This window comes from Streptomyces sp. NPDC000410 (genome assembly GCF_040300305.1).
Classification (GTDB): Bacteria; Actinomycetota; Actinomycetes; order Streptomycetales; family Streptomycetaceae; genus Streptomyces.
In genome coordinates this window covers 113,638-170,527 of sequence record NZ_JBEPDM010000003.1, presented here as the reverse complement: position 1 = coordinate 170,527, position 56,890 = coordinate 113,638, and the positions used below count along the sequence as shown (strand labels likewise).

50 protein-coding genes, 4 tRNA genes and 1 pseudogene (1 of these 55 cut by a window edge) are annotated in these 56,890 nt (G+C 71.1%); 31 read left to right on the top strand and 24 right to left on the bottom strand.

What is annotated here, in order from left to right; all coding sequences use genetic code 11:
* The first annotated feature begins 6 nt into the window (after positions 1 to 6).
* The 5 genes from ABT342_RS06175 (at position 7) to ABT342_RS06155 (ending at position 3,852) form a co-directional block, all read left to right on the top strand.
* A complete protein-coding gene (locus ABT342_RS06175) occupies positions 7 to 972 on the top strand; it encodes an ABC transporter ATP-binding protein (protein ID WP_351568136.1) in 966 nt (321 codons plus the stop codon).
* A complete protein-coding gene (locus ABT342_RS06170) occupies positions 969 to 1,850 on the top strand; it encodes an ABC transporter permease (protein WP_351567706.1) in 882 nt (293 codons plus the stop codon). Before ABT342_RS06175 ends, ABT342_RS06170 begins: the two co-directional genes overlap by 4 nt.
* A complete protein-coding gene (locus ABT342_RS06165) occupies positions 1,847 to 2,758 on the top strand; it encodes an ABC transporter ATP-binding protein (protein WP_351567703.1) in 912 nt (303 codons plus the stop codon). The genes ABT342_RS06170 and ABT342_RS06165 overlap by 4 nt, the downstream gene beginning before the upstream one ends.
* 20 nt (positions 2,759 to 2,778) lie before the next feature.
* A complete protein-coding gene (locus tag ABT342_RS06160; protein ID WP_351567700.1) occupies positions 2,779 to 3,498 on the top strand; it encodes an ABC transporter permease subunit in 720 nt (239 codons plus the stop codon).
* A gap of 268 nt (positions 3,499 to 3,766) precedes the next feature.
* Positions 3,767 to 3,852: transfer RNA gene (locus ABT342_RS06155), tRNA-Ser, on the top strand.
* Positions 3,853 to 3,956: 104 nt separating this feature from the next.
* On the opposite strand, the gene ABT342_RS06150 is transcribed toward ABT342_RS06155, so the two are convergent.
* The 9 genes from ABT342_RS06150 to ABT342_RS06110 all read right to left on the bottom strand — a co-directional run bounded on the left by ABT342_RS06150 (position 3,957) and on the right by ABT342_RS06110 (position 14,014).
* On the bottom strand, positions 3,957 to 4,757 hold the full coding sequence (locus ABT342_RS06150; protein ID WP_351567697.1) for an HAD family hydrolase: 801 nt from the start codon (positions 4,755 to 4,757) through the stop codon (positions 3,957 to 3,959).
* On the bottom strand, positions 4,754 to 6,031 hold the full coding sequence (serS, locus tag ABT342_RS06145; RefSeq protein ID WP_351567695.1) for a serine--tRNA ligase: 1,278 nt from the start codon (positions 6,029 to 6,031) through the stop codon (positions 4,754 to 4,756). Before serS ends, ABT342_RS06150 begins: the two co-directional genes overlap by 4 nt.
* 618 nt (positions 6,032 to 6,649) lie before the next feature.
* Positions 6,650 to 7,606, bottom strand: coding sequence for a prephenate dehydratase (gene pheA, locus ABT342_RS06140; RefSeq protein WP_351567694.1), 957 nt, complete (start codon positions 7,604 to 7,606; stop codon positions 6,650 to 6,652).
* Positions 7,607 to 7,710: 104 nt separating this feature from the next.
* On the bottom strand, positions 7,711 to 8,943 hold the full coding sequence (gene efeB / locus ABT342_RS06135; protein WP_351567691.1) for an iron uptake transporter deferrochelatase/peroxidase subunit: 1,233 nt from the start codon (positions 8,941 to 8,943) through the stop codon (positions 7,711 to 7,713).
* Positions 8,944 to 8,958: 15 nt separating this feature from the next.
* Positions 8,959 to 11,037, bottom strand: coding sequence for a copper resistance protein CopC (locus ABT342_RS06130; protein WP_351567688.1), 2,079 nt, complete (start codon positions 11,035 to 11,037; stop codon positions 8,959 to 8,961).
* Between the two features lie 25 nt (positions 11,038 to 11,062).
* Positions 11,063 to 11,560, bottom strand: a complete 498-nt coding sequence (locus ABT342_RS06125; RefSeq protein WP_351567686.1) for a copper chaperone PCu(A)C — start codon at positions 11,558 to 11,560, stop codon at positions 11,063 to 11,065.
* Positions 11,557 to 12,225 (bottom strand): SCO family protein, encoded by a 669-nt coding sequence (locus tag ABT342_RS06120; protein ID WP_351567684.1) that lies wholly within the window; start codon positions 12,223 to 12,225, stop codon positions 11,557 to 11,559. The genes ABT342_RS06125 and ABT342_RS06120 overlap by 4 nt, the downstream gene beginning before the upstream one ends.
* Before the next feature lie 44 nt (positions 12,226 to 12,269).
* A complete protein-coding gene (locus ABT342_RS06115) occupies positions 12,270 to 13,001 on the bottom strand; it encodes a YcnI family copper-binding membrane protein (protein WP_351567681.1) in 732 nt (243 codons plus the stop codon).
* Positions 13,002 to 13,225: 224 nt separating this feature from the next.
* Entirely contained in the window at positions 13,226 to 14,014 is a 789-nt protein-coding gene (locus ABT342_RS06110) for a hypothetical protein (RefSeq protein WP_351567677.1), read from the bottom strand.
* A gap of 281 nt (positions 14,015 to 14,295) precedes the next feature.
* Between ABT342_RS06110 and ABT342_RS06105 the strand changes: the two genes are divergently transcribed.
* Positions 14,296 to 14,757 carry an ATP-binding protein gene (locus ABT342_RS06105; protein ID WP_351567675.1) on the top strand — a complete coding sequence of 154 codons (462 nt, stop codon included), beginning with the start codon at positions 14,296 to 14,298 and terminating at the stop codon, positions 14,755 to 14,757.
* Between the two features lie 61 nt (positions 14,758 to 14,818).
* Here the strand turns inward: ABT342_RS06105 and ABT342_RS06100 are convergent, their stop codons facing one another.
* Complete coding sequence (locus tag ABT342_RS06100) at positions 14,819 to 16,291, bottom strand: aminopeptidase P family protein (protein WP_351567674.1); 1,473 nt, start codon at positions 16,289 to 16,291, stop codon at positions 14,819 to 14,821.
* A gap of 167 nt (positions 16,292 to 16,458) precedes the next feature.
* Positions 16,459 to 18,036, bottom strand: a complete 1,578-nt coding sequence (locus ABT342_RS06095; RefSeq protein WP_351567673.1) for a PP2C family protein-serine/threonine phosphatase — start codon at positions 18,034 to 18,036, stop codon at positions 16,459 to 16,461.
* A 537-nt stretch (positions 18,037 to 18,573) separates the two neighbouring features.
* Between ABT342_RS06095 and ABT342_RS06090 the strand changes: the two genes are divergently transcribed.
* Positions 18,574 to 19,332 carry a bifunctional DNA primase/polymerase gene (locus tag ABT342_RS06090; RefSeq protein WP_351567672.1) on the top strand — a complete coding sequence of 253 codons (759 nt, stop codon included), beginning with the start codon at positions 18,574 to 18,576 and terminating at the stop codon, positions 19,330 to 19,332.
* Between the two features lie 184 nt (positions 19,333 to 19,516).
* On the top strand, positions 19,517 to 20,140 hold the full coding sequence (locus tag ABT342_RS06085; RefSeq protein WP_351567669.1) for a hypothetical protein: 624 nt from the start codon (positions 19,517 to 19,519) through the stop codon (positions 20,138 to 20,140).
* Positions 20,141 to 20,342: 202 nt separating this feature from the next.
* Here the strand turns inward: ABT342_RS06085 and ABT342_RS06080 are convergent, their stop codons facing one another.
* The 3 genes from ABT342_RS06080 to ABT342_RS06070 all read right to left on the bottom strand — a co-directional run bounded on the left by ABT342_RS06080 (position 20,343) and on the right by ABT342_RS06070 (position 23,172).
* Entirely contained in the window at positions 20,343 to 21,314 is a 972-nt protein-coding gene (locus ABT342_RS06080) for a DUF5926 family protein (protein ID WP_351567666.1), read from the bottom strand.
* Positions 21,315 to 21,527: 213 nt separating this feature from the next.
* The gene (locus ABT342_RS06075; protein ID WP_351567664.1) at positions 21,528 to 22,124 is read right to left on the bottom strand and encodes an ATP-binding protein; all 597 of its coding nucleotides are present in this window, start codon (positions 22,122 to 22,124) and stop codon (positions 21,528 to 21,530) included.
* A gap of 247 nt (positions 22,125 to 22,371) precedes the next feature.
* A complete protein-coding gene (locus ABT342_RS06070) occupies positions 22,372 to 23,172 on the bottom strand; it encodes a glycerophosphodiester phosphodiesterase (protein WP_351567662.1) in 801 nt (266 codons plus the stop codon).
* Between the two features lie 186 nt (positions 23,173 to 23,358).
* Between ABT342_RS06070 and ABT342_RS06065 the strand changes: the two genes are divergently transcribed.
* The 3 genes from ABT342_RS06065 to kilB all read left to right on the top strand — a co-directional run bounded on the left by ABT342_RS06065 (position 23,359) and on the right by kilB (position 25,400).
* Complete coding sequence (locus ABT342_RS06065) at positions 23,359 to 24,696, top strand: S1C family serine protease (RefSeq protein ID WP_351567659.1); 1,338 nt, start codon at positions 23,359 to 23,361, stop codon at positions 24,694 to 24,696.
* A gap of 53 nt (positions 24,697 to 24,749) precedes the next feature.
* Positions 24,750 to 24,834: transfer RNA gene (locus ABT342_RS06060), tRNA-Ser, on the top strand.
* A 113-nt stretch (positions 24,835 to 24,947) separates the two neighbouring features.
* Entirely contained in the window at positions 24,948 to 25,400 is a 453-nt protein-coding gene (kilB, locus tag ABT342_RS06055) for a plasmid transfer protein KilB (protein ID WP_351567657.1), read from the top strand.
* 73 nt (positions 25,401 to 25,473) lie between these two features.
* On the opposite strand, the gene ABT342_RS06050 is transcribed toward kilB, so the two are convergent.
* The 3 genes from ABT342_RS06050 to ABT342_RS06040 form a co-directional block, all read right to left on the bottom strand.
* Positions 25,474 to 25,998, bottom strand: coding sequence for a peptidylprolyl isomerase (locus ABT342_RS06050; RefSeq protein WP_351567654.1), 525 nt, complete (start codon positions 25,996 to 25,998; stop codon positions 25,474 to 25,476).
* A gap of 271 nt (positions 25,999 to 26,269) precedes the next feature.
* Entirely contained in the window at positions 26,270 to 27,595 is a 1,326-nt protein-coding gene (locus ABT342_RS06045; RefSeq protein WP_351567651.1) for a peptidase, read from the bottom strand.
* A gap of 244 nt (positions 27,596 to 27,839) precedes the next feature.
* Positions 27,840 to 28,724 (bottom strand): bifunctional DNA primase/polymerase, encoded by an 885-nt coding sequence (locus tag ABT342_RS06040; protein WP_351567648.1) that lies wholly within the window; start codon positions 28,722 to 28,724, stop codon positions 27,840 to 27,842.
* Between the two features lie 343 nt (positions 28,725 to 29,067).
* Between ABT342_RS06040 and ABT342_RS06035 the strand changes: the two genes are divergently transcribed.
* From ABT342_RS06035 to ABT342_RS06000, 8 genes are all read left to right on the top strand, one after another.
* Positions 29,068 to 29,379 carry a hypothetical protein gene (locus ABT342_RS06035; protein ID WP_351567646.1) on the top strand — a complete coding sequence of 104 codons (312 nt, stop codon included), beginning with the start codon at positions 29,068 to 29,070 and terminating at the stop codon, positions 29,377 to 29,379.
* A 225-nt stretch (positions 29,380 to 29,604) separates the two neighbouring features.
* Positions 29,605 to 30,915, top strand: a complete 1,311-nt coding sequence (locus ABT342_RS06030; protein WP_351568133.1) for an acyl-CoA dehydrogenase family protein — start codon at positions 29,605 to 29,607, stop codon at positions 30,913 to 30,915.
* 5 nt (positions 30,916 to 30,920) lie between these two features.
* Complete coding sequence (locus ABT342_RS06025; RefSeq protein WP_351568130.1) at positions 30,921 to 31,883, top strand: bifunctional MaoC family dehydratase N-terminal/OB-fold nucleic acid binding domain-containing protein; 963 nt, start codon at positions 30,921 to 30,923, stop codon at positions 31,881 to 31,883.
* 3 nt (positions 31,884 to 31,886) lie between these two features.
* Positions 31,887 to 32,954 carry an acyl-CoA dehydrogenase family protein gene (locus tag ABT342_RS06020; RefSeq protein WP_351567643.1) on the top strand — a complete coding sequence of 356 codons (1,068 nt, stop codon included), beginning with the start codon at positions 31,887 to 31,889 and terminating at the stop codon, positions 32,952 to 32,954.
* Positions 32,951 to 33,427, top strand: a complete 477-nt coding sequence (locus ABT342_RS06015; RefSeq protein ID WP_351567640.1) for a MaoC family dehydratase — start codon at positions 32,951 to 32,953, stop codon at positions 33,425 to 33,427. Before ABT342_RS06020 ends, ABT342_RS06015 begins: the two co-directional genes overlap by 4 nt.
* The gene (locus ABT342_RS06010) at positions 33,424 to 34,590 is read left to right on the top strand and encodes a lipid-transfer protein (RefSeq protein WP_351567637.1); all 1,167 of its coding nucleotides are present in this window, start codon (positions 33,424 to 33,426) and stop codon (positions 34,588 to 34,590) included. The genes ABT342_RS06015 and ABT342_RS06010 overlap by 4 nt, the downstream gene beginning before the upstream one ends.
* A 374-nt stretch (positions 34,591 to 34,964) precedes the next feature.
* Complete coding sequence (locus ABT342_RS06005) at positions 34,965 to 35,498, top strand: SigE family RNA polymerase sigma factor (RefSeq protein WP_351567634.1); 534 nt, start codon at positions 34,965 to 34,967, stop codon at positions 35,496 to 35,498.
* 188 nt (positions 35,499 to 35,686) lie between these two features.
* Entirely contained in the window at positions 35,687 to 37,339 is a 1,653-nt protein-coding gene (locus ABT342_RS06000; RefSeq protein WP_351568127.1) for a long-chain fatty acid--CoA ligase, read from the top strand.
* A 32-nt stretch (positions 37,340 to 37,371) separates the two neighbouring features.
* Here the strand turns inward: ABT342_RS06000 and ABT342_RS05995 are convergent, their stop codons facing one another.
* From ABT342_RS05995 to ABT342_RS05985, 3 genes are all read right to left on the bottom strand, one after another.
* Entirely contained in the window at positions 37,372 to 37,962 is a 591-nt protein-coding gene (locus tag ABT342_RS05995; protein ID WP_351567631.1) for an antibiotic biosynthesis monooxygenase, read from the bottom strand.
* A gap of 122 nt (positions 37,963 to 38,084) precedes the next feature.
* A complete protein-coding gene (locus ABT342_RS05990) occupies positions 38,085 to 42,131 on the bottom strand; it encodes a PAS domain-containing protein (RefSeq protein WP_351567628.1) in 4,047 nt (1,348 codons plus the stop codon).
* A gap of 224 nt (positions 42,132 to 42,355) precedes the next feature.
* Positions 42,356 to 42,847, bottom strand: coding sequence for an SSI family serine proteinase inhibitor (locus ABT342_RS05985; RefSeq protein WP_351567625.1), 492 nt, complete (start codon positions 42,845 to 42,847; stop codon positions 42,356 to 42,358).
* Between the two features lie 207 nt (positions 42,848 to 43,054).
* On the opposite strand from ABT342_RS05985, the gene ABT342_RS05980 reads away from it, so the two are divergent.
* Together ABT342_RS05980 and ABT342_RS05975 are read left to right on the top strand one after the other, a co-directional pair.
* Positions 43,055 to 43,145: transfer RNA gene (locus tag ABT342_RS05980), tRNA-Ser, on the top strand.
* A gap of 269 nt (positions 43,146 to 43,414) precedes the next feature.
* Positions 43,415 to 43,487, top strand: a tRNA-Arg gene (locus tag ABT342_RS05975).
* Between the two features lie 86 nt (positions 43,488 to 43,573).
* Here the strand turns inward: ABT342_RS05975 and ABT342_RS05970 are convergent.
* The 4 genes and pseudogenes from ABT342_RS05970 to ABT342_RS05955 all read right to left on the bottom strand — a co-directional run.
* Positions 43,574 to 44,105: pseudogene (locus ABT342_RS05970) on the bottom strand (site-specific integrase); the annotation flags it as partial.
* A gap of 298 nt (positions 44,106 to 44,403) precedes the next feature.
* Positions 44,404 to 44,982, bottom strand: a complete 579-nt coding sequence (locus ABT342_RS05965) for a hypothetical protein (RefSeq protein ID WP_351567623.1) — start codon at positions 44,980 to 44,982, stop codon at positions 44,404 to 44,406.
* A 591-nt stretch (positions 44,983 to 45,573) separates the two neighbouring features.
* Complete coding sequence (locus ABT342_RS05960) at positions 45,574 to 45,867, bottom strand: hypothetical protein (protein WP_351567620.1); 294 nt, start codon at positions 45,865 to 45,867, stop codon at positions 45,574 to 45,576.
* Positions 45,867 to 46,163, bottom strand: a complete 297-nt coding sequence (locus ABT342_RS05955; RefSeq protein WP_351567617.1) for a hypothetical protein — start codon at positions 46,161 to 46,163, stop codon at positions 45,867 to 45,869. Before ABT342_RS05955 ends, ABT342_RS05960 begins: the two co-directional genes overlap by 1 nt.
* Before the next feature lie 143 nt (positions 46,164 to 46,306).
* Between ABT342_RS05955 and ABT342_RS05950 the strand changes: the two genes are divergently transcribed.
* The 10 genes from ABT342_RS05950 to ABT342_RS05905 form a co-directional block, all read left to right on the top strand.
* Positions 46,307 to 46,570, top strand: coding sequence for a GntR family transcriptional regulator (locus ABT342_RS05950; RefSeq protein ID WP_351567615.1), 264 nt, complete (start codon positions 46,307 to 46,309; stop codon positions 46,568 to 46,570).
* A gap of 12 nt (positions 46,571 to 46,582) precedes the next feature.
* Positions 46,583 to 47,443, top strand: coding sequence for a DUF2797 domain-containing protein (locus ABT342_RS05945; RefSeq protein WP_351567613.1), 861 nt, complete (start codon positions 46,583 to 46,585; stop codon positions 47,441 to 47,443).
* 87 nt (positions 47,444 to 47,530) lie between these two features.
* Positions 47,531 to 47,866: an antibiotic biosynthesis monooxygenase family protein gene (locus ABT342_RS05940; protein ID WP_351567610.1), complete on the top strand. Its 336-nt coding sequence runs from the start codon at positions 47,531 to 47,533 to the stop codon at positions 47,864 to 47,866.
* On the top strand, positions 47,853 to 48,740 hold the full coding sequence (locus ABT342_RS05935; RefSeq protein WP_502965471.1) for an amidohydrolase family protein: 888 nt from the start codon (positions 47,853 to 47,855) through the stop codon (positions 48,738 to 48,740). The genes ABT342_RS05940 and ABT342_RS05935 overlap by 14 nt, the downstream gene beginning before the upstream one ends.
* 66 nt (positions 48,741 to 48,806) lie before the next feature.
* A complete protein-coding gene (locus ABT342_RS05930; protein ID WP_351567604.1) occupies positions 48,807 to 49,541 on the top strand; it encodes a response regulator transcription factor in 735 nt (244 codons plus the stop codon).
* A gap of 1 nt (position 49,542) precedes the next feature.
* Positions 49,543 to 51,057, top strand: a complete 1,515-nt coding sequence (locus ABT342_RS05925; protein ID WP_351567601.1) for a sensor histidine kinase — start codon at positions 49,543 to 49,545, stop codon at positions 51,055 to 51,057.
* Positions 51,058 to 51,082: 25 nt separating this feature from the next.
* Positions 51,083 to 52,480: a bifunctional glycosyltransferase family 2/GtrA family protein gene (locus ABT342_RS05920; protein WP_351567598.1), complete on the top strand. Its 1,398-nt coding sequence runs from the start codon at positions 51,083 to 51,085 to the stop codon at positions 52,478 to 52,480.
* Entirely contained in the window at positions 52,477 to 54,540 is a 2,064-nt protein-coding gene (locus ABT342_RS05915; protein WP_351567595.1) for an ArnT family glycosyltransferase, read from the top strand. Before ABT342_RS05920 ends, ABT342_RS05915 begins: the two co-directional genes overlap by 4 nt.
* A 78-nt stretch (positions 54,541 to 54,618) precedes the next feature.
* Positions 54,619 to 56,142 (top strand): MFS transporter, encoded by a 1,524-nt coding sequence (locus ABT342_RS05910; protein WP_351567592.1) that lies wholly within the window; start codon positions 54,619 to 54,621, stop codon positions 56,140 to 56,142.
* 80 nt (positions 56,143 to 56,222) lie between these two features.
* On the top strand, positions 56,223 to 56,890 hold the 5' portion of the coding sequence (locus ABT342_RS05905) for a TetR/AcrR family transcriptional regulator (protein ID WP_351567589.1). Its footprint extends 115 nt past the window's final position; only the first 668 of its 783 coding nucleotides appear in the window; it begins with the start codon at positions 56,223 to 56,225; its stop codon lies off the right edge, out of view.

Here is a 56,890-nt window from a genome sequence, read left to right as displayed (position 1 = left end):
GTGACTGTGATCCTGACCGAAAGCCTCAGCAAGCGGTTCCCCCGGGTGACCGCGCTTGACCGGCTCTCCCTGGACATCGGGCCCGGCGTGACCGGACTCGTGGGTGCCAACGGGGCCGGCAAGTCCACACTGATCAAGATCCTGCTGGGTCTGTCCCCCGCCACGGAAGGCCGGGCCGAGGTGCTCGGACTCGACGTCGCCACCTCCGGTGCCGCCATCCGCGAGCGCGTCGGCTACATGCCCGAGCACGACTGCCTGCCGCCCGATGTCTCGGCGACCGAGTTCGTCGTCCACATGGCGCGCATGTCCGGACTCCCGCCGACCGCCGCACGCGAGCGCACCGCCGACACCTTGCGCCACGTCGGTCTCTACGAGGAGCGCTACCGCCCCATCGGCGGCTACTCGACCGGCATGAAGCAGCGCGTGAAACTCGCGCAGGCACTGGTCCACGACCCGAAGCTGGTCCTCCTCGACGAGCCGACCAACGGCCTCGACCCGGTCGGCCGCGACGAGATGCTCGGTCTCATCCGACGCGTCCACACCGACTTCGGCATCTCGGTCCTGGTCACCTCACACCTGCTCGGCGAGCTGGAGCGCACCTGCGACCACGTGGTGGTCGTCGACGGCGGCACACTGCTGCGCTCCAGCTCCACCAGCGACTTCACCCAGACCACCACCACCGTCGCCGTCGAGGTCACCGACACCGACGCCCACCCCGACGGGACGGCCGCGCTCCGCGAGGCCCTGACCGCCGCAGGCATCACGCTCTACGAGGGCGTCGAGGAGGGGCTGCCGGGAGCCGGCCGCATCCTGCTGCTGGAAGCGACCGGCGAGGACACGTACGACACCGTGCGCGACACCGTCGCCGAGCTCGGCCTCGGACTCGTACGGATGGAACAGCGCCGTCACCACATCGCGGAGGTCTTCCGCCCGGAGGCAACGGCAAAGCCCATGGAGGTGCCGGCGCGATGAGCACCGAGACGACCCGTATCCACAACATCGGATACCGCAACTACGACGGCCCGCGCCTCGGCCGGGCCTACGCCCGCCGCTCGCTCTACTCGCAGTCGCTGCGCGGCGCCTACGGACTCGGCAGGTCCGCCAAGTCCAAGGTGCTGCCGATGATCCTCTTCGCGGTCATGTGCGTGCCCGCGGCGATCGTCGTCGCCGTCGCGGTGGCGATGAAGGCGAAGGAACTGCCGCTCGACTACACGCGCTACGCGATCTTCACCCAGGCGGTCATCGGCCTCTTCCTGGCGGCCCAGGCGCCCCAGTCCGTCTCGCGGGACCTGCGCTTCAAGACCGTTCCGCTGTATTTCTCGCGCCCCATCGAGCGGGCCGACTACGTTCTCGCCAAGTACGGCGCGATGGCCTCGGCCCTCTTCGTCCTCACTGGCGTCCCGCTGCTGATCCTCTACGTCGGCTCGCTGCTGGCCAAGATGGACTTCGTCGACCAGACCAAGGGATTCGCCCAGGGGCTGGCGTCCGTCGCCCTTCTCTCCCTCCTCTTCGGCGGACTCGGCCTCGTCCTGGCGGCGCTCACCCCGCGCCGCGGCTTCGGAGTCGCCGCCGTCATCGCCACCTTCACCATCAGCTACGGCGCCGTGTTGACGACGCAGGCCATCGCGGACGTGACCGGATCCACCGGAGCGGTCGAGTGGATCGGCCTCTTCTCACCCGTCACGCTCATCGACGGCGTCCAGACCGCCTTCCTCGGCGCGAGCACCTCCTTCCCCAGCGGGAACGGCCCCGGCTACGGCACCGGCGCGGTCTATCTGCTGGTCGTCCTCTCGCTGATCGCCGGCTCGTACGCCGCGCTCATGCGCCGCTACCGAAAGGTCGGGCTGTGACAACCATCGACATCGACCACACCTCTCGCTGGTTCGGCAATGTGGTCGCAGTCAACGACGTGACCATGACCATCGGTCCGGGCGTCACCGGACTCCTCGGCCCGAACGGAGCCGGAAAGTCCACGCTCATCAACATGATGGGTGGTTTTCTCGCCCCCTCCACGGGCAGTGTCACTCTCGACGGGCACCCGATCTGGCGCAACGAATCCGTGTACCGGCAGATCGGCGTCGTGCCCGAGCGCGAGGCGATGTACGACTTCCTGACGGGGCGGGAATTCGTCGTCGCCAACGCCGAACTGCACGGCCTGGGCGGAAAAGAAGCCCAGCGCGCGCTGGCCACGGTGGAGATGGAGTACGCGCAGGATCGCAAGATCGCGACGTACAGCAAGGGAATGCGCCAGCGCGTCAAGATGGCGTCCGCGCTCGTCCACGAGCCGAGCGTGCTGCTCCTCGACGAGCCCTTCAACGGCATGGACCCGCGCCAGCGCATGCAGCTGATGGAGCTGCTGCGGCGGATGGGTGCCGAGGGCCGCACGGTCCTGTTCTCGTCCCACATCCTGGAGGAGGTCGAGCAACTCGCCTCGCACATCGAGGTGATCGTGGCGGGACGGCACGCGGCGAGCGGCGACTTCCGCAAGATCCGCCGGCTGATGACGGACCGGCCGCACCGCTACCTGGTGCGTTCCAGCGACGACCGGGCGCTCGCCGCCGCGCTCATCGCCGACCCGTCGACGGCGGGCATCGAAGTGGATCTGAACGAAGGGGCGTTGCGGATCCAGGCGGTCGACTTCGGGCGGTTCACCGAACTGCTGCCGAAGGTCGCCCGTGCGCACTCCATCCGGCTGCTGACGGTCTCGCCCTCGGACGAGTCCCTCGAGTCGGTCTTCTCGTACCTCGTAGCGGCCTAGGCCTGAAAGGAGCCTTCGACATGTACAACCCGACAGTCGCCCGGCTCACCTACCGGGCCCTCCTCGGCAGGCGCCGGGCCGCGGTCCTCTTCCTTCTCCCGGGACTGCTGCTGCTCATCGCGGCGGCGGTGCGGGCCTTCAACGGAGTCGACGACCAGGTCGCCGCCGACGTCCTGGGCGGATTCGCCCTCGCCACGATGGTGCCGCTGATCGGTGTGATCGCCGGCACCGGAGCGATCGGCCCCGAGATCGACGACGGCTCGATCGTCTATCTGCTCGCCAAGCCGGTGAAGCGCCCGACGATCATCGTCACCAAACTGATCGTGGCGATCGCCGTCACCATGGCCTTCTCCGCGATCCCCACGCTGCTGGCGGGCCTGATCCTCAACGGCAACGGCCAGCAGATCGCGGTGGCGTACATGGTCGCGGCACTGGTCGCCTCGATCGCCTACAGCGCGCTGTTCCTGCTGCTCGGCACGGTCAGCCGCCATGCGGTGGTGATCGGGCTGGTCTACGCGCTGGTGTGGGAGACGCTCTTCGGCAGCCTTGTATCAGGCGCGCGCACCCTGAGCGTGCAGCAGTGGTCGCTGGCGCTCGCCGAGAAGATCGGCGCGGAGGGGATGATCGCCTCGGACGTGGGTCTGCCGGTCGCGGTGGCGCTGCTGGTGGGCGTGACGCTGCTGGCGACGGCGTACGCGGGGCAGAAGCTGCGCCGGCTCACACTGGCCGGCGAGGAGTAGCGGGGGAGGGCGCCGGGGCGCTCCCAGGCTGGGGCGGCCGGAAAATCGGTGGCCCTCAACCGGTCGGCAAGGCAGAGTGGTTGATGCCGAAGCACTACGAGACCGGGGAGGGGCACGGCGATGACCGAGAGTACGAGTAGTCCGTCGAGCTCCCAGCAGGGCGGCGTACGGCCGGTTCCGGAGTAGTTCATCGCACTCCGTGGAACAGGCCGCGCACAGCCGCCAGGGCGGCCGCTTCGAGCGCGCGATTCGCGCGGGTCGCCCTCCCGGAGGATTGGCCGAGTGGTAAGGCACCGGCTTGCTAAGCCGTGGTCGGGGTAACCCCCCGCGCGCGTTCGATCCGCGCATCCTCCGCGAGGCCCTTGGACGGGCCGCAGAAACAGGTTCCCGGCATCCGGGACCCGGTCACCCGGGGAGCCCCCGGGTGACCGCATGACCGGGGGACCGGTGACCGCTGCCTAGGGCAGCAGCTGCTCCAGCACCACCGCGATGCCGTCGTCCTCGTTCGAGGCCGTGATCTCGTGGGACACGGCCTTGAGGGCGTCGTGGGCGTTGGCCATGGCCACGCCGTGGGCGGACCAGGCCAACATGGGGATGTCGTTCGGCATGTCGCCGAAGGCGATCGTCTGGGCGGCCTTCACACCGAGGCGGCGTGCCGCCAGGGACAGGCCGGTCGCCTTGCTCAGGCCGAGCGGGAGGATCTCGACGACCCCGGGGCCGGCCAGCACCACATCCACCAGGCCGCCGACCGTCGCGCGGGCGATACCCGTCAGAGCGTCGTCGTCGAGGTCCGGGTGCTGGATGTAGACCTTGTTGAGCGGAGCGGACAACAGCTCGGTCGGGTCGTCGAAGGAGACGATCGGGAGCGGGCCCTCCTGGACCTGATAGCCGGGGCCGACGATGACCTCGCCTTCGAGGCCGTCCCGGCTCGCGGCCAGGGCGAGCGGACCGACCTCCGCCTCCAGCTTGGAGAGCGCGAGCCCCGCCAGCTGCCGGTCCAGGGTCACCGAGGTCAGCAGCCTGTGCTCGCCCGCGTGATAGACCTGCGCGCCCTGGCCGCACACCGCGAGACCCTCGTAGCCCAGGTCGTCCAGGATGTGCCGGGTCCACGGGACGGCACGGCCCGTGACGATGATGTGCGCCGCGCCCGCCGCCGTGGCGGCGGCGAGCGCGGCGCGCGTGCGCTCCGAGACGGTCTCGTCGGAACGCAGCAGCGTCCCGTCGAGGTCCGTAGCGATCAAGCGGTACGGAAAGCTCACTTGGAGACCGGCTCCAGCACCTCGCGGCCGCCCAGGTACGGACGGAGCACCTCGGGCACCCGCACCGAACCGTCGGCCAGCTGGTGGTTCTCCAGGATCGCCACGATCGTGCGCGGTACGGCGCACAGGGTGCCGTTCAGCGTCGCGAGCGGCTTGACCTTCTTGCCGTCACGCACACGCACCGACAGCCGGCGGGCCTGGAAGCCGTCGCAGTTGGACGCCGACGTCAGCTCGCGGTACTTGCCCTGGGTCGGGATCCACGCCTCGCAGTCGAACTTACGCGAGGCCGACGCGCCCAGGTCGCCGGAGGCGACATCGATCACCTGGAACGGCAGCTCCAGGGAGGTCAGCCACTGCTTCTCCCACTCCAGGAGCCGCCTGTGCTCGTTCTCGGCGTCGTCCGGGTCGACGTACGAGAACATCTCGACCTTGTCGAACTGGTGGACGCGGAAGATGCCGCGCGTGTCCTTGCCGTACGTCCCGGCCTCGCGGCGGAAGCACGGCGAGAAGCCCGCGTACCGCAGCGGGAGCTGTGCCGCGTCCAGGATCTCGTCCATGTGGTACGCCGCGAGCGGCACCTCGGAGGTGCCGACGAGGTAGAGCTCGTCCTTCTCCAGCTGGTACACGTTCTCCGCGGCCTGGCCGAGGAAGCCCGTGCCCTCCATGGCGCGCGGACGGACCAGCGCCGGGGTCAGCATCGGCGTGAAGCCGGCCTCGGTCGCCTGCGCGATCGCCGCGTTGACGAGGGCGAGCTCGAGCAGTGCGCCGACGCCCGTCAGGTAGTAGAAGCGCGAGCCGGACACCTTGGCGCCGCGCTCGACGTCGATGGCGCCCAGCGCCTCGCCCAGCTCCAGGTGGTCCTTCGGCTCGAAGCCCTCGGCTCCGAAGTCACGGATCGTGCCGTGCGTCTCCAGGACGACGAAGTCCTCCTCGCCGCCCACCGGAACGTCGGGGTGGACCAGGTTGCCCAGCTGGAGCAGCAGGCGCTTGGTCTCCTCGTCGGCGTCGTTCTGCTCGGCCTCGGCGGCCTTGACGTCGCTCTTCAGCTGCTCGGCCTTCTTCAGCAGCTCGGTGCGCTCGTCCGGGGACGCCTTGGGGATGAGCTTGCCGAGCGACTTCTGCTCGGAGCGGAGTTCGTCGAAGCGGACGCCGGACGACCTGCGCCGCTCATCGGCGGAGAGCAGGGCGTCGACGAGCGCGACGTCCTCTCCACGGGCGCGCTGGGAGGCGCGAACACGGTCGGGGTCCTCACGGAGCAGGCGAAGGTCAATCACCCCACCAGGCTACCGGTGCGGACTCCCGCCACCCCAGTTGATATTGCTTGCGTGTCAGTTTGCCGGAATTGCCGGAATTAGAAGCGATTGAGGAAATGGCCGGTGAATTCGGGCGGGCACGCGTCAATGGCGGGGATCGTCATCGCCGAAATGGGGCAAGGGGTCACTTCTCGCTTGACCCAGTTTCCTTGCGGGAGGCGCCACTTGATGGCCGCTCGCATTCCGTTGTCCACAGGGGAGAGCTTCGCCCCAAAGTTATCCACAGGGTGTGAGCAAGATCTGTGGACTGCGGAGGAGATCATGACGAAGGCCGTGCGGTGACCGGACGATTCTCCGCCCAAACCCACCGCATGCACTCGTCCGGGTGGGAATTTCTCGCTCCAAAGAGTTGATCAAAGGCATTGATCTGACGCGGGCGACGAGGCTCCCTGTGGACGCATGTGAGGCGACTGGAGCGCTTTGTCGATGATGTCGGCCTGACATGTCGACTTGTCCCCAGGTCGAGAAGCGGCCCTGTGGATAACTTTGTGGACGACTTCCGGGCGCGCGTAAAGTACGCAGGTAGGACCGTCCCGGACCGCCCCGTACGGGCCAGGGCCGGTGAAAGCGAACCCCGGGTTAAGCGCGGCCGTCCTGGCAGCGCGCCAGCCATTCCGCCGCGTCCACGAAATCGGCGTCCGACGTCCCGGGCCGCAGTGTGCGCCCGCCCGCCCGCCCCGGCGCGGTCGCCGGGGCAGCCACGCCCGCCTGCGGATACGAGCCCAGGAACCGCACCTTCGGGCAGATCCGCTTCAGCCCCATCAGCGCCTCGCCGACCCGCCGGTCGGAGACATGGCCCTCGGCGTCGATCGCGAAGCAGTAGTTCCCGATTCCCGCGCCCGTCGGCCGCGACTGGAGCAGCATCAGGTTGACGCCGCGCACGGCGAACTCCTGGAGCAGCTCCAGCAGCGCGCCCGGGTGGTCGTCGCGCTGCCAGATGACCACCGAGGTCTTGTCCGCGCCGGTCGGCGCCGCCGGCCGGGCCGGCCGGCCCACCAGCACGAAACGGGTCTCGGCGTTCTGCGCGTCATGGATCTCGGTGACCAGCGGTTGCAGCCCGTACGTCGCCGCCGCGAACTCGCCCGCGAAAGCCGCGTCGAACCGGCCCTCCTGCACCAGCCGCGCGCCGTCCGCGTTCGACGCCGCCGACTCCCACAGCGCGTCCGGCAGATGGGCGCGCAGCCAGTTGCGTACCTGCGGCTGCGCGACCGGGTGGCCGGTCACCGTCTTCACGTCGGAGAGCTTCGTGCCCGGCCGCACCAGCAGCGCGAAGGTGATCGGCAGCAGCACCTCGCGGTAGATCATCAGCGGCTCGCCGGAGGCCAGCTCGTCGACGGTCGCGGTGACCCCGCCCTCCACCGAGTTCTCGATCGGCACGAGGGCGGCCGCGGCCTCCCCGTTGCGTACGGCGTCGAGCGCGGCCGGGACGGACACCATCGGGACGAGCTCCCGGGTCGCGGCCTCGGGCAGCGTGCGCAGCGCCGCCTCGGTGAACGTGCCCTCGGGGCCGAGATAGGTGAAACGAGTCGCCGACATATCAGCCACCCTAGTGCGACCGCGCCTCACGGGAGTCCGTGGTCCGCCCAGGAGTCCGTGGCCCGCTCACGTTCGCGGCGGCTCGGTTCACGATCGCGCCGCTGCTACGACTCCAGCAGCCGCTGGCCCACGTACTCGCCGTCCTTCGGGCCGCCCGGTGCCGCGAAGAGGCCGCTCGCCTCGTGGCGGATGAACGGGGACAGCGCGTCGCCCCGGTCGAGCTTGCGCTGCACGGGCACGAACCCCTTCAGCGGGTCCGCCTGCCAGCAGATGAAAAGCAGCCCGGCGTCGGGCGTACCGTCTGCGGCCATTCCGTCGTGGAAGGAGTACGGGCGCCGCAGCATCGCCGCTCCGCCGTTCTGTTCCGGAGCGGAAATCCGGGCATGGGCGTTATCAGGAATGACCAGTTTTCCGTCGGCTCCGGTCTTGTTCAGATCGAGCTCGGTCGTTTCGGTGCCGCCTGTCAGCGGGGCGCCGTCCGATTTGCGGCGCCCGATGACCTGCTCCTGCTTCTTCAGGGAAAGCTGTTCCCAGTCGTCGAGCAGCATGCGGATCCGGCGTACGACGGCGTAGGAGCCGCCCGCCATCCACGCGTGTTGGCCACCCGCCGGGACGAAGATCCGCCGGTCGAAGTCGGGCTCGGACGGTTTCGGGTTTCCGGTGCCGTCGACCTGCCCCATCAGATTGCGCGCGGTCATCGGCTGGGCGGTCGCGCCGGGCGAACGGTTGAATCCGTTCATCTGCCAGCGCACCTGGGCCGCATCGCCCGCCGCCTTCTGCACGGTACGCAGCGCGTGGAAGGCGACGAGCGCGTCGTTCGCGCCGATCTGCACCCACAGGTCGCCCTCGGAGCGGCGTGCGTCGAGCTGGTCGGAGGAGAACGCGGGCAGCGGGTCCAGGGCCGTGGGGCGCTGTGCGGTCAGGCCCGTACGGTCGAAGAACGTGCGGCCGAAGCCGAAGGTGAGGGTCAGGGAGGAGGGGCCGGCGTCCAGCGCGACGCCCGCGTCGCCGTCACCGGCGGGCTCTCCGGCCATCAGCCGCTCGGCCACCGCCGACCAGCGGCGCAGCAGCGCGGCCGCTTCCTTGCGGCCCGCGCCCGGAGCCAGGTCGAAGGCGATCAGATGGCCGCGGGACTGCAAGGGCGTGGTGATGCCCGCCTGGTGGTCGCCGCGGAAGGGCTCGGCGGTGGACCCGACCGTGGTCAGCGCGGTCGCCGGGGCGTCGGCGGCAGCGGCGTACGTCGCGGCCCCGCCCACCGCGCCGAGTGCCAGGCCGGTCGCGCCGGCGGCGCCGACCGTGCCGAGCAGCCGCCGCCGGGAGATCTCGATGTCGCTCATTCCACTGCTCACTCGTCAGCCGATCTTCACGTTCTTGTCGATGGTCGTCTGGTCGATGTCGGACGTCCGTACGGTGATCTGGATCTGCCACTCGCCCGGCAGCGGGATCTGGAGGTTGCGCGCGCTCCAGTGCCCGGTCGCGATGCGGTCGGGAACGACCGGCAGCGGTCCGATCTGCTCGGCCTTGAGGGTGAAGGCGACCTTCACCTCGGGGATGTCGAGCGGCCGTCCGTTCGGCCGGTTCACCCACACGTGCAGGGTGTTGGCGCCGGAGCGGCCCGGGTCGATGCTGACGCGGACCGTGCCCTTGCCGTCCTGGGCGCCGCCGGTGTCGAAGGGGAGGGTGAAGTCGATGGGCCGGTCGGGTACGGCGGTGGACGACTGGGCGCCGCCGCCCGCCTTCGCGGCCTCCACTTCCGTGCGGCCCGGCTCGGTCGACGTCAGTACGGTCGTCACGGCGAGCAGGACGACGGCGACGCCCGCCTCCGCCAGTACGGAGCGGCGCAGTCCGGTCCGCTCGGGGTCGGCGTCCCTGATCCGCTTGCGGCGCGCGGTCGCCAGCGCCGCCTTCTGGCGGGCGAGCTGCGCGGCACGCTCGGGGTCGTCGGCATGGGTGGGGCCGGAGGCGGGATCGGTCTCGGGGTCGGCTCCGGGCGCGGCCTCGGGCCCGGTCTCGGGCTCAGTCCTGGGCTCGCGGTTCGGCTCGGTTTCGGCCTCGAGCCCGGACTCGGGGGCGGGCCCGGCTTCGGTCTCGGTTTCGTCTTCGACCGCGAGGTCGACCGCCGAGGCCTCCGCCTCCGGAGTCGTACCTTCCGACAGCCGCGCCGTCCAGCGCCGCGAGATCCACGCGATGCCGACCAGGACGGCGACCAGGCCGATCTTGAGCAGCAGCAGTTGCCCGTACGAGGTGCCGGTCAGCGCCGACCAGGAACCGACCTGGCGCCAGGACTGGTAGAGCCCGGTGAGCGCCAGCACCACGACCGACGCGAAGGCCACCCGAGAGAAGCGGAGGACCGCCGTCCGCTCCAGTGAAGGGGTCCGGTACAGCGCGACGAGCACGGTCACCAGCCCGCCGAGCCAGCCGGCCACGGCGAGCAGATGGAGCACGTCCACGGGCATCGCGATGCCCGGCTGGATACCGGTCGAGGCGTGCTCGGAGAGGGCCCAGGTGGCGGCGATCCCTGCCGCGACGACCGTGCCGCCGACGGCCAGCCCGAAGGTGAGGTCCTGCTTCTCCTTGGCCTTCTCCGCGGCGTTCTCCTCGCCGTTCTCCGGTTCCGGGGTGGTGTCGCGTCGCGCGTACGCCCCGAAGAGGACGGCGACGAACAGCGCCGCCGCGCCGAGCAGTAGCAGCCGCGACACCAGCGCCGCCCCGGTCTTGGTCTCCAGAACGGCCTTGAGCCCGCCGAGGTCGAAGGCGTCGGCCAACTCCCCCGACCCCGTGTAGGGGTTGCGCAGGAGCAGCATCGCCAGCGTCGCCGCGGTGAGGGTCACCCAGCCCTGTACGACCAGCCGTTGCACCGGCCGCGCGCTCGCGCCGCGCGGCCAGCAGGCGAGGACGAACGCGGCGCCGCCGACGAGCACGACGAAGCCCGCGTACGCGGCGTACCGCGCGATCCCGTAGAGCGTGCCGACGAGTCCGCCGCCCGGCTCGCGCTGTTCCTGCTCCAGCACCACCTGGGTCTTCGAGGGCGCGCCGACGGAGAAGGTGAACGCCCCGGCGATCGGATGGCTGTCGGCGGAGACGGCCTGCCAGGCGACGGTGTAGGTGCCGTTCGGAAGGCCCGCGTGCAGCGAGACGCCGTACTTGACGGTGCTCCCGCTGCACAGGTCCTGCAGTTCACCGGTATCGACCCGTTTGCTGCTGGGGTCGAGGACCCGGATCGAGTCGTTCCCCATGGCGACCTGCTCGGAGAAGGTGAGCGTGACGTCCTTGGGCGCGGTGGCCAGCACCGCCCCGTCCTTCGGGTCGCTTCCGGTCAGCGCGGCGTGCGCGTTCGCCGTGCCGGAGAGCACGGTGGCGAGCAGCGCCGCGGTGATCAGCAGCAGCCGCAGCAGAGTCGCTGGTCCGAGGCGCGGGGCGGTGGCTGTCATGGTGTGTCAGTCCCCTGTCGGTCGGTCAGTGCTGCTTGGGGTTGTGGTTCCGTGCTTCCACGGGAAGCTCGACCTTGATCGGGTCGGCCTTCTCGAAGTGGAGCTCGATCGTGACCTTGTCGCCCTGCTTCGGCTGCTGCTTGAGGCCCATGAACATGATGTGGCTGCCGCCGCGTTCGAGTTTCAGCTCACCGTTGGCGGGGATGTCGAAGGACTTCACCTGCCGCATCTTCTGGTCCTTGGTCTCGTGGATCTGGACCTCGGTGGCGATGCCACTGCTGACCGACGTGAGCTTGTCCGCCTCGCCGCCGGTGTTGGTCACGGTGAGGAATCCGCCCGCCATGTCGCCCACGGGCTGAGGCATGAAGGCCCCGCTGACCTTCAGTTCGGGCTTGCCGGAGGACTCGCTGGAGGACTTGCCGGAGGATTCGCCGGCGGGCTTGCCGTCGGAGGACGAGCAGCCCGCCAGCGTCAGTCCCGCGGTGAGAGCTATGGCAGCGAGGGCGGTGGTGCGGCGGTTCACGGGTTCTCCCCCTTGATGATCTTCGGCAGGTCCTTGGCGTAGTCCTCGACGGTGGTCTTCTCCCCGTACAGGACGTAGCCCTGGTCGGTCGTCGGGGAGAAGGCGATCACCTGCGCGCCGTGCATGGAGACGACGGAACCGTCCTTCTCCTTCTTCGCCGGGTCGATGCCGATGCCGAGCTGTCGCGCGCCCGCCTGGATGGTCGGGAAGTCGCCGGTCAGGCCGGTGAAGGACGGATCGCCTGCCGACGGCACCCACTTGGCGAGCTCGGCGGGGGTGTCGCGCTCGGGGTCGGTGGTGACGAAGACGACCTGGAGCTTGTCCTGGTCGGCCTTGGGGAGCTGCTTCTTGGCGATGGCGATATTGCTCAGCGTCAGCGGGCAGACGTCCGGGCAGTGCGTGTAGCCGAAGTAGATCAGCGTCGGCTTGCCCTTGGTGCGCTCGCGGAGGTCGTACGGCTTGCCCGTGGTGTCCGTCAGGACGAGGTTCGGCTTCTCGAACGGGCGGTCGAGGACCGTCGCCGCCTTCTTGTTCATGTCGCCGGAGATGTCGGTGACGTCGCCGGCACCGGTGCCTTCCGCCGTGCCGCCGTCCGTGCCGCAGGCGGAGAGGGTCAGGGCGGCCACCACCGCGAGGGCGGCGGCCGTCAGGGTTTTCTTGCGCATCGAGAGATATTCCAGTCGGTGTGTCGTGTCGTGGGGGGCGGGGGTCAGGCCGAGCGGCGGCGGCCGGCCAGCACGCCGAAGGCGACTCCCGCCACGCCGACGACGATGCCGGCGACGCCCAGGACGCGGGCGGTGGTGTCGGTGCCGTCCGTGGCCGCGGCGGCCTCGGTCTTCTTCTTGTCGTCCGCGTGGTGGTCGTCGGCCGCGCCCTTCGCGCCGCCGCCGTGGTGGTCACCGGTCGCGGCGGACAGCTGGAGTACCGGCGCGGGGCTCTCCGGCTCCGCTGCGCCCTCCTTGGGCTCCTCGATCCAGCGCACGACCTCCTTGTTGTCGTACGTCTGGAGGGCCTTGAAGACGAGCTTGTCGGTGTCCTCGGGGAGCTGTCCGAGCGAGACCGGGAACTGCTGGAACTGACCCGGCCCGATCTTGCCGCCGGCCGAGGTCCACGTGATCTTGGAGGGCGCCTCGGTGATCTGCTTGCCATGGACGGTCAGCGGCTTGGCGAGCTTGGCCTTGGTGACCACGGCCGTCCAGCCGGGTACGGGCTGCGGCATCGCGGAGGCCAGCGGGTGCTCGGCGGGGAGGGTGACCTCGAGCTTCACGGTCGAGGCGTTGTCGCGCTCGTTGGGGACCTTGAAGTTGACCGTGGCGTAACCGCCCTTGGCGGCCTCGCCCTGCGGCTGGACGCTGACGTGCGCGAAGGCGGAGCCGGAGAGCAGCAGTACGGACGAGGCGGCGACGGAGCCGGCGACGGCGAGACGAGCGATGTTGTTCATGGCAGTAGCACTCCATGTGAGTGGGAAGCCGAGCAGGAAGCCGAGCGGGGCCGGGCACGGAGCTGATCGGACCTGATCAGAATCTGATCGTGAACTGACTGACCAGGAAGCTGATCGTGAGCTGACCAGGAAGCGGGGCCGGAGCTGGGCTGGAGCTGGGCTGGAAGGTGATCGGCAGGCGCGCGGGTGCGCGCGGGCAGCACGGCACCACTGAGGGGGCCGCGTCAGGCTGCGAGGGCGTACGCGGCCGGCGGGCCGCGCCTGATCACCGTGTGCTGGAGTGCCCCGCGCGTCGGCGGCGGGGGCGCGTCATGGGAAGTGCGCAGCGGCCGCGCACCGGTCTGCGGCAGCAGCCCGGCGACCCCGGTGAGCAGGGCCCGTACGAGTACGAGGGCGGCGCGCAGCGAACGTACGGCCGCCACGTCGGCGAGCTCGGTCGCGCCGTGCGCCGACAGCCGCGCCAGCCGGAACAGCGCGATCTCGCCGCGCCGCAGCAGCCAGCCGGTCGCGAGCGCGGCCAGCAGATGGCCGAGCAGCATGGGCACACCGGGCACCAGCCCGGCGGCGTCGGCCGCCGGGACACCCGTGGGAGTCGCGTGCGAGCCGTGCGCGATGCTCGCCGGATCGATCCCGGCGCGCGTGACGACCCGATGGGCGTCGGCGGCGGTCAGCGATGCGCCGCCCGCCCCGCACAGGAGCCTCGCGGCCGTCCTGATCAGTGCCTCGTCGGCGTTCGGTGCCACGGCAAGCCGCTGCTGGCCGAGGCCGAAGAGGGAGTGCAGAGCGATCTGCCCGCCCGCGAGGGCGGTGGCGATGACCGGCATCGAGCGCTCGCGCCCGGCGAGCGGCGCCGCCACGGCGAAGACGATCAGGAAGCCCGCCAGGAGAGTCCACCAGGGGACGGCCGCGCAGGCGGCCAGCACATGGCCCAGCGCGGCCAGCACGACGCAGACCGCGGTGAACACCGCGGCCCTCAGCAGCCGTAGACCGCCTCCGGCGTGTGCGTCAGACATGGCCGGGACATCATCGCACTGAGCCTGTCGCCGCCATACGGCAGGTCCGGATGATCACCTTTGCGGCGAACGGCCGCGGCTCTGACGCGGCTCCGCGGCAGTCCTCCCGCGGATATGCCATGGGCATGCGTCGGTCATGTGGCGGACATACACCGGCGTACGCCGTGAGCGCGTCGGCCGAATGAGGGTTAATGCCGCCTCTCGCGTCAACCAGGCGCTTACGAACCCGGTATTGCGGCAATACGTATCGGTATGTCGAGCCGCAGCCAGGAGGCTGGAGCATGAGCATTTGGTGGTCCCTCCATTTGCGGCGCGAGGCCGCGAGCGTGCCGCTCGCCCGTCGTCTCCTGCTCGGCACGATGGAGACCGCGGGCGTCGATCCCGACATCTCCTACGACCTCTCCGTCGCGCTGAGCGAGGCGTGCGCCAATGCCGTCGAGCACGGCGGGGGCGCGGGCGGGGACGCGGAGGCCGGCGCGTCTTCGGAGGCGTACAGGGTGACGGCGTATCTGGACGGCGAGACGTGCCGGATCGAAGTGGCGGACTCCGGGCCGGGGTTTCCCGACCGCCGTCCCGTCGCCCCGCCGGCACCCGTGCTTTCGCAGGAGAGCGGACGCGGACTCTGCCTGATCGAGCAGCTCGCCGACCATGTCCACTTCCGCAACCAGCCGGGGCACGGGGCGGTGGTGAGCTTCGACAAGATGCTGAAGTGGCGGGAGGGCGCCCTGCTCAGAGTCGTCTGAGTGGTCCGAGTGCTCTGAGTGGTCGGAGTCGTCCGAGCAGGGCCCTTGTGTGAGCTGAGCGTCAGCCCTTGAGACCGGCCATCCAGGCCTCGACCTCGTCGGCCTGCCGCGGCAGCGAGTCCGACAGGTTCACGTTGCCGTCCTCCGTGACCAGGATGTCGTCCTCGATCCGCACGCCGATGCCGCGGTACTCCTCCGGGACGGTCAGGTCGTCCGCCTGGAAGTACAGACCGGGCTCGACGGTCAGGCACATGCCCGGCTCCAGCGTGGCCTGGACGTACGCCTCGGTGCGCGCGACCGCGCAGTCGTGCACGTCCATGCCGAGCATGTGGCCGGTGCCGTGGAGCGTCCAGCGGCGCTGCAGGCCGAGCTCCAGGACCTTCTCCACGTCGAGGTCGCCGAGCAGCCCCCACTCGACCAGCTTCGTGGCGAGGACGCGCTGCGCGGCGTCGTGGAAGTCGCGGAACGCGGCGCCCGGCTTGACCGCGGCGATGCCCGCCTCCTGGGCCTCGTACACCGCGTCGTAGATCTTGCGCTGGAGCGCGTTGAAGCGGCCGTTGATCGGCAGCGTCCGGGTGACGTCCGCCGTGTAGAGCTCGGTGGTCTCCACGCCGGCGTCGAGCAGCAGCAGCTCGCCGGAGCGGACCGGGCCGTCGTTGCGCACCCAGTGCAGGGTGGTGGCGTGCGGGCCGGCCGCGCAGATCGAACCGTAGCCGATGTCGTTGCCGTCGACCCGGGCGCGCAGGAAGAACGTGCCTTCGATGTAGCGCTCGCTGGTCTCCTCGGCCTTGTCGAGGACCTTGACGACGTCCTCGAAGCCGAGGGCGGTGGACTCGCAGGCCTTGCGCAGCTCGGCGATCTCGAACTCGTCCTTGACCAGTCGGGCCTCGGAGAGGAAGACGCGCAGCTCCTCGTCGCGCTCGGCGGTGACCTTGTCGGTCAGGGCCGCCTCGACGGTCGTGTCGTGGCCGCGCACCTGACGCACCGGGCCGGTGGCCTCGCGCAGCTGCTCGGGCAGCTCGCGGACGTCCTTCGCCGGGATGCCGAGGCGCTGCTCGGCCTCCGTGAGCGAGTACCGGCGGCCGACCCACAGCTCGCCCTGGCCGTCGAGCCAGAACTCGCCGTTCTCGCGGTTGGAGCGGGGCAGCAGATAGACGGTCGCCTCGTGCGCGTCGCCCTTGGGCTCCAGTACGAGGACGCCGTCCTGGGTCTGGTCACCGGTGAGGTACGCGTACTCGGTGGAGGCGCGGAAGGCGTACTCGGTGTCGTTCGACCGGGTCTTCAGCCGGCCCGCGGGGATGACGAGGCGCTCGCCCGGGAAGCGGGCGGAGAGCGCGGCGCGGCGCCGCGCGGTGTGCGTGGCCTGCGCGATCGGCTCCAGGCCGTGCAGTTCGGTGTCGGCCCATCCGGACTTCATGCTCTGCGCGAGCTCGTCGGACACTCCCGGGTACAGCCCGTTCTTGCGCTGCTTGATCGGCTGCTCTTCCGCCTCTGCTGACTCTTCCGGGGTCTCCGGCATGAGCTCTTCGGCCACGGGTCCGCCTCCTTTTGGTACGACACTGAACCACCTCCATCGTACGGTCGTACGGGAGGGCGGCCAGGGCCGTAAGACCCATGGCGTGAACGGGTCTGATGGTGTTGTTCGTTCGGCCGGCTCGAACCGGACCTGCGCCGGGACCGGGACTCGTCCGCGCGCCGGGCCTACGCGAACCAGGCCGCCAGCATGACCACGTCCTCGTCGTCGTCCCTCGCGTCGAGCCCGCCCGGCATTACGGTCCGCAGCACATGGTCCGCGATCGCCGCGGGGTCGTCGCGGGCGCCCTTCGGCACACTCGCCGCGGCCGCGTGCAGCCGCGTGAACGCCCGGTCCATGGGGTCGCCGGTCCGCCGCAGCAGGCCGTCGGTGTAGAGCAGCACCGTTTCGCCGGGCGCGGGCGAGAACTCCACGCTGGGCGCCTCCCAGCAGGCGAGCATCCCCAGCGGCGCCGACAGCGAGGTCTCCACGAACTCGGTGCGGTGCTGCCCGACGATCAGCGGCGGGGTGTGTCCGGCCCCGGCGAGTACGACCTTGCGGAGCGCGGGCTCGCAGTACGCGAACAGCGCGGTCGCGGAGCGGGCCGGTTCGGTCAGCCGCAGCAGCAGCTCCAGGTCGGAGAGTACGGCGACGGGGTCCTCGCCCTCCATCACGGCGTACGCCCGCAGGCTCGCCCGGAGCCGTCCCATCGCGGCCAGGGCGCTCGGCCCGGAGCCGGAGACCGAGCCGACGGCGAGGCCGAGCGCGCCCTCGGGCAGCGGCAGCGCGTCGTACCACTCGCCGCCGCCGCGTGGTCCGCCGATGTGCCGGGCGGCGAGGCGGACCCCGGGCACCCGGGGGAGGCGGCTGGGCAGCAGTTCGTCGGCGATGGTCGCCATCTGGGCGCGGGCCCGGTCCAGCTCCAGGAGGCGGGCGAGGTGCTCGGTGGCGTACCGCCCGTAGAGGCCGACGAGGTGGCGTTGGCGCTCGTGCGGGGCGGCGGGCTCGTCGTAGAACCAGACGGCCACGCCGAGGCGGCCGGCGTCCGCGGTGGCGAGCGGCAGGGCGTAGCTGGCGGCGTAGCCGAGGCGGGCGGCGACCTCGCGCAGGCGCGGGTCCGCGGTCTCGTCGCCGAACAGATCGGCCTGGGCCACGGCCTCGGGGACGCCCGGAACGCCGCCGGCTCCTCCGACGCCGGAGGGTCTGCCGGCTCCGCCGAGGGCCCCGATTCCTGTGACTTCCGACGCCGCGACTCCGTCGAGGATGCGGCCGTACGGGGTGGCGTGGCGCGGGACGGTCTCGATGTGGCCGAGTTCGGCATGGGCGAGGCCGAGACCGATGGTGGTGGTGGGGCCGCGGCCGTCGGCCGGCTCCAGGACGACCATGCCACGGCGGGCGCCGACCAGGGCGGCGCCCGCACGCAGGAGTTCATGGAGCGCCTCGTCCAGCGTCCCGGTCCGGGCGAGGCGCTCGGTGAGTTCATGGAGGGTGGTGAGGTCGGAGACCCAGCCGGCCAGCCGGTCCTGGATCACCGCTCCGGGCGGCGCGCCGGCCGGGACGGGGTCGGCCGGGAGGGCCGCGGCAGTGTGTGCGGGGGCGGGGACCGCTGGTTCGATTCCAGCCACTTTCGGCAGGTGAGGGGCGCTCATGGGAGCCGGCTTTCCGACTGGTGCGTTTCGGCAAATAGCATCGCAAACCCCCATGTCATTCTGCGCCGCTATCAATGCATCCACATGTACACGTACACGTGAGGGGATGTCCAGCATTGTCCTGGCGGAATTGCTGGTGTCCAGGGGGTGTTCGCAGGGTTACTAACTTGGCCAAAAAATGCCCCCCATGGCAACTATTTGCGGTCGACTGGGGGCGTTCGAATGGGGGTACCTCCCGGGACGAAGTCCCAGGAGGTGCGTCATTCCGGACGTGATGGGTACGTAAACGGTGATGGCCAGGGGCAGTTGGACGGCCCCGGAACCTGACGGGGAGCCCGGGCGTCTTAACCGCCGAGGCCGCCGCGCCCCACCCAGGTGGCATCCCGATGGCGGGACAGCGGGACCAGCACAGCCGTACAGCAGCGGGACGTCGGTACCAGCGCAGGGATCAGAGCAGCGGGACAGTAAAGCGCCATGCGCGCGCCACCCCTCGCCACGCGTTTAATGGACACAGTCCAGCCCACGTTCGTTCCCCATGCCCATGGCAAGGGGGCGGTGATGCGCCGTTTAGTACGCACGGTTATACGCACGGTTAAGTGATGCACACATGGTGTGATGTGGCCCTCGGCGTTCAACGGAAAGGAACGAGCGCCCATGCGCGAGATCCTCGGAAGGCGACGCAGGCTCTGGTTCCGGCGCGGGACGGGCAGCGGAGGGGCGGCGTCGTCGCACGACCGGCTCGAAGCGGCGCTCACCTGCGCCGCGGCCTGGGAATGGCCCGTACTGCCCGGCGTGGGACTGCGGACGGCCGGGCGCGGTGAGCACGCGCGGGGCTGTGCGTGTCCCGACGCCGAATGTGTCGTTCCCGGTGCACACCCGTTTGACCCGGGAATCCTCGCGGCGACCACGGACGAGCGCATGGTGCGCTGGTGGTGGAGCAATCGCCCCACCGCCCCGATCCTGCTCGCCACCGGCGGCCGGGCGCCCTGCGCGCTGAGCCTGCCCGCGGTGGCCGGGGCGCGTGCGCTCGTCGTGCTCGACCGGATGGGGATGAGGCTCGGCCCGGTCGTCGCCACACCGACCCGTTGGTCGCTCCTCGTCGCTCCGTACTCGATGGAACAGCTCGGCGAGCTGCTCTACGCGAAGGATCGGGTACCCAGCTCGCTCCGCTTCCACGGTGAGGGCGGCTATGTGGTGCTGCCGCCGTCGGAGGCCGGCACCGGTCAGGTCCGCTGGGAGCGCGCGCCGCTGCCCGGATCGGCGTCGCCCTGGCTGCCGGATGTCGAGGCGGTCGTCGACGCGCTGGTGGAGGCGGTGGTCGGTCCGGGAGGGGCAGGAGGGCCGGGCGGGTCGGGAGGACCCGGCGGTTTCAGCCCACCGGAGTCCGGGGACGGCACCCGCCTCACCTACTGAGGCCCGCGCCTCACGCTCTCGGCTCGCACGCCTCATGCCGGCGGCTCACGCGCCTTACGCCGTCGGCCCACGGCGTCGGCTCACTCGTACGGGTACGAGCCGGGCCCAGTTGTAGGGGAATTGGGCGCGCGGAGCCACGGGCGCGCCCATGCGTCGATATGTTCGCCCCACCATGAATCTCCGCATGACCGGGCTCGCGCTCACCGCTGTCTGCGCCGCTCTGCTGCCGCTCGCCGCCTCCGCGGGCCCGGCCGGTACCCCGGGGCCCACGGCCGAGGACGGCAGAAAAGCGGCGGATGGCGAGCGGGTGACCGACGGCCCATGGGAGGCCGACGGCAAGTCGGCGGGGACGTCCGGAATTCTGGCCGGAATCGATTCCGCCAAGTCGCCCGGAACGTCACCCAAAACCTCGTCCGAAACGTTGTCCGGAACGCTTCCGGAGCCGGGGCGGACCCATGCGCGCTGCGGCCCGGCGCTCACCTCTCCCGCCGGTGTCGAGGCCCAGACGTGTGTGCTGACCGAGGGCCGGGACACCTGGGCGCGTACGTACTACCGCAACTCGACGGGCGCGGCGCTGAGCACCGTGCTGAGTCTGATGGGGCCGGGCGGGCGGAGCGTACAGACCTATTGCGAGGCGGACGTGGAAGCGGCTGACGCGCCCGCTGCCTGCGAAACACCGCGTGAGAAGGCCCGCGGTGAAGCGGGCGAGTATGCGGCAGTGGCTGAGTTCGTGAGTTCTGAAGAACTCGGAGATGAGCCACTGCTTCTGCGGTCGGGCAGCAACTCGCCCGGCTCTGCGGGCAGTTGAAGCGCGCGACGCAGTGGAAGAAATCCGGAATTGGAAGCGCCCGGTCGCTGGCGACGGGGGATGCACCAGCGACCGGGCTTCCAGAACCGTAACAAGAGATCGGCTGTTCGCAAATTCGATCTCGGGTATTCGGACAAGTAATTACTGGTCCGTACGGCGGTTGTGACAGGAGTCACCTGTCAGACGACAGAAATCGTCACCGTCAGCTGAGCGTCACCTGACGGTTGGTGAGCCCGCCGCGCGACCGGCGCTCCTCCGCGGTGAGCGGAGCGTCCGCCGCGAGCGCGTCCGCCAGCCGCTCCGCGAACGCCGCGGCCGGCTTCTCGCACTCCTCGGCGCCCATCGCGCTCGGCAGGTCCCAGACCGGCACGATCAGCCCGTGCGCCCGGAACGAGCCGACCAGCCGCGTGCCCTCGCCGAGCGTCGACGTCCCGGCCGCGTGCAGCCGGGCGAGCGCGTCGAGCAGCTTCTCCTCGGGGTGCGGCATGACCCACCGCAGATGGTTCTTCTCCGGGGTCTCGCACCAGTACGCCGAGTCCACGCTCGACAGCTTCACGGTCGGGATCGCGGCGGCGTTGGCCCGCTCCAGCGAGGCGGCGACCTCCGGAGTCGCCTGCTCCGCGGTGGACGGAACCCAGAACTCGAAGCCGCTGTGCACGACCGGCTCGAACGGCGCGGCGGGGTCGAGCAGATCCTGCAGACGCGGGCCTTCGGCGGACACCCGCACCGCGCGGACCGCCGTGCCGGGCTTCGTGGCCAGCGCGCGCTCCAGCGTGTCCGCGAGGTCGCGGCTCAGGTCCCCGGAGGACGTGTCGTTCTGCAGGGCGAGCAGTACGGAGCCGTCGTCGCGGCGCAGCGCGGGCCACGCCATCGGCAGGACGGTCGCCAGCGTCACGGACGGTACGTCCTCGGGCAGCGCGTCCTTGAGGGTCAGCGTGACCGTCGCGGCGGGCACCAGCTCGCGCAGGGCGATCCAGTCGCACTCGCTGGGCAGCCCGTCGAAGGGACGCTGGACCAGTTCGGTCACGGCGTGTGCGGCGGCCCGGCCGTGGCACGCCTTGTAGCGGCGGCCCGAGTTGCAGGGGCAGGGCTCGCGGGCCCCCACCACCGGGATCTCTCCATTGGTGATCTGCGGCTTGGCCGCGGCCTTCGTCTGGGGGCGCTTCTTGGCCATGGTGTGGCTTTCTCCCGGTGACGGCGTGCTTGTCTCGGGCGCGAGCCTAGCCGCTACGGCCGTTGCGACAGCCGTATCGCCGGTCGACGTGGCGTGCCCGCCGCCGTCCGGCCGCCGTCCGGCTCCGTCGGACCACGGTCCCCGCTGTCGCTCCGGCCTCGGCCGGTCCTCGTCCAGGCTCCGGCCCAGCCTCGGCCCGGCCCCGGTACGGCCTCAGTCCGTGTCGTCGTACGTACTCTCGTACGCGTCGGCGAAGCCGAACTCATGACCGTTCACCGGGCTGCTCCTCGGGCTGCTCATCTGGTTGCTCACCGTGCTGCCGACGGAGCTGCCGGCCGGGCCGGTGACGCGCGTAGCGAAACCGTCGTGACGGTGCCCTTCGGTGACGAGCACCCACACCGTGACCTCGCCGGACGCGCTGTCCCGTACGCCCCAGTCCTGGGCGAGCGCGCTGATGATGTTGAGCCCGCGGCCGCCGCGCGCGGTGACCGAGGGCGTGGCCGGAACCGGACGGGTCGGACCACCTCCGTCCGTCACCTCGACGGTCAGTCCGCCCGCTTTGTCGACGCGCCACGCGGCGCGGATGTCGCCGTTGCCGATCTCCGCCTGCCCGAGTGGCCTGCCATGTCGGCAGGCATTGCTGAGCAGTTCGGAAAGGATCAGAACGGCGTCGTCGACGACCGATTCGGAGACCCCGCTGCGCCGCAGTTGCTCACGCATCCGGTGCCTCGCCTCACCCACGCCCGCAGGGCCATGGGGTACGGCCATGCTCGACGACGTGGGCACTTCCTGTGCCACCACCAACGCCACCCCCGAGACCTCCTTTGCCCCACGCCACGGGTTGGATGCCCCAATGGACTGGACCGGAAACCGGCCAGTACGTGTGTGGTGACGCACTCGACACGATCGAATACGGATCGAACGCGCCGGTGCACTCCCCGTCACTCGTGGGCGGCACCGGCCGCTGCCGCCCCCTACGGGCCGCCGCGGCCGCTACCGGCTACTTCCGGCCACTGCCGGTGGCTGCCGACCCTCTGCCGATACTGATCGTTTCTGGTTATTCCTGGGAGAGGCGGCCCAACTGGGACAGGACCTGCTTCGGCCGGTTGGTGATGATCGCCTCGACACCGAGGCGGGCGCACAGGTCGACGTCCGCGGGTTCGTTCACCGTCCAGACGTGCACCCGGTTCCCCGCGGCGTGCAGCCGCTCGATGAACGCCGGGTGGTTGCGGACGATGCGGATTCCGGGGCCCGCGATCCGGGAACCGGCCGGCAGCCGCCCGTCGCGCATCCGCAGCGGCACGAACTGCATCAGATAGACGGTGGGGAGGGTCGGCGAGGCTGCCGTGATCCGGTTCAGCGAGCGCGCCGAGAAGCTCATGACGCGCACGGGCGACTCGTCGGCCGCGGTGGGGGCGTCGAGCCCGAAGCGCTTCAGCAGCTGGAGCAGCCGCTCCTCGACCTGGCCCGCCCAGCGGGTGGGGTGCTTGGTCTCGATGGCGAGCTCGATCCGCCGCCCGGCGTCGGCGACCAGCTCCAGCAGTCGCTCCAGGGTCAGTACGGAGGTGAACTCGCGGTCCTTCCAGTCCGGGCTCTCCTCGCGGTCCTTCCAGGAGCCGAAGTCGAGCGCGGCGAGCTCGGCCAGCTCCAGGGCGGACACGGCGCCGCGGCCGTTGGACGTACGGTTGACGCGACGGTCGTGGACACAGACGAGATGGCCGTCGGCGGTGAGCCGGACATCGCATTCGAGGGCGTCCGCACCGTCCTCGATCGCCCTGGTGTAGGCGGCCAGAGTGTGTTCGGGAGCGTCCTCCGAGGCGCCTCGGTGGGCGACGACCTGGATCGGGAGTTGTGTCACCGCGTCATGGTGTCATCGTCTGATTGAGGACGCTGCGGGTGCGTCCGCTATGTCCGGGATAAAGGATGGCGGAGAGATGCACAGGTCCTGCTTACAGTGGCCTGACGCGACGTAGGAAAAGCTGACCCCAGTGGCATGGTGACGAAGCCGAAGCCGAAGCCGACGCGGAACCGAGGAGAACCAGCTGTGAGCACCGAGAACGAGGGAACGGAGGCGGTCCCGTCCGCCCCGTCCGTACCTCCTGTGCCGCCGGCCGCTCCCGAGGGCCCGCCGCCCCCGCCCCCTCCCGTGACGCCTCCCCCCGCACCGCCGTCGTACGACGCGGGTGACTCGGGCTGGGGCGAGCCCGCGGCGGCACCGGCGGCCACGCAGACGCAGCCGGCCCCGAAGGCCCCCCGCGCGCGCTCCGGCGGAGTGCTCGCCGCCGTGCTCGTGGCCGCGCTCGTCGCCGGAGGCGTCGGCGGCGGCATCGGCTACTGGGCCGCCGAGCGCAACGACGGCGACTCCGGCTCGACGACCGTCTCCGCCGGCCAGGCCCCCGCGGACTTCAAGCGCGAACCGGGCACGGTCGCCGCGGTCGCGAACAAGGCCCTCCCGAGCGTCGTCACGATCCAGGCGGAGGCCCAGGGCGCAGAGGGCGAGGGCGGCACGGGCACCGGCTTCGTGTACGACAAGGAAGGCCACATCCTCACCAACAACCACGTGGTGGCGACGGCGGCCGAAGGCGGCTCGCTCTCCGCGACCTTCTCCGACGGCAAGACGTACGACGCCGAGGTCGTCGGCCGGGCCCAGGGCTACGACGTCGCCGTACTGAAGCTGAAGAACGCCCCCTCCGGCCTGACCCCGCTCCCGCTGGGCAACTCCGACCGGGTCGCGGTCGGCGACTCCACCATCGCGATCGGCGCGCCCTTCGGCCTGTCCAACACCGTGACCACCGGCATCATCAGTGCCAAGAACCGCCCGGTGGCCTCGGGCGACGGCTCCAGCGGCAAGAACTCGTACATGAGCGCCCTGCAGACCGACGCCTCGATCAACCCGGGCAACTCCGGCGGCCCGCTGCTCGACGCGAGCGGCGCGGTGATCGGCATCAACTCGGCCATCCAGTCCGGCGGCAGCAACGGCTTCGGCCAGCAGTCCCAGGCCGGCTCCATCGGGCTCGGCTTCGCCATCCCGATCAACCAGGCCAAGAACGTCGCCGAACAGCTGATCAAGACCGGCAAGCCGGTCTACCCCGTCATCGGCGCCACCGTGAACATGACGGACAAGGGCGCCGGTGCCACCATCGCGGACAAGGGCTCGGACGGCTCCGCGGCACTCACCCCGGACGGCCCGGCGGCCAAGGCGGGTCTCAAGGCGGGTGATGTCATCACCAAGTTCGGCGGAAGGGCGATCGACAGCGGTCCGACCCTGATCAGCGAGATCTGGAACCACAAGCCGGGCGACAAGGTCACGCTCACCTACGAACGCGGCGGCAAGGAGTCCACGGCGACGATCACCCTGGGCGAACGCGAGGGCGACAGCTGACGGGCCAGGACGGGCTAGGCTGTGCACGCGCCACCCGTGATCGGGCGGCGCGAGGTGGGTTGCCCGAGCGGCCTAAGGGAACGGTCTTGAAAACCGTCGTGGCGCGAGTCACCGTGGGTTCAAATCCCACACCCACCGCAGCAGGTCAGCGTATGTGCTGACCAGAAGGGGTGTCCCGGACCGGGGCGCCCCTTCTGACGTATCCGTCTCGGCGTTCCCGGCTCATCACTGCTGCCCAGGAGGATTTCGCGATGTGGCCCAGCGTCATTGCCGTGGTCGGCACACTGCTCGGGGGCGCGCTCACCGGGCTGCTGCAGATCAGGAGTGCGCGGATCGCCCAGAGTGCTGCCCGTGCCGACCAGAGGGCGGAAGCGCTGCGCAGGGCGCTGGGCGAACTGGTGGCCGCCCTGGGCGACCACCGGCGGGCCATGTGGCACCGCGAAGTCCTGCGCCTGGACGGCGCGAGCGAGGAAGCCGTCGAGGCGGCCCGCGAGGCCTCCCGCGCCACGCGGTCGGCGGTGACCGGCCCGCTGGTCTCGGTGTCCGTCCTTGACCGGTCCCTGGCCGAGCCGGCCCGTCAGGCGGCCCTGGCCGCGTTCGGCCTGCGTGACGCCACCGACCGCTCCGACCTGGCAGCCCGCCGCGAGGCCGCCATCGCGGCGACCGAGGAACTGGTCGCCGCTGCCGGCCGAGCCATGGCCTGACGCCCCGGCGGCTCCACCCCCGCCTCGGGGCGCCCGCGCTTCGGGCGCCCCTTTCGCGTGGCGCCGGTGGGGCTCAGGACTGACGTCTGTCGATGGAGATCGACTGGATGCTGACGTCGGTCAGGGGACGGTCGTTCCTGCCCGTGGGGCTCTTCGCGATGGCGTCCACGACCTTCTGTCCCTGGACGACCTCGCCGAAGATCGTGTGCTTGTCGTTCAGGTGGGGGGTCGGTCCGACGGTGATGAAGAACTGGGAGCCGTTGGTTCCCGGGCCCGCGTTGGCCATCGCCAGCAGGTATGGCCGGTCGAAGCGGAGAGAGGGGTGGAACTCGTCCTTGAACCGGTAGCCCGGACCGCCCCGACCCGATCCCAGCGGGTCGCCGCCCTGGATCATGAAGCCGTCGATGACGCGATGGAAGATCGTGCCGTTGTAGAGCGAGCCCTGGCCGGGTGCGCCGGTCTCGGGATCGGTCCAGGACTTGCTTCCGTCCGCCAGGCCGGCGAAGTTGGCGACGGTTTCCGGAGCCTGTTCCGGAAAGAGCTTGATGACGATGGCGCCCAGCGTCGTCTGCAGGGTGGCGATGAGTTCTTCTGCCATGAGTGTCCGTTCCGTGTGCCGTACCTGTCGGAGCGACGTCACGTTATGGGCGTCGGCACGGACCGGCGCAGGTGCAACGCCCCGCGGCTCTTTCGGCTACCCGTTTGGCCTCGGACAGAAGCCATCGTGACAAAGCGGGTGTCACCGCGACGTGGCACAGGTATGACGTGGCGTGACGGGGGCGAGGAGCGTGCCGCAGACCCTGGTGACGGCGCGGGAAAGGGGCGCCCCCGGGAATCGGGAGCGCCCCTTCCTCCTGTCCGTGAAGGCGTCAGGAGGCGGAGTCCGCCTTGCGGCGGCGGACGATGAGGACCGCGCCGGCGCCGAGGGCCACCGCCGCGCCCGCCGCGGCGGCGAGCTGCGGGAGGGCGGAGGGGGAGCCCGTGTTGGCGAGGCTGCCCGTGGTGGTGGTCGTGGCACCGCCCTGGGGCTTGAGGTCCGACGTGACGGTGGTGGCCTTGCCGGGCTTGGCGTCGTCGACCTTGCCGGGCTTGCTGCCGGCGGCCAGCAGCTCGAACTCGTACTCGTTGGCGAGGTTTCCGCCGCAGGAGCCGTCGTTGTTGAAGTAGTCACCGGCGATGAAGGCGATGCCGTTACCGGCCGGGGCCTTGGCGTCGACCTTCAGGCGCAGCTTGACGTCGGCGTGGGCGCCGGCCTTCAGCGGGCTGATGGAGCCGGCGTACTCGCCGACCTCGACGGTCTGCCACTCGGGGGAACCGGCGGTCGACCACTGCAGCTGCAGCATGTCGTCAACGACCTTGAGGCCGCTCTTGTCCGTCGCGTGGAAGTACGCGAACGGCGTGACCTTGTCGAGCGTCTTGTCGGTGCCGTTGGTCACCCGGACGGAGAAGTTGACGGTGCTGCCGGCGACGATCTTGGAGGGCAGGCCGGTGGCGACGGTGGTGAGGTCGTTCTCGGGGACGCAGGCGTCGTCCCCGCCGTCCTCGTCGTCGCCTTCGCCGTCCTCGCCGTCCTCCTCGCCCTGCTCCGCCTTGGCGTCGGCGAGCGCCTTGTCGGCGGCGTTCTTGGCCTTGAGGGCGTCGGCCGTGGCTATCTCGGCCTGGCCCTGCGCCCGGAGGGCGGCGATGCGGATGTCGTTCGCCGCCTCCCTGGCCTGTGCGGCCTTTTCGTCGGCGGCGGTCTGGACCGCCTTGGCGGCCTCGACTGCGGCCTCGGCGTCGGTGACGGCCTCGGCGGCTGCCGCCTTCTCCTCGTCGGTGGCGGTCTCGGGCAGCGCGGCCAGTGCGGCCTCGGCGTCGACGAGTGCCTGGTCGGCCGCCTTCTTGGCGGCCTCGGCGTCGGCCGCCTCCTGCGTGGCGGCCCTGGCCTCGACGGCGTGGGGTGCGTCGTCCGCGAAGGCGGCGTCCACGGCGGCGTTGGCGGCCTTCTCGGCGGCGACGGCGTCGTCGTACGCCTTCTGCGCCTTGGCGGCGGCCTTCTCGAGCTCCTCGATGGAGGGCTTGCCGGCCTGCTGCTTCTCCGCCTGCGACGCGGGGGCCGGCTTGGTGTCGGCGAGCGCGGGGGTGGCGGACAGGAGGACGGCGGGGGCGGTCACCGCAGCGGCGACGGCCGTTGCCAGAACGTGGCGGATTTTCAAGAGAGCCCTTTTCCGGGACCCGAATGCGGGGTCCGAGTACGTGGTCCGAATGCGTGGTCCAAAGCGTTGGGGCAGCTGCCGCGGCATCACTCACGCTGTGCGGCTGCGGGGCGATCGTATGACCGGAAAAGGGACTTGAGGAAGCAAGTTGGTTACGCGACGAGGCGCGCGGGGCACGCGTTCCGGACGGGCAAAAGTGATCAAAGAGGCGCAGTTGCTTTCCGGGTCCTGCCCTCTTTTGTGATCAATGCCACGTCTGGGGGCCGGAGTTGAGACGCGCCGCCGAGGCGATCGTGGCGCGGGCCTCGCGTTCGGTGAGGCCCGCCCGGACCGCCGCTTCGGCCAGGGCGTCCGCGAGGGCGTCGCCGAAGCCGTTCTCGTACGCGCGGCACGCGGCCCAGAACAGGCGGGTGTTGCGCTGGCCTTCCCGTGCGGCGCGTACGAACTGGACCAGTCCCTCCCCGCGCGGCTCCCGGCCGGATGAGGGGTGCTGGGGGCGCGCGGGGGGCGCGATCAGGCGCAGGAGTGCGCGGGGGCAGGGCGCGGGGGCCAGCTCCGCGCTGCCCGGCGCGAGCCGGTACGCGCCGTGTGCCGACACCGATCCGGGGCCGACGAGGTAGCCGCCGGTGCCCCGGACGTCGATTCCGGGAGCGAGGCGGCTCGCGGAGTTGGGGACGACCACGTCGGCCGGGCCGGTCAGCCACAGATGCCGGCCGCCGCTGGGGGTGAGCACGGTGACCGTCTCGGGGACCGTGAACAGGTGCTGGAGCGCCAGCTGCTGGAGAGCGGCCACGGAGTCCGTGCTGCCCGCCGCGGCGCTCTTGGTGTCGAGGTCGATGCCGATCAGATGGTGTGGCGGTCTGCCGCAGGCGATGCCGTATCCCGTGGCCCAGGGCGCGGCGGCGAAGAGGGCCCGTACGGCGGAGGGGTCGGTGGTCGCGTCGTACACGCCGTGCCCCGGCCGTCCGCATTCGCCGCGGCACAGGACCGGATCCGGCCGGCGGCGGTGGGGTGAGGGCAGGGCGGGGAGCTTGGTGGGAGACAGGGGGATCACGGGGAGCCCGCGCTCGGCGGCGGAGAGCGCGTGGGCGAGGGCCAGGGTGGAGCTGTGCCGGTCGGTGGTGGCCATGGCTCCATGTTCGTACTGTCGTTCGAATAAGGGAAGGGGGAAATTGGCCGAAAATGTGCCGGAACGCTTTTCCTCTTGTCGTGGGCGGGTTTCGGTGACGAGCGGGTGGTGGGCGGCGGTCGAGCTGTGGGATTGGGGAGGCGGAGGGGGTTTATCGACATGTCCTCACGCTTGAGTGGGAATCGGGGCCTCCGGGGTGGTTCGGCGGGGATTCGGTGGGCAACTCTGGTCTCGCGACGTCGTGACGAACGACCGGGGTGGTCGGCCGACTGCCTTGGTGCCAGCCGTACTTCTGTACTTCCGGTGCACTCCTGCTGCACCAACGGTTCCTGGAGGAATTGACATGGCAAGCATCCGTACCGCCCGCGCCCTCGCTGCTGTCGCTGCCCTGCCCCTCGCTGCCGCGCTCTTCACGGGGGTTGCCCAGGCTGACAACGGCGCTTTCGCGGGTGACGGATCGAACGCGTCCGTGGCGGAGATCGAGGGCAGTGGTGTCGGCAACGACAACTACGGCAACTCGTCGACCAACCAGCAGGTGGCCACCGGTGACGGCGCGTCCAACCAGAACAACACCGCGAATGTGAACGGTTCGGCCTTCACGGCGATCGACCAGTCGAACGAGAACATCGCGGTGAACTTCTTCGAGCTCTGGTAGCCCGCGGCCCGATGGGGGGCCTGACTGTGGGGTGATCGACGGCCTGCGTGACGGTGCTCCGGCATCGGCGCGCAGGCCGTTTCGTGTGTCGCTCAGGGCGTTTCCGTGGTGCCCAGGCTGTTTCCGTGGCGCCGGGCCGTTCGCGCGTCGCCCATGCCTTGACACCGGGCAAGTATCTGACGGACAGTCAGAAACCTCATGCGCCCCGCCCGGGAGGCCGTCGCCGTGCACCTTGCCCCGACAGAGCGCCAGCTGCGGCTGCGCGCCGAACTCCGTTCGTACTTCAGGGACCTGATGCCCGACGGGCCGCCGGCCGCCGAGGACGCGCCGGAGCAGCGCCGACTGCTGCGGCGGATCGGCGACGACGGGCTGCTCGGACTCGGGTGGCCCGTCGAGTACGGGGGGCAGGGGCGGGGTGAGGACGAACAGTTCGTCTTCTTCGACGAGGCGTACCGCGCGGGCGCGCCCGTCTCCATGGTCACGCTGAACACCGTCGGCCCGACCCTGATGAAGTACGGGACCGAGGAGCAGAAGGCCTTCTTCCTGCCCGGGATCCTGCGCGGGGACATCGTCTTCGCGATCGGGTACAGCGAGCCCGAGGCCGGGACGGATCTCGCGTCGCTGCGGACGAGGGCGGTACGGGTCGGCGGGGGCGGCGGGCCCGGGGACACGGGCGACGCCGGGGACGGCAGGTCCGGTGACGGGAGCGACGCCGGGGACGGCAGGTCCGGTGACGGGAGCGACGCCGGGGACGGCAGGTCCGGTGACGGGAGCGACGCCGGGGACTGGCGGATCGACGGGCAGAAGATCTTCACCTCGAACGCCCAGAACGCGGACTGGATCTGGCTCGCCTGCCGCACCGACCCCGACGCGCCCAAGCACAAGGGCATCTCGATCATCCTGGTGCCGACGGACGCGCCGGGCTTCTCGTGGACGCCGATCCGGACGGTCGGCGGGCTGACGACGACCGCGACGTACTACGACGCGATACGGGTGCCCGGCACGCACCTGGTCGGGGAGGAGAACGGTGGCTGGGGGCTGATCACCAACCAGCTCAACCACGAACGGGTCGCGCTCGCGGCGATCGGCATGCAGGCCGAGGACTTCTACGCGGCGGCGCTGGAGTACGCCCGCACCCCCGATCCGGTGACGGGGAGGCGTCGGATTGACGAGCCGTGGGTCCGGTCGAGGATCGCCGAGGTGCATGCCCGGCTCGCGGCGTCGCGCCTGCTCAGCTGGCGTTTGGTGGGGGATGTGGGGGGCGGTCGACTGGCCCCCGGCGATGCGAGCGGCGTGAAGTTCGTGGGAACCGAATCGGCCGTCGAGGTGTATCGAATGTGCCAGGAAATCACGGGGGAGGCGGGGCTGGTGAGGGGCGGGTCGCCGGGGGCCGTCGCCCTCGGCGGCGCCGGAGACGGGGAGCTGGAGCGGATGAACAGGGCGGCTCAGATCAACACCTTCGGGGGCGGGGTGAGCGAGGTGCAGCGGGAGATCGTCGCGACGATGCGGCTCGGCATGAAGAGGGGGCGGCGGTGACGGATGTGTACGGGACGGATGAGGCGGGCCTGCGCGGGACGGATCCGCGCGGGACGGATCTGTACGAGCGGCTGAAGGCGTACGAGGGGCGGGCGGCGACCACCTCGGGCGTGGGCAAGGACCTGGTCAACGAGTCGATGATCAGGCACTGGTGCGAGGCGATGGGGGATACGAACGTGGCGTACGCGGGGCCGGACGCGATCGCGCCGCCGACGATGCTCCAGGCCTGGACGATGGGCGGACTGTCCGGGCACGGGGCGGGCCCGGGCCGTTCGAGCGCGTACGACGAGCTGTCCGCGCTGCTCGACGGGGCCGGGTTCACCTCGGTGGTGGCGACCGACTGCGAGCAGGAGTATCTGCGACCGCTGCGCCCCGGCGACCGGATCACCTTCAGTTCCGTGATCGAGTCGGTGTCGCCGCGCAAGACGACCAAGCTGGGCACGGGGCACTTCGTCACGACGCGGATGGATGTCCGGGCGGACGGAAAGCTCGCGGGGACGCACCGCTTCCGCATCCTCAAGTACGCTCCGGGCGCCGCCGTGAGGAAACCTCGGGTCAGCCGGCCCGTCCCGGTGATCAACCGGGACAACGCCGGATTCTGGGACGGCGTGGCCGAGCACAAGCTGCTGATCCAGCGGTGCGAGGAGTGCGGGACGCTGCGCTTCCCCTGGCTTCCGGGTTGCGGGGCGTGCGGGTCTGCGGAGTGGGAAGCGGTCGAGGCGAGTGGCGAGGGGACCGTCTACTCGTACGTGGTGATGCACCACCCGCCCTTCCCGGCGTTCGACCCGCCGTACGCGGTGGGGCTGATCGAGCTGGCCGAGGGTGTGCGGATGGTCAGCAACGTGGTCGGGGTTCCGTACGACGAGGTGCGGATCGGGATGCCGGTACGGCTCGAATTCCTGCGGGTGGACGAGGAGCTGGAGCTGCCGGTGTTCCGGTCCCTGGCCTCGGACGAGAGCGAGGGCTGAGCCATGGACTTCACGCCCACGGAGGAGCAGGCCGCCGCCCGCGACCTCGCCGCGCGGATCTTCGGGGATCTGTCCACGCCGGAGCGGCTGGCCGCCACCGGGACCGGGACCGACGCCGAGCTGTGGAAGGTGCTGTGCTCGGCCGGGCTGACGGCCGCCCTGGAGGAGATCGGGCTGCTCGGCCTGGTCCTGCTGCTGGAGGAGCAGGGCCGCACCACCGCGCAGGTCCCGCTCGCGGTGAGCGGTGTGTACGGGCTGCTGGCGGTGGGGCGGTACGGCACCGATGAGCAGCGGGCCCGGCTGCTGCCGGAGCTGCGGGCCGGGGCGGCGATGGCGACCGGGGCGTTCCCCGCGTGCGGGGCCGTCCGGTCCGAGCGCTACGCCGGGCACGAGGGGCACGAAGGGGCCGGAGGGGAGGGCCGGCTGACCGGGACGGCGGTCTGGGTGCCGTGGCTGCGGGACGCCACTCACGTACTCGTGCCGGACGCCGACCGCACCCTGTGGCTGATACGGACCGCCGACGCCGAGGTCGTCCCCGTGGACACGACCGCCCCCTGGGCCGCGGGCCGTCTCACGCTGGAGGGCACACCCGGCGAGCGTCTCGGCGGCGAGGACGCGTACGAGACCGTGCTGGGCGCCGCTCGAATCGCCTTCGCCGGGCTCCAGGCAGGGGTGTGCGCGGGCTCCCTCGCGCGGGCCGTCGCGTACTCGTCGGTACGGGAGCAGTTCGGCCGCCCGCTCTCCACCCATCAGGCCGTCCAGCTCCGCGCGGCCGACGCGTACATGGACACGGAGGCGATCCGGGTCACCGCCTACGAGGCGGCCTGGCGGTTCGACGAAGGGCTGCCGTGCGGCACCCACGCGCTGACGGCCGCCTGGTGGGCGTCGGAGGCGGGCAAGCGGGTCGTCCACACAGGGCAGCACCTGCACGGTGGGATCGGGGCGGACCTCGACCATCCCGTCCACCGGCACTTCCTGTGGGGCCGGCAGATCGACGCCCATCTCGGATGCGGCGGTGAAGTCCTGTCCGAACTAGGAGAGCTGATCGCGAAGGAGGGGGCGCAGTCATGAAACCCGGTGACGAGCTGCCGCCGCTGGAGATTCCGTTGACCCGCACGCTGATCGTCGCGGGAGCCATCGCCTCCCGTGATTACCAGGACGTGCACCACGACGCGGAGCTGGCAAAGCAGAAGGGCTCCCCGGACATCTTCATGAACATCCTGACGACGAACGGCCTGGTGGGGCGGTTCATCACGGACCACTTCGGGCCGACCGCCGTGCTCCGCAGGGTGGCGATACGGCTCGGCGCGCCCAACTACCCGGGCGACACGATGACGTTGACCGGCACGGTCACCGACGTGGACGGGGACACGGCCCAGGTCCGGGTCATCGGGGTGAACGGCCTGGGCCACCACGTCACGGGCACGGTGACGGTGACCGTCCCGGATCCGGGGCCGGAGGCGCGGGGGGAGCCGGTCCCGGATCCGGGACGGGAGACGGGACCAGGGGCGGGCGCGGCGACGGGACCGGAGGCGGGATCATGAGTGTGCGCGGGGTCGACCGGCTCGGCGGGCGGGCGGCGGTCGTCGGGATCGGGGCGACCGAGTTCTCCAAGGATTCCGGCCGCAGCGAGCTCAAGCTGGCGGTCGAAGCGGTGCGGGCCGCCCTCGACGACGCGGGGCTCTCCCCCGCCGACGTCGACGGCATGGTCACCTTCACGATGGACACCAACCCGGAGGTCACGGTCGCCCAGGCGGCCGGCATCGGCGAGCTGTCGTTCTTCTCCCGGGTCCATTACGGCGGTGGGGCGGCCTGCGCCACCGTCCAGCAGGCGGCACTCGCCGTCGCCGCCGGGATAGCCGAAGTCGTCGTCTGCTACCGGGCGTTCAACGAGCGATCGGTCCGGAGGTTCGGCTCCGGGGTGCAGCAGCGGGAGCCGTCCGCCGAGGGTGCGGCGCTCGGCTGGAACCTTCCGTTCGGGCTGCTCACGCCCGCCTCCTGGGTGGCCATGACCGCGCAGCGCTATCTGCACGCCTATGGACTCACCCCCGAGGCGTTCGGCCATGTCGCCGTGGTCGACCGCCGCCATGCCGCCCGGAACCCGGCGGCGTACTTCCACGGCAAGCCGATCACCCTCGCCGACCACGCCGCCTCCCGGTGGATCGTCGAGCCGTTGCGGCTGCTGGACTGCTGCCAGGAGACGGACGGCGGCCAGGCGATCGTCGTGACGTCCGTCGAGCGGGCCAGGGACCTGCCGCACCCGCCCGCCGTGATCGTCGCCGCCGCGCAGGGTGCCGGTCGCGCGCAGGAGCTGATGACCAGCTACTACCGGGACGATCTGACCGGCCTGCCCGAGATGGGCGTGGTCGCGCGCCAGCTCTGGCGCACCTCCGGGCTCGCTCCCTCCGATATCGACGTGGGCATCCTCTACGACCACTTCACGCCATTCGTTCTGATGCAGTTGGAGGAGTTCGGCTTCTGCAAACCGGGTGAGGCGGCCGACTTCGTGGCCGCGGACGCCCTCCCCCTCAACACTCATGGAGGCCAGCTGGGCGAGGCGTATCTGCACGGGATGAACGGCATCGCGGAAGCGGTCCGGCAGCTGCGGGGCACCTCGGTCAACCAGATACCCGGCGCGGCGACGACGCTGGTCACGGCCGGTACGGGCGTGCCGACCTCCGGGCTCGTCCTCGGGGCTGACGGGTGAGACCGTCCAGCTCAGCGCCGGTGCGGGCATCGGGCCGGGCCGGGGACCCCGAGAAGCGGCGCCCGCGCCCCCTACTCCAGGGCCGGTTGGTCTCCACCTTCAGTAGGTGGGGTTTACGCGCCCCCTACAACCTGAGGCGGATCCCGTTTCGGGACCTCGGGGCGATCCCCGGGGGTAGGGGCCACTCCTAGCGTGGAGCCATGACCACGCCAGTCTGCGCGACCGCTTCGAGGGCCGCCACAACGCCGCCTTCCTATCCGTCGCACGCGTCCCATCCGACGCACGCGTCCCATCCGTCGCACGCGTCCCATCCGACGCACGCGTCTCACCCGACGCGGACGTCGTATCCGTCGCCCGCGTCCCGCCCGTCGCACGTGCCGTACCCGGCACACGCGTCGTACCCGGCACACGCGTCGTACTCGTCGTTCTCGTCGTACGTACGGGCGCGGGGGCCCGTGTTGCTGCGGACGGCGCGCTCGCTCACCGCCAACCCGTGCGACGCCGAGGATCTGCTGCAGACCGCGCTCACCAAGACGTACGTGGCCTGGGAGCGCATCGAGGACCACCGGGCGCTGGACGGTTACGTCCGCCGCGCACTGGTCAACACCCGTACCTCGCAGTGGCGCAAGCGCAAGGTCGACGAGTTCGCGTGCGACGAGCTGCCCGAGCCGTCCGGGCTGCCTCAGCCCGACCCGGCCGAACAGCAGGTGCTGCACGACGCGATGTGGCGGGCGGTCATGAAGCTCCCCGACCGCCAGCGCGCCATGGTGGTCCTGCGCTACTACGAGGACCTCAGCGAGGCCCAGACGGCCGAGGTGCTCGGTGTCTCCGTCGGCACCGTCAAGAGCGCGGTGTCGCGCGCGCTCGGCAAGCTCCGCGAGGACCCGGAACTGTCGCCCGTACGGTGATCATCGCGGTGACCGGCGGGTAGCCGGCAGCGGCCCGGGACAATTTTTCGTAGGCGTTTTCGTACTCGGGGGTAGTGACATACCGAGTGGTACGCGCGCAGAATCTCCACACCCTTACTGCCACACAGGCAGGAGGTCCGGGGGTGGGAACCCCCGGTCAAGAGCTGTGCGCCCACCGGGAGGACGCCGTGCTGAGCACGATGCAGGACGTACCACTGACTGTCACCCGCATCCTGAACCACGGGATGACGATTCATGGCACCTCACAGGTCACGACCTGGACCGGCGACGGCGAGCCGCGGCGCCGCAGCTATCGAGAGCTCGGGGAGCGTACGGCCCAGCTGGCCCACGCCCTGCGCGACGACCTCGGGGTCGAGGGCGACCAGCGGGTGGCCACGCTCATGTGGAACAACGCCGAGCACGTGGAGGCGTACTACGCCATCCCCTGCATGGGGGCCGTGCTCCACACGCTCAACCTGCGGCTCCCCGTCGAGCAGTTGATCTTCATCGTCAACCACGCCGCCGACCGCGTGGTCATCGTCAACGGTTCGCTGCTGCCGCTGCTCGCCCCGCTCCTGCCGCACCTGCCGACCGTCGAGCACGTGATCGTGTCCGGCCCCGGAGACCGTTCCGTTCTCGCCGGCACGCACGCCCAGGTCCACGAGTACGAGGAGCTGCTCGCCGGGAAGCCGACCGCGTACGACTGGCCGGAGCTGGACGAGAGGTCCGCGGCCGCCATGTGTTACACCTCCGGCACCACCGGTGACCCGAAGGGTGTCGTCTACTCGCACCGCTCCCTCTACCTGCACTCCATGCAGGTCAACATGGCGCAGTCGATGGCCCTGACCGACGCCGACACCACCCTCGTCGTCGTCCCGCAGTTCCATGTCAACGCCTGGGGTCTGCCGCATGCCACGCTGATGACCGGCGTGAACATGCTCATGCCGGATCGTTTTCTCCAGCCCGCCCCGCTCGCCGAGATGATCGAGTCCGAGCGCCCGACGCACGCCGCGGCCGTCCCCACCATCTGGCAGGGCCTGCTGGCCGAGCTCACCGAAAGGCCGCGGGACGTCAGCTCGCTCACGCAGGTCACCATCGGCGGTTCCGCCTGCCCGCCGGCGCTGATGGAGGCGTTCGACACGCTGGGCATGCGGGTCTGCCACGCCTGGGGCATGACGGAGACCTCCCCGCTCGGCACCACCGCCCGCCCGCCGGCCCACGCCATTGGCACGGACGCGGAGTTCGGCTACCGCCTCACCCAGGGGCGCTTCCCGGCCGGCGTCGAGGCCCGGCTGCGCGGCCCCGGCGGAGAGTTCCTGCCCTGGGACGGCGAGGCGGCCGGTGAGCTGGAGGTGCGCGGCCCCTGGATCGCGGCCGCGTACTACGGCGGCGCGGGGGGCGAGGCCATCAAGCCCGCCGACAAGTTCAGCGAGGACGGCTGGCTCAAGACCGGCGACGTCGGCGTCATCAGCTCCGACGGCTTCCTCACCCTCACCGACCGGGCCAAGGACGTCATCAAGTCCGGCGGCGAGTGGATCTCGTCCGTCGAGCTGGAGAACGCCCTGATGGCCCACCCCGAGGTCGCCGAGGCGGCGGTCGTCGCCGTCCCCGACGAGAAGTGGGGCGAGCGCCCGCTCGCCACCGTCGTACTGAAGGACGGCGCGACCGCGGACTACGCGTCACTCAAGACCTTCCTCGCCGAGACGATCGCGAAGTGGCAGCTGCCCGAGCGCTGGGCGATCATCCCGGCGGTGCCGAAGACGAGCGTCGGCAAGTTCGACAAGAAGGTCATCCGCAGGCAGTACGCGGACGGTGAGCTGGAAGTCACCGAAGTGCACTGACCGCCGGCCGCGGACCCCCGACCGGGGGTCGGTCAGTCGGTGAGCCAGCGGCGCAGCAGCCTGCTCATGGCCGGCATCGCCACGTACGTCATGAGCACGCTGAACACCACGGTGTAGACCGCGGTGCTCGCCACCATCGGCAGCCCCTCCAGCCGCGGCCCGAGCACCGCGTTGCCCGTCAGCGAGATGGGGAAGATGGCCAGTCCGGACGTGATGGCCATCTTCCACCGCGGCGGCGCGGGCCGGGTCGTGCCGGGCTTGGCGAACCAGGTCTCCATGCCGGTGAGTTCACGCCGCGCGATCTCCGTGTGGCGGTGACCCTCGCAGTTCGCGAACCACTCCGCCCGCTCCGGCGACTCCTGCCAGGCTCGGCAGGCCTCCGCGTCCCGGAAGCGGTGGACCAGGAACCACGGCGCCCCGCGCTTCGCCGGCCGGAACAGCCCGTAGCCGAGGTGGCCGGGGAAGGTGGCCGCGGTCCGAAGGATCCCCTGCGCCCACTCCTCGAAGCCCTCCTCGTAGCCCTCCTCGACCTGACGGGCGATGAGGAGGGTGACCTCGCCGTCGTCGGCGGGGACGGTGGTGTGTTCGGGCTGGGGCGGCAGGGCGGTGGCGCGTATGGGCACGTGACTCTCCTCGTACACCTCGTACACGAGGTACGGATCCGTTGTCGCGCGCCGCGGGCCAGCCTACGCCGGGCCGGTCATCCCACGCCGGACCGGCCCCGGGCCGCCGAGTCCCCTGTCTTCTAGTTCGTCCCTATCTTCGCCAGCAGATCGACGATCCGGCCCTGCACCTCGGCGCTCGTGGACCGTTCCGCCAGGAACAGCACCGTCTCGCCCGACGAAAGCTTGTGCAGCTCCTCCTGGTTGAGGCCCGCCGAGGTGTAGACGACCAGCGGGGTGCGGTTCAACTGCCCGTTCGCCCGCAGCCAGTCGATGATCCCGGCGCGCCGGCGGCGTACCTGCATCAGGTCCATCACCACCAGGTTCGGCCGCATCTGCTGCGCCAGCGTCACCGCGTCGGTGTCGCCACCCGCCCGTGCGACCTGCATTCCGCGCCGCTCCAGCGTCGCCGCCAGCGCGAGCGCGATGTCGTCGTGCTCCTCGATCAGAAGGACGCGGGAGGGGTGCTGTTCGCTGTCGCGCGGCGCCAGTGCCTTCAGCAGTACGGCGGGGTCGGCGCCGTACGCCGCCTCGCGCGTCGCCTGCCCGAGCCCCGCCGCGAGCAGCACCGGGACCTCGGCCGCCACCGCCGCCTGGCGCAGCGACTGGAGCGCGGTGCGCGTGATCGGCCCGGTCAGCGGGTCCACGAAGAGCGCCGCCGGGAACGCGGCGATCTGCGCGTCGACCTCCTCGCGCGAGTGCACGATGACCGGCCGGTAGCCACGGTCGCTCAGCGCCTGCTGGGTGGAGACGTCCGGCGCGGGCCAGACCAGCAGTCGGCGCGGATTGTCCAGCGGCTCCGGGGGGAGCTCGTCGTCGACGGGGACGGGCGCGGGCTGATTCGCCACCTCGACGGCGCCGCCGGGCCCGTCCAGCGGCTCGGGGCCCTCGGCACCCTCGTCCGGTGCGCCTATCGCGTACGACCGGCCCTCGGCGGGGGCAGGGATCCGCTGCTGCTGAGCGGGTTGCGGCTGCGGCTGAGGCTGGGCCTGCGGTTGGGGGTGCGGCCGGGCGGCCGCCTCCGGCGCGGGACTCTCGGCGCGCTCCTCGTCCGGCGGGGTGGACAGCTTGCGGCGGCGGCCGGAGGGGAGCGGCTGGTTCTGCTGCTGGGTGATCTGCTGGGCGAACGGGACGCCCTGGCCGAGCGTGCGCACGCTGAACGCCTTGCCCTGCGAGGCATCGGCGGAATCCGCGGCGCCGCCTGCGGTGCCCTTGGCAGGCGTCGGGGCTTCCGCGGGCAGCGGCCCGGGGACGACGGGCGGGACGGGTGCGACGGGTGCCGCGGGCGGCAGCGGTACGGACCCGGTGCCGCCCTCCTGCGGTGCCCGCCGCCGCCCGGTCGGCAGGGGGTGAGCCTGCGGCGGGGTGTGGTCGGTGTCCGGCACCGTACGTACGGCGTCGTGGCGGTCGTCGCCCGCGTCCTCCCGGCGGGGTGCGGGGCCGCGGTCGGCTTCGGCGGGCGGCAGGGCGAACGCCGTACGCGCCACCTCCTCGCCCGCGCCGCTCCTGGCCTGCTCCGGCGCCCCCGCGAGGGCCCGCCGGGTACGCCGCCCACCGGTCCCAGCGCTCGCACCAGCCGCACCGGCCGAACCAGCCGCACCGGTCGGCGCTCCGGCGCCGGCGGGCTCCAACGCCCCGGCGCCGACGGGGTGCCTGGCGGGGAGCGCCGCGTGCGACGGGTCGCCCTGGGTCTCGGCGACGCCGCTCGGGGCGGTCCGCGCGAACCCCGTGCCATTCGTGCCATTCGTGCCACTCGTGTCCGGTACGCCCGGCAGGCCTGCGCCGGTCGCCCCGGCGCCGACCGGTGACAGCCCGGTGCCACTCGGCAGGCCCGCGGGGGCCGTGGAGGCCGTGGAGGCCTGGGCAGGCTCCAACGCCCCGGCTCCTGCCCCGGCGCGTGCGTCGATGGGCGGCGTACCCGCCGTCGGCGGTACGCCCGTGGGGGCGGCGGGGGACAGTTCCGTGCCGGGGCGTGCGGGGGCATCGGCGCGGACCGCGACCTCGTTCCCCTCAGCCGGTGCGGACGGAGCCGACGGCAGCGCGGGCAACGCCGCCTGGGCGCGCCGGGCGCGGCGGCCCGTGGGCTGGGGGGCGGCGGAGCCGGGCTCCGGGGCCACGCCCTGCGGCGGCACGGTCTCGCCCAGCGCCGGGCGTCCGGTACCGGCGGCAGCGGCGGCGCCTTCGGCGGCGGTGACCACGGCGCCTTCGGCCGCCTCGGCGGGGCTCGGCCGTCCGCGACGGCGGCCGGTGCCACCGCCGTTGGTCCTGCTCGCGTCCGGTTCCGTGCCTCCCACGGGGCTCTCCAGGAACGCGTCCGTGGAGGCCCGCCGCGCGCGCCGCCGTCCGCCGCCCGACGTCGCCTGCGCGGGCAGCACCGGCTTCTCCTCGGGACTCGGCGCGACGGCGCCTTCGGAGGCGGTGCCTTCGGAGGTGGTGCCTTCGGCGGGAGTGGCTTCGGAGGTGCTGGTGAGGGAAGAGGCCACCGTCCCGGAGCCCTCGCCCAGCGGCACTTCGAGGACGTACGCGCTGCCGCTCATCCCCGGCACCTCGTGCGTCTGCAGCACGCCACCGTGCGCGGTCACGATGCCGCGCACGATCGGCTCGTGCACCGGGTCGCCCCCGGCGTACGGTCCGCGTACCTCGATCCGTACGACATCACCGCGCTGCGCCGCCGCGACCACGATCGTCGAGTCGACGTACCCGCCGCCCTGCGCCGCCACGACCCGGGTCTGTCCGGTCGAGTCGACACCGGCCACATCGGCGACCAGGTGGGCGAGCGCCGTCGCCAGCCGGCCGCCGTCCACCTCGGCCTCGATCGGCGGAGCGTGCACCGCGAACTGCGCCCGGCCGGGACCGATCAGCTCGATGGCGCCCTCGACGCCGGCCGCCACGACCGCGTCGAGCAGGACGACGTCCTTGCGCAGCGGCTCCGTGCCCGCGTCCAGGCGCTGGAAGCCGAGCACGTTGTCGACGAGCGTGGTCATCCGGGCGTAGCCGGCGGCGAGGTGGTGCAGGATCTGGTTGGCCTCGGGCCACAGCTGTCCGGCCGGGTCGGCGGCCAGCTTGGCCAGCTCGCCGCGCAGCTCCTCCAGCGGTCCGCGCAGCGAGTCGCCGAGTACGGCCGTCAGCTGGGCCTGCCGGGCGGTCAGCGCGGCCTCGCGCTCGTCCCGCTCCTCGATGTCCGACGCGTACCGCTCGGTCCTGTCGGCGATCTCCGCCGTGTACTTCTCCTCGCGCGCCGCGTACTTCTCGTCCCGCTCGGCGATCTCGGCGGCGTGCCGCGCGTCGCGTTCGGAGATCTCCGCGGCATGCTGCTCGGCCAGCTCCTCGTAGGGCCGCCGGTCGGTGAACGTCATCACCGCACCGACCAGCTGGTCCCCGTCGCGTACCGGCGCGGTCGTCAGATCGACCGGCACCTGCTTGCCGTTCTTCGCCCACAGCACCTGCCCGCGCACGCGGTGCTTGCGCCCGGACCTCAAGGTGTCGGCGAGCGGCGACTCGTCGTACGGGAACGGCTCGCCGTCCGGCCGCGAGTGCAGGATCAGCGGGTGCAGCTCCTTGCCGCCGAGGTCACTGGCGCGGAAGCCGAGGATCTGGGCGGCGGCCGGATTGACCAGCACGACCCGGCCGTCGGTGTCCGTGCCGACGACGCCCTCGGCCGCGGCGCGCAGGATCATCTCGGTCTGTCGCTGGGAGCGGGCGAGTTCGGCCTCGGTGTCGAGGGTGCCGGACAGATCGCGTACGACCAGCATCAGCAGCTCGTCACCGGTGTAGCTGCTGTACGAGTCGTAGGCCTCGCGGCCGTCCTCCAGGCTCGCGCTGGTGACCTCGACCGGGAACTCGCCGCCGTCGGTACGCCGCGCGATCATGCGGGTCGGCTTCGTACGGCCGCGCTCGTCGGCCGCCTCGGGGCGCCGCATCGATCCGGGGATCAGCTTGGAGTCGAAGGCCGGGAGCAGATCGAGCAGTCCTCGACCCACCAGCGCCGTACCCGGCGTCTCGAACATCTCCAGGGCGATGGTGTTGGCGTTGACCACGGTGCCGTTGCAATTGACGAGCACGAGCCCGTCCGGCAGTGCGTCGAGTATGGCTGCGAGGCGAGCAGCGCCTCGGGATGGCCTGCTGCTCACGACGACGCTTCCTCCCTGACCTACAGCATCTTGCGGACGGCCGGCCCCATCTTGCCCCTCGGTGCGCGGCCTGTCACTGGAGGGAGTCTAAGGGCAGGGGGCGGCCGCGCGACGGCGGATGCGGGGGAGCTCTCACCAAGGTTCTGTGCGCATGGCGTATGCCCGGCGTCCCCGATCGGGTGGCTGACCTGGGCCGATCGCCTCACCCCCGGAGCCCTGGCGGGCTAAGACCGGGAGGTCGGCAGCACCGGCTCCAGGCTCTGCCACCGCTTGATCTCGCACCCGTCACCGCGGTCGAACGTCGCGTCCACGCTCCGCCCCCGCCAGGTCCCGCTGATCCGCGCTTTCGCCGGTCCGCCGTACTGGAACGTGCACATCGTCCCCGGCTCGACCGGCGCGAAGGGGTCCTTGCCGCCCTCCCCGAGCTCCTCCAGCCGCGCACACGCGGCCGCCGCCTCGGGGTGGGTGCCACCGGCGGGCCCGCACGTCAGCTCGTACGCGCCGTCGGCCTTCGGGTCCCCGGTGTTCGTGGTGGTCACCGTGAGCCGGTCCGGCGTCTCCAGCAGCGGCACGGGGAGCGGGAGCAGCCCGAGGACCGACGCGGGAGCGGGACGGGGAGTGGGATCGGGAGCGGGGTCGGAAGCGGACGAGGGGGCGGCCACGGCGACGGTCGCCGTGGCGGTCGCGGCGAGGGTGAGAGCGATGCGGCGCAGCATGGGTACTCCTGAAGAGTGAGGGACCGTAGGGGCGGCGCCCCGGCATCTCTAACGCTCCGCACGCCCGCGCGTTGCGCAACCGGCACTGGGCCGAGCGGCTCTTTGCCCCCGGGCCCGCGTGCCTAGTACCGTAGGGACCGATTGGTGACACCCCACTAGGCTGTGTCATCATCTGCATCGCACCACTCGCGCCCGCGCGGGTGTGCTGGAGGCGTCGCCTAGTCCGGTCTATGGCGCCGCACTGCTAATGCGGTTTGGGTCTTAAAGCCCATCGAGGGTTCAAATCCCTCCGCCTCCGCACCATCACCGAAGCCCCGGCCCCACGGCCGGGGCTTCGGTCGTTCCCGAGGACGTGCGCGAGATGTGCCGTGCCGAGGACGTGCGGGGAGATTCCCTGAGCCCGATCCCAAGGTCGTCCGCGCGCGGCAGCCGACCCCGCTCCACTGCTGCGTGGATGCGTTTTCGCAGGTCAGAGTGGGTGTGGGTAATGGATTTCGCGTGACGGCGCAGGTCATGTAATGTTGTTCCCGCAACGCCGACCGGGAAGAAAAAAGCCCGGAACGCCAAGCACTCGTAGCTTAACGGATAGAGCATCTGACTACGGATCAGAAGGTTGCAGGTTCGAATCCTGCCGAGTGCACACAGGTGAGAGGCCCCCGGAGAGATCCGGGGGCCTCTTGCGTTGGGCCGTACAGCAGCGAAGTACAGCAACCGTGCCGACTGCTGTCAGCCGGTGCCGCCCATCGCGTCGGACAGCTTGCCGATCGCGGACCGCACCTCTTCCTCACTTGCTTCGGCGTAGACCTCCATCGTCATGGCGATCTGTGAATGCCGGAGGATGCGCTGTGCCACCTTCGGGTGGACCTTGAGCGCGTCCAGGAGCGAGCTGCACGTGTGCCGGGTGTTCCGCAGCGGGATCACACGGGGGCCGGCGCGACGGGCCCGCAGGGCGAACATCCGGGTCAGGTTCCCCCGGCTCGATCGGGGTTCCGTACTTCGTCGTGAAGACGAGCCCGCGCGTGTCCTGCCACAGCTCGCCAGCGGCCTTCCGGTCCCCGAGCTGCTGAGCACGGCGCATCCGCAGCGCCTCGAGGCAGACGGCTGGGAGAGGCAGGAAGTCGTCCGACTCCTCCGTCTTGGTCTCGCGGTGGAGGATCTGCCGCCCGGCCCGCTGGATCTGGTGGTCGACGTACAGTTCCCCGGCTTCGAAGTCGACGGACTTCCAGGTCAGGCCGAGCACTTCGCCACGGCGGTAGCCACTTTGGGGCGCTTACGGGGCCATGATCACTCGCCCCAAAGCAGCTCCAGCCCAAAGCCGCTACGCCGACCTCAGCCGCCGTCCAACGGCTCGCTGCCGGCTGAGCAAACACCGGACGCAAATGGCGGAAGCCTGCGTTTCCGCTTTTGGAGTCAGCGGCGAGGAGCGCCACTACCCACGGCCCAGGCCAGGATGGCCGAGCACAGGTGCAACGGGTGCCGCTGGATCCACCACGGTCGCGTCGTCCACCGATGTCAGTTCCACCTCTTCATCGGACCGCGGCGTGCCTCTTCTTCTCCTATTTCTCGTGATCGCCTTTCTTGTGATCGTCGCACGGGCACGTCACGTTAACCGTCTGGTTCTGGGCCTGGGACTGCTGCTGGGACTGGGTGTTGGTGACGGTGACGCTGACAGTGATGGAGATGCCTGCGTCTTGGAGGGTGGCAGGGCCATCCTCGGCGACGCGGAAGCTACTGGCGACGGTCTTCCCTGCCAAGGAGGGCGCGATACCCACGGTCAGGGTGATAGGCATGTAGGCCTGCCGAGGTCCCAGGGCGTCAGAGCGGGTGCAACTCAGACTGGGTGACGTCGTGCAGCTCCAGCCATTTCCGCCAACGGCGAGTGCGGTCATACCCGCGGGCAGGGTACCGGTGACTTTGATGGCGGCCCCGCCGGTCGTGCCGGTCCCGGCGTTGCCAACGGTGATGGTGTAGGTCCCCGTCCCGCCTGCAACGAACGCTTGCTGGTTGGACTCAGCGATGGTCAGCGAGGGCCCGGTATCGGCGTGGGCAGGCGCAACGAGCGAGGTCGACAACCCGGCCGCCATCACAACTGGAAACGAAGCGACCACCAGCCGTCGTCGGAATTTTTGCATCATATTGCCTCCTTGAGGAGCTGTCGGCCATCCCCTACCACTGCGTTCCCGGGCGGTTCGGATACGGGATCCGAGCCGCAGCAGAGGAGATGGCAAGGTGTGGGAACCGTCGGCGTCGGAATCCGACAACCTGGGGCGCAAATACATATACCTTTAAGAAAATCCGCGCACTACTCGGATTCGCCATACACGCTTCCCGGCCACTCGACCAGCCCATCTAGTTACGGCAACTAGGGCATGGTGCATGGGTCCGCATAGCCGTGGTGGTATTGGAATCTGTTCGGGCAAGGTAGCTCTCAGTGCCGTTTCCTGTTCGTCGAGGTGATTTCGAAGAAACGTTGCCGCCTCGCTTGCAGAGCCATCGCCACTGAGCATTTTCCAACTTGCCAGAGTGATTGGGCCGTTGGACTACCCATGGGACGGACGGGCCGCCGCTGCTTCCGCAGGGCGCTGACCGGCATGGCCGGCCGACTGCGGCTCATCGGCCGGTCGTGGTGTACATGGCCTGGCTGCTGCGCCGGGGGAGAGGATCCGCAGCGTCCTGACCGGGGCGGCTGTCTGCCGCCCCTCGCGCGGCCTTCGCCTTGTTTCAAGTCAGTCGGGTCGGCTCAGACGTCGGCCGCGGCTTTCGGCGACACGCAGAGCGTTGTGGAGAGCGTCGGTCAGGCACTCGGTCAGGAATCGCAATTCGCCGACGGGGGTGTCGGGGAGGATCTCGCGGGCGTGTGCGAGGAGCTCCGCGCCCATGCCGAGTTGGATGGATTCCGTGGCGTCGGCCAAGCGGGACACGGGGCCGCCGTGGTGGTCGGTGATCAAGTAGCAGAGTTTTCCCTCGCTGCCGGACCAGGGCAGCAGGCGTACCTCGTGCGCGGGTTCCAGTGGCTCCATCACGCGACCTCCAGTCCGTGGATCCAGTAAGGACCGGGGGCATCCAGTCCCAGAGTGGCGAGGACCAGTTCGCGGCGCCGGGCGCGTTGCTCGTGCGCGGTCAGGTACGGGCGGACCAGCTTGCCCGCCTCCGCGTCGAGGAGGGGTGAGGCGGGGCCGATGCCGTACGGGCTGCGGTGGGTGGGGAGGGGGGCCGCCTCCTGGTGGGGGCGGGGTGGCAGCGAAGGGCGCGGTGCCTTGTGTGGCTTGAGCGGGAAGCCCAGTAAGGCGGCGAGGCGGTGGATAAGGTCGGTCATGTCGTCAGCTCCTGTTCGGTTTCAGCTGATGGCCGTGCCCCCGGGCGGCTGGTACCCGTCGCGGGGGTTCTGGGGCTTCATGAGCGGTCTACCGAAGTCTACCGCGGTCGCGCGGTCTACCGCAGAGTTTTAGCGTCAACCGCATGAGTCTCGAGCTTGATCGAACCCGACCCGTCTGGCGGCAGGTTGCCGCTGCCATCGCCACCCGCATCGCCGATGGCGAGTACCCCGTGGGCGCCCGGGTGCCCTCCGTGGTCGAGCTGTCCACCGAGTTCGGGATCGCGGCATCGACCGCACAGAAGGCGTTGGGCCACCTCAAGGCGGAAGGGCTCATCCGTGCCGAGGTCGACCTCGGGTCGTTCGTCGCCGAGCGGCCCGCGAAGTCCGCCGGCGACGGAGACGCGTAAGGCCGGGCGGCCATGGCGTGGCAGTGCAGGGGGATCAGCTGGGCCGGCGGGGAGCCCGCGCTGCGGTGGTGGCGGGCGGGTGATCAGCGGGTCGGTTCGCTGGCCTACGGGCGGGAGATCGGGTTCCGGGCCGTCGGGCAGCGGCGGTGCCTGGGGGCGCGGGGGAATCCGTGTCCCGTCGGGGCCGTGGTGGCCGGGCGGAGCACCGGCGGGCTGTGCCCGGAGTGTGCGCGGCTGGAGCGGGCGCACTCGGTGGCCGCCGACACCATGGCGGACGATCCGCGGCCGTACCGGGTGTACCTGGCCTGGTTCGGGCCCGGGATGGTGAAGGTGGGGATCACCCGCGAGGAGCGGGGCGCGGCGCGGCTGCTGGAGCAGGGGGCCGTGGTGTTCGGGTGGCTGGGGCGGGGGCCGTTGATGGCCGCGCGGCGTACGGAGGAGCTGCTGCGGGCCGCGCTCGGGGTGCCCGATCGGATTTCGTACGCGCGGAAGCGGGCCGCGAGAGCGGAGCTTCCCGCACACCGGGGCCGGGAGGTCGCGGAGCTGTACGCGCGGGCCGTGGACCTGGAGGGGTGGCCCGAGGCGCTGGAGCCGGTCGAGTTCGAAGTGGTGGACCACGTGGGGGTGTTCGGGCTCGACGGGGTGCCCGCGGCCGACGTCGTGGTGCGGGAGCTGGTGGAGGGCGGGACTGTCGCGGGGCGGCTGCTCGCGGCGGCCGGGCCTGATCTGCATCTGGGGATGCGGGACGGGCGGGTGGTCGTGGTGGACACCCGGCTGATGTCCGGGTGGGAGCTGGTCGGGGCCGAGCCGGATGCGCCGCTGACCGTTTCCGTGGACGAGCTGCCGCGCGGGGTGCAGGACGGGCTCTTCTGACCGTAGGCCCGGGTGAGGGTAAAGACTCGGATCCCTTTGGGGCGCGCGCCTGGACACGGCATCGGCGCACGTCCGAGGGTGGGCGGTATGAGTGATCACCTTGTGGCGGGGCTCGAACCGCCTTACTACACCGTTGTTTTCACGTCCCACCTCGTCGAGAACGCCGACGGGTACGGCGAGACCGCCAAGCGCATGGCCGAGCTGGTGAAGCAGGTGCCCGGCTTCCTCGGGTACGAGTCCGCCCGGACCCCCGGCGGGCTCGGCATCACCGTCGGGTACTTCCGCGACGAGGAGGCCATCGCCGCCTGGCGGGCGAACCTGGAGCACCAGGGCGCGCAGCGGCACGGACGCGCCGAGTGGTACCGGCGGTACAGCGTCCACATCGGCAAGGTCGAGCGGAGTTACGACTTTGAGCGTGAGTGAGGCAGCGGAGGCACAGGAAGTACGGGCGTTCCGGGAGCGGCTCGGGCTCCCCGGACTCGTCGACGTACACACGCACTTCATGCCCGAGCGGGTCCTCGACAAGGTGTGGGCGTACTTCGACGCCGTAGGGCCGCTGACCGGCATGGAGTGGCCCATCACCTACCGCGAGGAGGAGACGCGCAGGGTCGCCCTGCTCAGGGAGTTCGGGGTGCGGGCGTTCACCTCGATGCTCTATCCGCACAAGGCGGGGATGGCCGAGTGGCTCAACGGGTGGGCCGCCGACTTCGCCGCCCGGACGCCCGACTGTCTGCACACGGCGACCCTCTATCCCGAGGAAGGTGTGGAGGGATACGTCCGCCGGGCGGTCGAGAGCGGCGCGCGGGTGTTCAAGTCGCACCTTCAGGTCGGGGCGTACGACCCCAACGACCCGTTGCTCGACCCGGTGTGGGGACTCCTCGCCGAGGCCGGGATCCCGGTCGTGACGCACTGCGGGTCCGGTCCCGCGCCCGGCAAGTACACCGGTCCCGAGCCGGTCGCGCGGCTGCTCGCGCGGCATCCGCGGCTGGCGCTGATCGTGGCGCACATGGGGATGCCCGAGTACACGGACTTCCTGGACCTGGCCGAGCGGTACGGGGAGGTGCGGCTGGACACCACCATGGCGTTCACGGACTTCAGCGAGCGGTTCAGCCCGTTCCCGGTGGGCGAGCGGGGGCGGCTGGCCGATCTCGGGGAGCGGGTGCTGCTCGGGACGGACTTCCCCAACATCCCGTATCCGTACGTGGAGCAGCTGCGGGCGCTCGAACGGCTGGAGCTCGGGGACGACTGGCTGCGGGCGGTCTGTTACGAGAACGGCGTCCGGCTGTTTTCTCTGTGAGTCTTCTCAGGGAATTCACAGGGTGGGGAAAGGTGCCTCTCAGAGCGCGCGGCGAGCGTGGCCACCATGACGACGACTCAGGTACGCAACGCGCTGCGCAGGACGGACGGCGGCTCCGTCCGCGTCCTCGTCGTGGACGACGAGGCCTCGCTCGCCGAACTGCTGTCCATGGCGCTGCGCTACGAGGGGTGGGAGGTGCGCAGCGCCGGGGACGGCGCGGGCGCGGTGCGTTCGGCGCGCCACTTCCGGCCCGACGCCGTCGTACTGGACGTGATGCTGCCCGACATGGACGGCCTGGCGGTCCTCGGCAGGCTGCGGCGCGAGCTGCCCGACGTACCCGTGCTGTTCCTCACCGCGAGGGACGCGGTCGAGGACCGGATCGCGGGGCTGACGGCGGGCGGCGACGACTACGTCACCAAGCCGTTCAGCCTGGAGGAGGTCGTGGCGCGGCTGCGCGGGCTGATCCGGCGCTCCGGGGCGGCGGCGGCCGCGCGCGACGACTCGCTGCTCGTGGTCGGGGACCTGACGCTCGACGAGGACAGCCACGAGGTGACCAGGGGCGGCTCCGGGATCCATCTCACGGCGACCGAGTTCGAGCTGCTGCGCTATCTGATGCGCAATCCGCGCCGTGTGCTCAGCAAGGCGCAGATCCTCGACCGCGTGTGGTCGTACGACTTCGGCGGACAGGCCAACGTGGTCGAGCTCTACATCTCCTATCTGCGGCGGAAGATCGACGCCGGGCGGGCCCCGATGATCCACACCAGGCGCGGTGCGGGGTATCTGATCAAGCCCGGTGAGTGACGTGCGTCCTGTTGGGCGCAGGTGGTCGCTGCGCAGCCGTCTGGTCATCGCCGCGGTCACGCTCATCGCCGTCGTCGCGGCGGTCATCGGCACCGTCACGACGGTCGCGCTGCGCAGCTATCTGTACGGGCAGCTGGACGGGCAGCTCCAGGGGCTGGCCCGGCGGGCGGCGGTGCCGCCGCCGGGACCGGACGATCCGCTGCGGTTCGTGATGGCCGGAGGCGCGCCGCTGGGCACGGTCGGCGTGGAGATCTCCGCCGACGGGGCGCTCGGCGACGGCATCGTGTCCGTCCAGGACGACAGCGACAACCGCCGCCTTGAGGTCACGGCGCACGCGCTGTCGGACGCGGCGAAGTCGGCCCTCGCGGGCGTGCCGCGCGACGGGGACCCGCACAGCGTGGAGCTGCCGGGGCTCGGCGACTACCGGGTCCAGTACAGCGCCGGGATAGATGACACGTTCCTCGTCGGCGTGCCGCTCGCCGAGGTGAACAGCACCATCGGGACGCTCGTCGTGGTCGAGGTGTGCGTGACCGGGGCCGGCCTCGTCGCCGCCGGGCTGGCGGGCGGGGCGCTCGTCGGGGTCGCGCTGCGTCCGCTGCGGCGGGTCGCCGCGACCGCGACCAGGGTCTCCGAACTCCCCCTGCACAGCGGCGAGGTGGCGTTGTACGAGCGGGTGCCGGTCGGGGAGGCCGATCCGCGTACGGAGGTGGGGCAGGTCGGTGCCGCGCTCAACCGCATGCTGGACCACGTCCATTCGGCGCTGCGGGCGCGGCAGGAGAGCGAGACGCGGGTGCGGCAGTTCGTCGCGGACGCCAGCCATGAGCTGCGTACGCCGCTGGCCTCGATCCGCGGTTACGCCGAGCTGACCCGTCGCGGGAAGGACGGGAAGGAAGGGAGAGAGCTGACCGGCCCCGACACCCGGCACGCGCTCGGGCGGATCGAGGCGGAGGCGACCAGGATGACCGGGCTGGTCGAGGATCTGCTGCTGCTGGCCCGGCTGGATGCCGGACGGCCGCTCGCGCAGGAGAGCACCGATCTGTCGATGCTCGTCGTGGACGCGGTGAGCGACGCCCGCGCCGCCGGGCAGGACCACGTCTGGCGCCTTGAGCTGCCGGACGAACCGGTGACGGTACGGGGGGACGGCGCCCGGCTCCACCAGGTGCTGGTGAATCTGCTGGCCAACGCCCGTACGCATACGCCGCCGGGGACGACGGTCACCGCGCGGGTACGGCCGACGGGTGGCCAGGGGGTCGTCCTGGAGGTCCTCGACGACGGGCCCGGCATCCCGCCCGGCCTCCTCCCGTACGTCTTCGAACGCTTCGCCCGAGGTGACGCGTCGCGCTCCCGCGCGGCCGGGTCCACCGGTCTGGGGCTGGCGATCGTGCAGGCGGTCGTCGCCGCGCACGGGGGAACGGTCACGGTGGAGAGCGGGCCGGGGCGCACGGCCTTCGCCGTATGCCTGCCCACCGACCCCACCGACTCACAGGCGGGGCACAGGCTCATCACACAGCCGTGACAGCCGCCCTGGCGAGGGTCGGGGCATGCGAACCGACACTGGACGACCGGGCACTGGCCGACCGGGCACCGGACCGGGCACTGGACCAGGCGCCTTGCCGGCGCGGGAGCACCTCCCCGCCGGGGCGGAGGGTACGCCCGTACTCGACGTAGTGATCCCCGTCTACAACGAGGAGCGGGATCTGGAGCCGTGCGTGCGGCGGCTCCACAGCCATCTGACACGCACCTTCCCCTACGGCTTCCGGATCACCGTCGCGGACAACGCGAGCACCGACCGCACGCCGCAGGTGGCGGCGGCGCTGGAGGCGGCGTTCGCGGAAGTACGGGCGTACCGGCTGGAGGAGAAGGGGCGCGGGCGGACGCTGCGGACCGTGTGGGCCGCGTCCGACGCGCCCGTACTCGCGTACATGGACGTCGATCTGTCCACCGGCCTCAACGCGCTGCTGCCGCTGGTCGCTCCCCTGATCTCCGGGCATTCGGAACTGGCGATCGGCTCGCGTCTCGCGCGGTCGTCGCGCGTGGTGCGCGGGCCGAAGCGGGAGCTGATCTCACGGGCGTACAACCTGATCCTGCGGGGCTCGCTGGCCGCGCGCTTCTCCGACGCGCAGTGCGGGTTCAAGGCCATCCGGCGGGACGTGGCGCAGCGGCTGCTGCCGATGGTCGAGGACACCGGGTGGTTCTTCGACACCGAGCTGCTGGTGCTGGCGGAACGGGCCGGGCTGCGGATCCACGAGGTGCCGGTGGACTGGGTCGACGACCCCGACTCCACGGTGCACATCGTGCGGACGGCGGCCCTGGACCTCAAGGGTGTCTGGCGGGTGGGGCGGGCGCTGGCGGTGGGGGCGCTGCCGCTGGACCGGCTCGCGCGGCCGTTCGGCGACGACCCGAGGGACCGGCAGCTCAGCGGCGTACCGGGCGGACTCGCCCGGCAGCTGGTCGGCTACTGCGTGGTCGGTGCGCTCTCCACGCTCTTCTATCTGCTCCTGTACTCCCTCTTCCGGGCGGGCGTCGGGTCCCAGACGGCCAACGCGGCCGCGCTGCTGGTCTCGGCGATCGCCAACACCGCCGCCAACCGCCGGCTCACCTTCGGCGTACGGGGCCGGGAGCGGGCCGTCCGCCACCAGGCCCAGGGCCTCGTCGTCTTCGGCATCGGCCTTGCCCTGACGAGCGGCTCCCTGGCGGCCCTCGACGCGGCCACGGCGACGCCCTCCCACAGCACGGAACTCGCGGTCCTGGTCGCCGCCAACCTCGCGGCGACGGTGCTGCGCTTCCTGCTCTTCCGGGCGTGGGTCTTCCCGGACCGCCGGGAGGACCCGCCCACGCCCGCGGCTCCCACGGCTCCCGCGGCCACGACGCCCACGGCCACCGACACGACTTCCCCGACTTCTACGACTCCCACGATCACGACGAGGACTCGACGATGACCACTGCGCCTGACGACCACCACGCCGGGCAGCCACCGGCCGGCGACCCGCCGTGGGTGCGGCCCGCGTTTCTGGGGCTGCTCCTGCTCACCGCGGTGCTGTACCTCTACAACCTCAGCGCCTCCGGCTACGCCAACTCCTTCTACTCCGCCGCCGTTCAGGCGGGCAGCGAGAGCTGGAAGGCGTTCTTCTTCGGCTCGTCCGACGCCGCGAACTCCATCACCGTGGACAAGCCGCCCGCCGCGCTCTGGCCGATGGCGCTGTCCGTACGGCTCTTCGGGCTCGGGTCGTGGCAGATCCTCGTGCCCGAGGTGCTGATGGGGGTGGCCACGGTCGGCGTCGTGTACGCGGCCGTACGCCGCAGGTTCAGCCCGGCGGCCGGGCTGATCGCCGGGGCGATGCTGGCGCTGACGCCGGTCGCCGCGCTGATGTTCCGGTTCAACAACCCGGACGCGCTGCTCGCGCTGCTGATGACCGTGACCGTCTACTGCGTCCTGCGCGCGCTCGAAGGGGCGCGGACGAAGTGGCTGGTGTGGGCGGGCGTGGCCATCGGGTTCGCGTTCCTGACCAAGACGCTGCAGGCGTTCCTGATCCTGCCGCCGCTGGCGCTCGTGTACGCGGTGTGCGCGCCCACGACGGTACGCCGACGCCTCGGCCAACTCGCTCTCGCCACCGGTGCGTTGATCGTGTCGGGCGGCTGGTGGGTGGCCGTCGTCGAACTATGGCCCGAGTCCTCGCGCCCGTACGTCGGCGGCTCGCAGACCAACAGCTTCCTGGAGCTGACCTTCGGCTACAACGGCCTCGGGCGGCTCAACGGCGAGGAGGTCGGCAGCGTCGGCGGCGGCGGTGGCGGTCGTGGCGGAGGCGGCTGGGGCGAGACCGGCATCGGGCGGATGTTCAACGACAGCGTCGGCGGCCAGATCTCCTGGCTGCTGCCCGCCGCGCTGATCCTGCTGGCCGCGGGGCTCGTCGTCACCTGGCGGGGCAACCGCACGGACACGGCGCGTGCCGCCTTCCTGGTGTGGGGCGGCTCGCTGCTGGCGACCCTCGCCGTCTTCAGCTTCATGGCGGGGATCTTCCACGAGTACTACACCGTCGCGCTGGCCCCGTACATCGCCGCACTCGTCGGCATGGGCACCACCGTGCTGTGGGAGGAGCGGGCGCGGCTCGCCGCGCGCGGGGCGCTGGCGGGCACGGCGGCGGTGACGTCGGTGTGGGCGTATGTGCTGCTCGGCCGTGCGCAGGACTTCGTGACCTGGCTGGGTACGGCGGTGCTGGTGGGCGGGCTCGTGGCGGCGGCCGGGCTGCTGTTCGCGGGGCGGCTCGGGCGGCTCGGACGGTTCGGACGCCCGCTTGCCCTCGGCGCCGCCGGGCTCGGGATGGCGGCCGCGCTCGCCGGGCCGGTGGCGTACACCCTCTCGACCGTGGACACCGGGCACCGGGGGTCGATCGTGATGGCGGGCCCGGCGTCGGGGCCGGGCGGCTTCGGTCCCAGGATGGTCCGTGGGCCGCGTGGTGGTGGCGAAGGGCAGCTGTTCGCCCCCGGGGGCCCGGCCGGAGGCCGGCCGGGCCAGGGCGGCCCCGGGCAGGGCGGCCCGGCAGGCCAAGGCGGCCAAGGCGGTCAAGGCGGCCGGACGGGCCTGCCCCCCAACGGCGCCCCACCCGGCGGAGTGCCCCGCATGGGCGAGGGCGGCCCCGGCGGCTTGGGCGGGCTGCTCAACGGCGCGACCGTCAGCTCCGCCGTCTCGGCGAGGCTCAAGCAGAACGCCGGCGACTTCACCTGGGCCGCCGCCGCCATCGGCTCCCAGAACGCCGCCAGTTACCAACTCGCCACCGAGCTGCCGGTCATGGCGATCGGCGGCTTCAACGGCAGCGACCCGTCCCCGACCCTCGCGCAGTTCAAGCAGTACGTCGCCACCGGGAAGATCCACTACTTCATCGGCGGCGGAATGAGCATGCGGGGCTCCGGCACTCCGGGGATCTCGGCCTGGGTCGAGGAGAACTTCTCGCGGGTCACCGTGGACGGCACCACCCTGTACGACCTCACCGCACGGAAATAATCCTATACGGCGTAGAAGAACTTCCTGTACGGTGTACGAGACCAAGTCCCGTACACCGTACAAGAAGGGGGATCCGGCATGACGGCGCCGGCCACCGAGACCCAAACCCCCGCACCCGCGGGGTCCCACCCGCAGCGCTGGCTGATCCTCGGCGTCATCTGCCTGGCCCAGCTGACCGTGCTCCTCGACAACACGGTCCTCAGCGTCGCGATCCCCTCACTCACCACCGAGCTCGACGCGTCCACCGCCGACATCCAGTGGATGATCAACGCGTACTCGCTCGTCCAGTCGGGCCTGCTGCTCACCGCGGGCAACGCCGCGGACCGTTACGGCCGCAAGAAGCTGCTCGCGCTGGGCCTCGCCCTGTTCGGCATCGGCTCGCTGTGTGCCGGACTCGCCCAGACCAGCGGGCAGCTGATCGCCGCGCGTGCCGGTATGGGCATCGGCGGCGCGCTGCTCATGACCACCACGCTCGCCGTCGTCATGCAGATCTTCGACGAGACCGAGCGGGTCAAGGCGATCAGCCTGTGGGCCACGGTCGGCTCACTCGGCTTCGTCTGCGGACCGCTGATCGGCGGCGTGATCCTGGAGCACTACTCCTGGGGCGCGATCTTCCTCATCAACATCCCGGTCGCGCTGATCGGTCTGATCGCCGTGCTCAAGCTGGTGCCCGAGTCCAAGAACCCGCAGGGCGACAAGCCCGACCTCATGGGGGCGCTGCTGTCGACCATCGGCATGTGCGCGGTCGTGTTCGCGATCATCAGCGGGCCCGAGCACGGCTGGCTGTCCGGCCGGGTCCTGATCTCGGCCGCCGTCGGTGTCGTGGTCCTCGGCGCCTTCGCGATGTGGGAGCTGAGGATCCCGTATCCGATGCTGGACATGCACTTCTTCCAGAACCCGAAGTTCATCGGTGCCATCTCCGGTTCGCTGCTCGTCGTGTTCGGCATGGGCGGCTCGCTCTTCCTGCTGACCCAGCACCTCCAGTTCGTGCTCGGATACGAGCCCTTGGAGGCGGGCCTCAGGATGGCGCCGCTCGCGCTCACCGTCGTCGTGCTGAACATCAGCGGCATCGGCCCGAAGTTCCTGATGAAGCTCGGTACGCCGCGCACCGTCATGCTCGGCATGACCATGGTCGCGGCCGGCCTCGCCTCGATCGCCCTGCTCGGCGGCGGCACCGACGGCAGCTACTGGGGCATGCTGCTCGGCCTGTTCCTGTTCGGCGCCGGCCTCGCGGTCGCGCAGCCCGCGATGGCCAACGCGATCATGAGCGCCATCCCGGCGGAGAAGGCCGGTGTGGGCGCGGGCATCAACGGCACCCTGGCCGAGTTCGGCAACGGCCTGGGCGTCGCGGTCCTCGGTGCCGTACTGAACGCGCGGTTCGCCGCGCTCGTGACGGTGACCGCGACCTCCCTGCCCGCCGCGCTCGCGGCAGCGGGCAGCGAGGGCGAGCGGGCGCAGATCGCGGACGCCTTCGCCTCGGGTCTCCAGACCAGCCAGATGGTCGGCGCGGTGGCGGTGTTCGCGGGCGGCCTGATGGCGGCGGCGCTGCTGAAGCGGGCCGAGCGGGCCGACCGGGTGGCGGAGAAGACAGCCTCCGCGTAACGGCCGCATAGCATCGGGGTGGGCGGACCTGCGTATTCAGGGACGCCCACCCCATCACCCCGAGGCAAGGAAGGTGCGCCATGGTGAGGGCAGCCGACCGGGCGAAGAATCCGGCGCGTACCAGCGTCTGGATGGAGAACAAGGCGGCCCGTCAGGGCAGCGCCCGCAAGTCCGAGCAGCCCGCCGGGCTCGACCGGGACCGGATCGTCCGGACCTCCATCCGGCTGCTCGACACGGAAGGCCTCGCCAAGTTCTCCATGCGCCGGCTCGCGGCCGAGCTCCAGGTGACCGCGATGTCGGTCTACTGGTACGTCGACACCAAGGACGACATCTTCGAACTCGCCCTCGACACGGTCTTCGGCGAGGTGGAGCTGCCGGACCTGGAGGACACGGCGCAGGACTGGCGCGACCAGCTGCGCCAACTGGCCGCCTCCTACCGGCAGGTGCTGGTCGGCCACCCCTGGGTGTCACCGATCCTCGGCAACTACCTCAACATCGGCCCGCACTCCCTGGCCTTCTCGCACGCCGTCCAGCAGATCATCCGCAGAACGGGGCTGCCGACCACGGCCGTACCGGGAGCCATTTCGGCGGTCTTCCAGTTCGCGTACGGGTACGGCACGATGCAGGGCCATTTCACGCGGCGGGTCGCCGAATCGGGCCTGACGCCGGACGAGTACTACCGCCAGGTCATGACGCTGTTCCAGGAGGAGCCCCAGTTGGAGCAGGTCTTCGACGAGGTGAAGGACGT

Excerpts from the sequence above, each read along its gene's own strand:
- ABT342_RS05960 (WP_351567620.1), bottom strand. The coding sequence starts at position 45,867 with ATGGAGCCACTGGAACCCGCGCACGAGGTACGCCTGCTGCCCTGGTCC.
- ABT342_RS06090 (WP_351567672.1), top strand. The coding sequence starts at position 18,574 with ATGCGCGAGATCCTCGGAAGGCGACGCAGGCTCTGGTTCCGGCGCGGG.
- ABT342_RS06015 (WP_351567640.1), top strand. The coding sequence starts at position 32,951 with ATGAAACCCGGTGACGAGCTGCCGCCGCTGGAGATTCCGTTGACCCGC.
- kilB (WP_351567657.1), top strand. The coding sequence starts at position 24,948 with ATGTGGCCCAGCGTCATTGCCGTGGTCGGCACACTGCTCGGGGGCGCG.
- ABT342_RS05950 (WP_351567615.1), top strand. The coding sequence starts at position 46,307 with ATGAGTCTCGAGCTTGATCGAACCCGACCCGTCTGGCGGCAGGTTGCC.
- ABT342_RS05965 (WP_351567623.1), bottom strand. The coding sequence starts at position 44,982 with ATGATGCAAAAATTCCGACGACGGCTGGTGGTCGCTTCGTTTCCAGTT.
- ABT342_RS06035 (WP_351567646.1), top strand. The coding sequence starts at position 29,068 with ATGGCAAGCATCCGTACCGCCCGCGCCCTCGCTGCTGTCGCTGCCCTG.
- pheA (WP_351567694.1), bottom strand. The coding sequence starts at position 7,606 with ATGTCGGCGACTCGTTTCACCTATCTCGGCCCCGAGGGCACGTTCACC.
- ABT342_RS06010 (WP_351567637.1), top strand. The coding sequence starts at position 33,424 with ATGAGTGTGCGCGGGGTCGACCGGCTCGGCGGGCGGGCGGCGGTCGTC.
- ABT342_RS05930 (WP_351567604.1), top strand. The coding sequence starts at position 48,807 with ATGACGACGACTCAGGTACGCAACGCGCTGCGCAGGACGGACGGCGGC.
- ABT342_RS05910 (WP_351567592.1), top strand. The coding sequence starts at position 54,619 with ATGACGGCGCCGGCCACCGAGACCCAAACCCCCGCACCCGCGGGGTCC.
- ABT342_RS06160 (WP_351567700.1), top strand. The coding sequence starts at position 2,779 with ATGTACAACCCGACAGTCGCCCGGCTCACCTACCGGGCCCTCCTCGGC.
- ABT342_RS06085 (WP_351567669.1), top strand. The coding sequence starts at position 19,517 with ATGACCGGGCTCGCGCTCACCGCTGTCTGCGCCGCTCTGCTGCCGCTC.
- ABT342_RS06110 (WP_351567677.1), bottom strand. The coding sequence starts at position 14,014 with ATGTCTGACGCACACGCCGGAGGCGGTCTACGGCTGCTGAGGGCCGCG.
- ABT342_RS05920 (WP_351567598.1), top strand. The coding sequence starts at position 51,083 with ATGCGAACCGACACTGGACGACCGGGCACTGGCCGACCGGGCACCGGA.
- ABT342_RS05940 (WP_351567610.1), top strand. The coding sequence starts at position 47,531 with ATGAGTGATCACCTTGTGGCGGGGCTCGAACCGCCTTACTACACCGTT.
- ABT342_RS06115 (WP_351567681.1), bottom strand. The coding sequence starts at position 13,001 with ATGAACAACATCGCTCGTCTCGCCGTCGCCGGCTCCGTCGCCGCCTCG.
- efeB (WP_351567691.1), bottom strand. The coding sequence starts at position 8,943 with ATGAGCGACATCGAGATCTCCCGGCGGCGGCTGCTCGGCACGGTCGGC.
- ABT342_RS06170 (WP_351567706.1), top strand. The coding sequence starts at position 969 with ATGAGCACCGAGACGACCCGTATCCACAACATCGGATACCGCAACTAC.
- ABT342_RS06130 (WP_351567688.1), bottom strand. The coding sequence starts at position 11,037 with ATGACAGCCACCGCCCCGCGCCTCGGACCAGCGACTCTGCTGCGGCTG.
- ABT342_RS05985 (WP_351567625.1), bottom strand. The coding sequence starts at position 42,847 with ATGCTGCGCCGCATCGCTCTCACCCTCGCCGCGACCGCCACGGCGACC.
- ABT342_RS05915 (WP_351567595.1), top strand. The coding sequence starts at position 52,477 with ATGACCACTGCGCCTGACGACCACCACGCCGGGCAGCCACCGGCCGGC.
- ABT342_RS06095 (WP_351567673.1), bottom strand. The coding sequence starts at position 18,036 with ATGCTGGACATCCCCTCACGTGTACGTGTACATGTGGATGCATTGATA.
- ABT342_RS05945 (WP_351567613.1), top strand. The coding sequence starts at position 46,583 with ATGGCGTGGCAGTGCAGGGGGATCAGCTGGGCCGGCGGGGAGCCCGCG.
- ABT342_RS06080 (WP_351567666.1), bottom strand. The coding sequence starts at position 21,314 with ATGGCCAAGAAGCGCCCCCAGACGAAGGCCGCGGCCAAGCCGCAGATC.
- ABT342_RS06050 (WP_351567654.1), bottom strand. The coding sequence starts at position 25,998 with ATGGCAGAAGAACTCATCGCCACCCTGCAGACGACGCTGGGCGCCATC.
- ABT342_RS05955 (WP_351567617.1), bottom strand. The coding sequence starts at position 46,163 with ATGACCGACCTTATCCACCGCCTCGCCGCCTTACTGGGCTTCCCGCTC.
- ABT342_RS06020 (WP_351567643.1), top strand. The coding sequence starts at position 31,887 with ATGGACTTCACGCCCACGGAGGAGCAGGCCGCCGCCCGCGACCTCGCC.
- ABT342_RS06040 (WP_351567648.1), bottom strand. The coding sequence starts at position 28,724 with ATGGCCACCACCGACCGGCACAGCTCCACCCTGGCCCTCGCCCACGCG.
- ABT342_RS06105 (WP_351567675.1), top strand. The coding sequence starts at position 14,296 with ATGAGCATTTGGTGGTCCCTCCATTTGCGGCGCGAGGCCGCGAGCGTG.
- ABT342_RS06120 (WP_351567684.1), bottom strand. The coding sequence starts at position 12,225 with ATGCGCAAGAAAACCCTGACGGCCGCCGCCCTCGCGGTGGTGGCCGCC.